Origin of the sequence: Sanguibacter hominis ATCC BAA-789 (genome assembly GCF_012396185.1) — a bacterium.
Taxonomy (GTDB): Bacteria; Actinomycetota; Actinomycetes; order Actinomycetales; family Cellulomonadaceae; genus Flavimobilis; species Flavimobilis hominis.
In genome coordinates this window covers 461374-519044 of the sequence record NZ_JAAXOW010000002.1, presented here as the reverse complement: position 1 = coordinate 519044, position 57671 = coordinate 461374, and the positions used below count along the sequence as shown (strand labels likewise).

The window sequence follows — 57671 nt, the reverse complement described above, 5'->3', positions numbered from 1 at the left end:
CGGCAGGGCGCGCGACGGAGGCAGGACGGTTCTGCGCGAGCGCGGCGGGGGACGGGACGGGGCGCGGCGTCGGACGAGCAGGGGCGGCGGGGGGCGCGGGGGCGGTCTCAGGAGTCGCACCTTGTGCGTCCCCTTCCGCATCCGGGACGGTCGCAGGCGCCGCGTCCTCGGTGGCGACGGCCGCTGCGTCCTCAGGTGCTGCGACCTCGGCTGCGGCCTGGGTGGGGGTGGTGACCTCAGGGGAGGTGCCGGGCGTCTCCGCGGTGTTGTCGCCGTCGACGGCGGGGGTGGACTCGGACACAGGGCATCACTCCTCGTGTGGTGACCCGCCCTCGCGGACGGAATCAGCGACTGTCCCCGCGGGCGGGGACGTGACGTGCCGGCGCGCAGTCGCGTGCTGGTCCTCCACAGTCTAGGGATCTCAGCGCGCCGCGTCGCCCCTGTTCTCGTGGAGCGGCGTGCCGTGAGGCCTAGCATGGCCTGATGCATGTCGAGACGATCGTCGCTCCCGTCTTCGGGACCAACAGCTATCTCGTGTCCGCGACCGGTTCCGGGCCGTGCGTGATCGTCGACGCGGGCGGCGGGGTCGTGCCCGCCCTCACGGAGCGCGTGCGGCGCGCAGGCCTCGAGCCGGTCGCGCTCCTCGCGACGCACGGGCACGTCGACCACACCTGGTCAGCGGCCGAGCTGTGCGAGCTCTACGACGTCCCGCTGCTCATCCATGCCGACGACGCGTTCCGCCTGGCCGACCCGTTCGGCACGATCGAGGACCGCAGGCCCGGCTCGGCGAGCGGCCCGCTCGCCCAGGCGCTGGCAGCCGGTGGCTGCGACCCGGCCTCGTACCGCGCCCCCGCACGGGTGCAGCCGTTCGTCGGCCCGCGCGCGGAGCTCGATCTCCCTGACGTGCCCGCCCTGACCGCCTGGCACGCACCTGGGCACACGCAGGGGGCGACGGTGTATGTCGCCGTCGAGACCCCGGACGCGGCATCGCTGCTCCCCGACCGCGGCGACGCCTACGTCGAGGGTGCGGACGCGACAGCGTTCACCGGAGACGTTCTCTTCGCCGGCACGATCGGCCGGACCGACCTGCCCGGCGGAGACATGGCGACGATGCGCCGGTCGCTCGCCGGACTGCTCGACGGGCTCCCGCCGCGGGCGCTGCTCCTCCCCGGTCACGGGCCCGCGAGCAGGCTCGACGCCGAGACCGTTCGTAACCCGTACCTCTCGCGCCGGTAAGATCCGGAGCATGGCACGCCCCACACCCCTGTCCGGATTCCCCGAGTGGCGCCCTGCTGGGCGCATCGTCGAGAGCCACGTCCTCGACGTCCTGCGCAGGACGTTCGAGCTCCACGGTTTCGCGGGGATCGAGACGCGCGCGGTCGAGCCGCTCGACCAGCTGCTGCGCAAGGGGGAGACCTCCAAGGAGGTCTACGTGCTGCGTCGGCTCCAGGAGGAGGGTCCGGACGAGCGTCGTGGTGACGAGAAGCAGCTCGGTCTGCACTTCGACCTGACGGTGCCGTTCGCGCGGTACGTCCTCGAGAACGCGGGCCACCTGAGCTTCCCGTTCAAGCGCTACCAGATCCAGAAGGTGTGGCGTGGAGAGCGCCCCCAGGACGGCCGCTTCCGTGAGTTCGTCCAGGCGGACATCGATGTCGTCGGTGCGGGGTCGCTCCCGTACCACTACGAGGTCGAGCTGCCGCTCGTCATGGCGGAGGCGCTCGGTTCGCTCCGCGAGATCGGCGTGCCGCCCGTGCGGATCCTGGTGAACAACCGCAAGGTCGCCGAGGGGTTCTACCGGGGCCTCGGGCTGAGCGACGTCGAGGGTGTGCTCCGGTCGATCGACAAGCTCGACAAGATCGGTCCGGACGCGGTCGCAGACCTCCTCGTCGCCGAGACTGGCGCGACGCCCGAGCAGGCGCGTGCGTGCCTGGCCCTCGCGGCGATCAACGGCCCTGACGCGTCGGTCGTCGACGAGGTCCGCGCTCTCGCGTCGAGCCACGGCGTCGTCAGCGAGCTTCTCGACGAGGGCCTCGTCGAGCTCGGTGCCCTCGTCTCGGCCGCGTCCGAGCGGGCGCCCGGCGTCGTCGTCGCAGACCTCAAGATCGCGCGCGGCCTCGACTACTACACGGGCTCCGTGTACGAGACCGTGCTCGTCGGCCACGAGCAGCTCGGTTCGATCTGCTCGGGTGGTCGCTACGACACCCTCGCGTCGGACGGCACCACCACGTACCCGGGCGTCGGCCTGTCGATCGGCGTCTCGCGGCTCCTGTCGCGCCTCCTGGGCGCGGGACTCGTCGAGTCCTCACGGTCCGTCCCGACGGCGGTCGTCGTCGCGGTCAACCACGAGGAGGAGCGCGCGGAGTCGGACGCGATCGCGTCCGCGCTGCGCTCTCGCGGCATCCCGTGCGAGGTCGCGCCGACGGCGGCGAAGTACGGCAAGCAGATCAAGTACGCCGATCGCCGTGGTGTCCCGTTCGTGTGGTTCCCTGCGACGCCGGAGCACACGCGCGCGGACGGCACGGTCGTGCCGGCGCAGGGCGACCAGGTCAAGGACATCCGCTCGGGCGAGCAGGTCGACGCCGCTCCCGCTACCTGGACGCCGCCCGCCGAGGACCTGTGGCCGGTCGTCCGGGCCGCCGCGCAGGCCTGACGTCGGTCCAGCCGGTCCCGGCTGCAACCGCCTAGACTTGTCGACGGCGCCTCCAGCGCCGTCCGCACGCTGCCGAGCGGCGTGCACGCATGCATCGGCATGCACGGTCCGCCCCGTCTCGGCGGCCCGTCCCAACGCAGTTCGGAAGGACACCCCGTGCTCCGCACACACACCGCCGGCTCCCTGAGGGCCGAGCACTCCGGTCAGACCGTCACTCTCACGGGTTGGGTCGACCGCCGCCGCGACCACGGCGGCGTCGCCTTCATCGACCTGCGCGACGCCTCGGGCATCGCTCAGGTCGTCATCCGTGACGAGGCTGTCGCGCACCCGCTGCGCTCGGAGTTCGTCCTCCAGGTGACCGGCACGGTCTCCCTGCGTCCTGACGGCAACGAGAACGCCAACCTCGCGACCGGTGCGATCGAGGTTCTGGCAGACGACGTCGTCGTCCTCAACGAGTCGGCCCCGCTGCCGTTCCAGGTCTCGACGGCGCTCGACGGCACGGAGACGATCGGCGAGGAGGCGCGTCTCAAGCACCGCTACCTCGACCTGCGTCGTCCCGCGCCGGCGCACGCGCTGCGGCTGCGCGCCAAGGCGAACGCTGCCGCGCGGCGTGCCCTCGATGCACAGGACTTCGTCGAGATCGAGACGCCGACCCTGACGCGCTCGACGCCGGAGGGTGCGCGCGACTTCCTCGTGCCGGCGCGTCTCGCGCCCGGCTCCTGGTACGCCCTGCCGCAGTCCCCGCAGCTGTTCAAGCAGCTGCTCATGGTCGCGGGCATGGAGCGGTACTACCAGATCGCGCGCTGCTACCGCGACGAGGACTTCCGTGCGGACCGTCAGCCGGAGTTCACGCAGCTCGACGTCGAGATGAGCTTCGTCGAGCAGGACGACGTGATCGCCGTCGGCGAGCAGATCCTCGCAGAGCTCTGGAAGCTCATCGACTACGAGATCCCGATGCCGATCCCGCGCATGACGTTCAAGGACGCCATGGAGCGCTACGGGTCGGACAAGCCCGACCTGCGCTTCGGCCTCGAGCTGGTGGACCTCACGGACTACTTCGCCGACACTCCGTTCCGGGTGTTCCAGGCGCCGTACGTGGGTGCCGTCGTGTTCCCGGGCGGTGCCGCGACGCCGCGTCGCGGTTTCGACGCGTGGCAGGAGTGGGCGAAGCAGCGCGGCGCGAAGGGTCTCGCGTACGTGACCTTCGCGGAGGACGGCACCCTGGGCGGTCCTGTCGCGAAGAACCTCTCCGACGCGGAGCGTGACGGTCTCGCGGCGGCGACGGGCGCCTCGGCGGGCGACGCGGTGTTCTTCGCCGCAGGCCGGGCGACCGACGCTCGCGCTCTCCTGGGGGCGGCACGCCTCGAGGTCGGCAAGAAGGCCGGGCTGATCGACGAGTCGCAGTGGTCGTTCCTGTGGGTGGTCGACGCGCCGCTGTTCAAGCCCACGGGTGAGGACGACGACGTCGCGGTCGGTGAAGGCGCCTGGACGGCCGTGCACCACGCGTTCACGTCGCCGACGCCGGAGTGGATCGACACGTTCGAGGAGAACCCGGGCGAGGCGCTCGCGTACGCCTACGACATCGTCTGCAACGGCAACGAGATCGGGGGTGGCTCGATCCGTATCCACCGTCGTGACGTGCAGGAGCGCGTGTTCAAGGTTATGGGCATCGGCGAGGAGGAAGCCCGCGAGAAGTTCGGCTTCCTGCTCGACGCCTTCGCGTTCGGCGCGCCGCCGCACGGTGGAATCGCGTTCGGCTGGGACCGCATCCTCACGCTGCTCACGGGCTCGGAGTCGATCCGCGACGTCATCGCGTTCCCCAAGTCGGGGGGCGGCTTCGACCCGCTGACGCAGGCGCCTGCGCCCATCACGGCGCAGCAGCGCAAGGAGGCTGGCGTGGACGCGAAGCCGAAGGCTGAGGCCGCGGCCGAGTGATCTAGGGCTGTGCGCGACGACGCCCTCCGCAGAGATCTGCGGAGGGCGTCGTCGTCTGTCGTCACCAGCGCTGCGGCGCCTCGTAGCCGGGCCTGAGAGTCCGAGGCCGTCGTTCCACGTCGTCGATCGGCGCCTCCCGGTAGGGCGGTACCGGCCGCCGGCGCGAGTGCCGGACGAGGAGAGCCACGAGGGCTGCTGCGAGCACGACCGAGAGGATGAAGGCCAAGAAGGAACCGGCTGCCCACGGTCGCAGGTCTGCCTCGACGGTCGCGAGGATCTGGGCGCGCTTCTTGAGGCGCAGGACCCACAGGGTGACCTGGGACGCGACGAAGAGCACGACGACGAGCAGGTAGCCGCGCGAGAGGCTGCGGTGTGCAGCGAGCTCGCGCGCATATCGGGCGGCGTCGATCCTGGCGCGCTCGGCCTGTGCCCGACGTGTCTCACGGAGGGCGTGCTCGGCGTCGGTGATCGGCGGGACGCCGTCCGGGTGCGGCTGGGACATCGTCGTCTCAGCTCAGTGGATGATGCCGAAGCGCTCGTGCACGCGTCGTAGCGCAGGCGGGCACCACCAGTTGTGCCGTCCCAGGAGCGTCATCGTCGCGGGGACCAGGAGCATGCGGACGAGCGTCGCGTCGAGGGCGACGGCGAACGCGAGAGCGAAGCCCACCTGCTTGATGACGAGCAGGTCTCCGAACACGAACCCGGCGAACACGACGACGATGATCGCAGCGGCGGACGTGATGATGCGGCCCGACCGTTGCAGGCCGACACGGACCGCCTCGTCCCCGTCCATCCCGGAGTCGACGAGCTCCTTGATGCGCGCGATGAGGAACACCTCGTAGTCCATCGCGAGGCCGAACGCGAAGGCGATGACGATCGCGAAGACGTAGGTCTCGATGCCACCGGTGCTCGCGAACCCCAGCAGCGACTCCAGGTGCCCGTCCTGGAACACCCACACGAGGACGCCGAGCGCGGCGGCGAGCGACAGAGCGTTGGTCAGGAGCGCCTTGAGCGGGACGACGACCGACCCGGTCATGAGGAAGAGCAGGACGAACGTCGCGAGGACGACGACAGCCCCCGCAGCCCAGGCGCGGGCGCTGAGCGCCGAGACGAAGTCGACCTGCTGAGCGGCGGGGCCTGTGACCCAGACCGTCAGGTCGGTGTCGAGGGCGCGGATCTCGCCGACCGCGGTGGTCGCCTCGCGTCCCGACGAGTCGTCACCGACGATGTCGACCGCGATGACGGAGTAGGGGCCGAGCCCGGTCGGCTCTGAAGCCCTGGTGACCGAGTCGACCGCGCCGATCAGCGGCACGAGGCTGGCCGCGGCTTCCGTCGTCGCGTCGACCACCACGACGAGGTCGGTCCCGGTGGATGCGGGGTACTCCTCCTGGAGGACGGTGACGAACTCCCGCTGCGGGTTCGACGTCGGTAGGAGCTCGATGTCAGAGCTGCGCAGCTGCAGGTGCGCGAGCGGCAGCGCGAGGAGGACGAGGACGCCGAGGCTCGCGACGAGGGACCACCAGGGTCGTCGCTGGACGCGTGCCGCGAGGCGGTAGAACGTACCTTCGTCCGACTCGACGTCTGCCGTGCGAGCCAGGACCCGCGCCATCCCGGGGATCCGAGCCAGGGCGCCGGCGCGCTCCATCCGGCGGCCCGCGAGGACGAGCACCGCCGGGACGAGCGTCAGGGCTGTGGCGACGGCGATGAGCACGATCGCGAGCCCGGCGGCGCCGATCGCACGGAGCACGTCGGGGCGGAAGACCATGAGGCCTGCGATCGAGACGGCGACCGTCACCGCGGAGAACGCGACCGTGCGGCCGGCGGTCGTCATGGTGCGGGTCAGGGCGACCGCGACGACGCCGTCGCCGCGGCGGCGGCGCATCGCGCCCGACTCGCCGGCCGACGCGGCGCGCGAGAGCTCCTCGCGGAAGCGTGAGACGACGAGCAGGCCGTAGTCGATCGAGAGGCCGATGCTCAGGAGGCTGATCACGTTGACGACGGCGGCGTCGACGTCGAGGAAGAACGTGAGCAGGTGGAGCACACCGAGCCCCGCGCCGATCGACGCGATCGCGCCGACCATCGGCATGGCGGCCGCGAGGAAGCCGCCGAACACGAGCACCATGATGACGAGCGCGACCGGGAGCGCGACGAGCTCTCCCGTCTTCAGGTCCTCCTGGACCTGGTCGGTCACGGCGTCGAGGATCAGGCGGTTCGCCCCGACGAGCGTGCGCACGTCCGGGCCTGCGGTCGCGAGCGTCGCCCGGGCGTCGTCGAACGCTGCGGCCACGGCGCCGGCCGCGGCGGTCTGCTCGTCCTCGTCGAGGTCGGTCGCGAGCTCGGCGACGACGATGAACCCGTCTCCGGCGGAGCTGAGGAGGGGAGCGGCGGCGGGCGACGTGACGCCTCCCGGGAGCTGGAAGGGATCGATGACGGACGCGACGCCGTCGATCTCGGAGGCCTCGGCGACGATCGTCGCCATGATGCCCGGGAGCGCCTCAGAGGTCGGGTCGACGCCGGACACGATCATCGTGACCGTCTCGCCGGCCGTGCCGTGCTCGGCGAGGATCTCGGCGCCGCGCTCGCTCTCCGATCCGGGGACGGCGGGGTTTCCCGACGCGAGACGGTCGAAGAGGGACGCGCCACCGACCCCGGTGAGTGCGACGAGGAGGCCCACGACGGTGACCACCGCCCAGATGACGATGGTGCGACGGGGGTGGCGGCTCACGCGGCGGGCAAGGGTCTCGAACACCGCCCCAATATCCCACCCGGACGTGCGTGGACGCCATGCGGCGGCCGGGCGCCGAGTCCTCGGCCGTCTTCCTGGGTGCGTAGGCTCGTGGGCATGGATCTGTTCGACACGGCGGGGGCGACTGCCGACGGCGTCCCGGCGGCCGGGCCGGGTGCTCCGCTCGCGGTGCGGATGCGGCCTCGGACGCTCGATGAGGTGGCGGGACAGTCGCACCTCCTCGAGCCTGGCTCGCCGCTGCGGCGCCTGGTCGCTCCTGGAGGCGAGTCGTCGCGTCGCGCCGGGCCGGCGTCGGTCATCTTGTGGGGGCCACCCGGCACGGGGAAGACGACGCTCGCGTACCTGATCGCCGGGGCGTCTGGCCGCCGGTTCGTCGAGCTCTCGGCTGTGACGGCGGGCGTCAAGGACGTGCGTGCGGTGGTCGAGGACTCGCGGCGTCGTCTCGTGACGGGCGGCGAGGAGACCGTCCTGTTCATCGACGAGGTGCACCGGTTCTCCAAGACGCAGCAGGACGCTCTGCTGCCGAGCGTCGAGAACCGTTGGGTGACGCTCGTCGCGGCGACGACGGAGAACCCGAGCTTCTCGGTCAACTCTCCGCTGCTGTCGCGGTCGCTCCTCCTGACGCTGAAGCCGCTCGCGACCGAGGACGTCGCTGCGCTCGTGGACCGGGCTGTCGCGGACCCGCGTGGCCTCGACGGCACGGTGGGGCTCGCAGACGAGGCGCGCGAGCACCTGCTGCGGCTCGCAGGTGGTGACGCTCGCAAGGCGCTCACGATCCTCGAGGCTGCTGCGGGAGCGGCGCTCGACGACGCGGCGGGCTCGGTCCCCGCGGAGGTGGACCTCGCCACGGTCGAGCGGGCGATCGACGTGGCCGCCGTGCGGTACGACCGCGCGGGCGACCAGCACTACGACGTCGTCTCTGCGTTCATCAAGTCCGTGCGAGGCTCGGACGTCGATGCGGCGCTGCACTACCTCGCGCGGATGATCGCCGCGGGGGAGGACCCGCGCTTCATCGCCCGCCGGATCATCATCTCGGCGTCCGAGGACGTCGGGATGGCCGACCCGAGCGCACTGCAGACGGCGGTCGCCGCGGCCCAAGCCGTCCAGATGATCGGGATGCCCGAGGGAGCGCTCGTCCTCGCCGAGGCCGTCGTGCACCTCGCCACGGCGCCCAAGTCCAACGCCGCGTACACCGCGATCGGCGCGGCCCTCGCGGACGTGCGGGCTGGCAAGGCCGGGCCGGTACCGGCCCACCTCCGGGACGCGCACTATCGCGGCGCGGAAGGCCTCGGTCATGGCGTCGGCTACGTCTACTCGCACGACGAGCCGCACGCGGTCGCGGCACAGCGCTACCTGCCCGAGTCGCTCGAGGGCAGGCGGTACTACGAGCCCTCCGACCGCGGGTACGAGCGGCAGGTCAGCGACCGGCTCGAGAAGATCCGCACGATCCTCGCGCAGGATCGGGTACGATAGACAGGTTGCCCGCTGTGGCACACCTGGGACCTCGGCCCCGTTCGCTCGCCCATCGCCCTCCACGGGCGGTCGCAGCGCTCCGGCTGGTCCCACGCCCGCACCTCCTCGAGGAGCGGGTGTGACGTCAGAAGATCGAACGACAGGATGGAAAACCGTGTCCTCTGTGACCCGCTCGCGCCGCCAGGTGCGACTGAGCCGTGCCCTCGGCATCGCGCTCACCCCGAAGGCCGTCAAGCACTTCGAGAAGCGTCCCTACCCGCCCGGCGAGCACGGCCGCGCCCGTCGCCGCACCGAGTCGGACTACGCGGTCCGTCTTCGCGAGAAGCAGCGTCTGCGCGCCCAGTACGGCCTCCGCGAGAAGCAGATGGCCCGTGCGTTCGAGGAGGCCCGCAAGGATGCCGGTCTGACCGGTGAGGCTCTCGTCGAGATCCTCGAGACCCGTCTCGACGCGCTCGTGCTCCGTGCCGGCTTCGCCCGCACGATCCTGCAGTCCCGCCAGGCTGTCGTGCACCGCCACATCCTCGTCGACGGCAAGATCGTCGACCGCCCCTCGTTCAAGGTGAAGCCGGGCCAGACGGTCCAGGTCAAGCCGAAGAGCCAGGCCACCACGCCGTTCCAGGTCGCCGCTGCCGGCGCCCACCGCGACGTGCTCCCCGCCGTCCCGGGCTACCTGGACGTCCAGCTCGAGAAGCTCTCGTTCACGCTCGTGCGTCGCCCCAAGCGCGTCGAGGTCCCCGTGACGTGCGAGGTCCAGCTCGTCGTCGAGCACTACTCGCGCTGATCGCTGCGCTCCTGGAACGCCCTGTCCGCTGCTCGCAGCGGGCAGGGCGTTCCGTCTCTCCGGAGCATTCCTGCGTGCGGCAGCGCTGCACGCTTTCCCCGGGCCGCGCAGGTAGAGTTCTTCACGGCCACCGTCACCCAACCGAGGAGCAGCCATGATCGGAGACATCGCCGGTCTCATCGCAGCCGTGGCGTTCGTCGCGCTGGTCGGGCTGCTCGCCGTCCCGCTGCTCAAGCTCGGGCGAGTCTTCGACGAGGCGCGCGAGTCGATCAAGGACCTCACCGAGCACTCGGTGCCGATCCTGGACGAGGCCGTCGAGACGGTCGCGGGGACGAACGCGCAGCTCGCGAAGGTCGACACGATCACGACGTCGGCCGCGCAGGTCTCCGAGAACGTGTCGGCGCTCGCCGCGCTCTACTCCTCCGTGCTGGGCGGGCCGCTCATCAAGGTCGCCTCGGCCGCGTACGGGCTCCAGAAGGCCTCGAGCCGAGCCTGGTCGCGCATGCGCGGCGTCGACCCGGACGACACGCCCGCACCCGAGCCGACCCTGCGCCCCGAAGGTGGAACCACCCGACGCAAGGGTGCCCGATGAGGCGCCTCGTCTGGGTGGCCGTCGGCATCGGTGGCACGCTCTATGCGGTGCGCAAGGCCCAGCAGCTCCGTGCCCGCTACAGCCCTCCTGCCGTCGTCGGCCGTGCTGTCGACGGCCTGGGGGAGCGCACCAGCACGTTCGTCGAGCGAGCGCGCGTGAGCGTCGCGTCGTTCGGTGACGACCTGCGCGCGGCAGCCGCGGAGCGCGAGCGCCAGCTCGGCGCGGCTCTCCTCTCGTCCGGTCAGGACGCCCCCCAGCGCGGCGCAGGGCGCAGCCGGCACGACCGGGACCAGGCCCGCACCGCAGCACGCTGGGGCGCGGAGCTCGCACCCGGGGGCCCTGTCCCCGGCCAGGACCCGCGGGTCGACGACGACGACGTCGACGGCGACCTGCCCTACTCGTTCTAGATCCTTCCCCCGCCCGGCGAGCGACCTTGGTCGCCGGGCCCGCACCACCACACGAATTCAGAGGTCAAGATGCGTACCGCCGAGATCCGCCAGCGTTGGCTCGACTACTTCTCCGAGCGCGGCCACCACGTGGCACCGAGCACCTCGCTGATCTCGCCCGACCCCTCGCTCCTCTTCACGGTCGCGGGCATGGTCCCGTTCATCCCGTACATCATCGGCACGGAGCAGTCGCCGCACCCGCGCATCGCGAGCGTCCAGAAGTGCATCCGCACGAACGACATCGAGAACGTCGGCAAGACGACGCGCCACGGTACGTTCTTCCAGATGAACGGCAACTTCTCGTTCGGCGACTACTTCAAGGAAGGCGCGATCGACTTCGCCTGGGAGCTCCTCACCGGCGCCCAGGCGGACGGCGGCTACGGCTTCGACGGTGACAAGCTCTGGGTGACCCTGTGGGACCAGGACACCGAGTCGTTCGACGTGCTGACCCGCAAGATCGGCATGGACCCTGCACACATCGTGCGTCTCCCGCGCGAGGAGAACTTCTGGGACACGGGCCAGCCCGGCCCCGCCGGTCCGTGCGCCGAGTTCCACGTCGACCGCGGCCCCCAGTACGGTCCTGACGCTGTCGGTGGGAACGTCGACCCGGGCGGCGACCGTTACCTCGAGGTCTGGAACCTCGTCTTCGACCAGTACCTGCGCGGCGAGGGCAAGGGCAAGGACTACCCGCTCATCCGCGAGCTCGACCAGAAGGCGATCGACACGGGTGCCGGCCTCGAGCGCCTCGCGTTCCTCATGCAGGGCAAGCAGAACCTCTACGAGATCGACGAGGTGTACCCGGTCATCGCGGCGACCGAGTCGATCACCGGCAAGCGTTACGGCGCCGACGACGCTGACGACGTGCGCATGCGCGTGATCGCGGACCATGTCCGCTCGTCGCTCATGCTCATCTCGGACGGTGTGCGTCCCTCCAACGAGGGCCGGGGGTACGTCCTGCGCCGCGTCGTGCGGCGTGCGGTCCGCTCGCTGCGCCTGCTCGGCGTCCAGGAGACGGCTCTGCCGGAGCTGCTCCCGGTGTCGATGGAGGCGATGAAGGCTTCCTACCCGACGCTCGAGACCGAGTTCGACCGCATCAGCCAGGTCGCGTACGGCGAGGAGGACGCGTTCCTGCGCACCCTCGCGTCGGGCACGACGATCCTCGACACGGCTGTCGCCCGTGCAAAGTCGTCCGCCGGGGGAGCCGCTCCAGTCCTCGGCGGTGAGCAGGCGTTCGCGCTGCACGACACGTACGGCTTCCCGATCGACCTGACGCTCGAGATGGCGTCCGAGCAGGGAGTCCAGGTCGACGAGGCCGCGTTCCGCTCGCTCATGGCCGAGCAGAAGGCTCGGGCGCGCGCCGACGCGGTCGCGAAGAAGACCGGTCACACGGACACCGCGGCCTACGAGTCGGTGCGCACCTCGCTCGACGCGCCCGTCGAGTTCCTCGGCTACACGGACCTCGCGTCGCGCTCGACGGTCGTCGGCCTGCTCGTCGACGGCGTCCCGACGCCGACCGTGACGGCCCCGGCCGACGTCGAGATCATCCTCGACCGCACCCCGTTCTACGCCGAGGCGGGCGGCCAGCTCGCCGACCACGGCGAGATCATGCTCGACGGCGGCGCCCGCATCGAGGTCGACGACGTCCAGGCGCCGATCAAGGGGCTGAACGTGCACCGTGGTCGCCTCGTCGACGGCTCCGTGACGCTCGGCGAGTCCGGACAGGCGACGATCGACGCCGCGCGCCGCACGGCGATCACGCGCGCGCACTCCGGGACGCACCTCATCCACAAGGCGCTCCAGGAGACCCTCGGCAAGGACGCGACGCAGGCAGGTTCCGAGAATGCGCCGAGCCGCATCCGCTTCGACTTCCGTCGCGGACAGGCAGTCCCTGCCAGCGCGCTCGCCGAGATCGAGGAGCGGGTCAACACGCGCCTCCAGGACAACCTCGAGGTGACCGAGCAGATCATGTCGCTCGACGAGGCTCGTGCGCTCGGTGCGATGGCCCTGTTCGGCGAGAAGTACGGCGACCGGGTCCGTGTCGTCTCGATCGGTGACGACTGGTCGCGCGAGCTGTGCGCGGGCACCCACGTCAAGCAGTCGGGCGAGCTCGGTCTCGTGACGCTTCTGGGTGAGTCCTCGATCGGATCGGGTGTGCGCCGTGTCGACGCGCTCGTCGGGGCGGGCGCCTACGGCTTCCAGGCCAAGGAGCGCGCGATCGTCGGGCAGATCTCCGGGATGCTCAATGCGCGCGGTGACGAGCTGCCCGAGCGGATCTCCTCTCTCATGTCGCGTCTCAAGGAGGCCGAGAAGGAGGTCGGTGCGCTGCGTCAGGGCCAGCTCCTCGCCCGTGCGGCTGCGCTCGTCGACACGGCGGTGGACGCCGCTGGCGTGCGTGTCGTGACGGCGGACGCTGGCGAGGTCGCTGGCGCTGACGACCTGCGCGTGCTCGCGCTCGACGTGCGCTCGCGCCTCGGCGACTCGTCGCCGGCGACGGTCGCCGTCCTCGGCGTCGCGAACGGTCGTCCGCTCGTCGTCGTCGCGACGAACGCGGGCGCACGTGACGCTGGCGTGCGCGCCGGCGCCCTCGTCAAGGTCGCTACCGCTGTCCTCGGCGGCGGCGGCGGCGGCAAGGACGACGTCGCGCAGGGTGGCGGCACGAAGGTCGAGGCGGGCGCCGAGGCGCTCTCCGCGATCGTCTCCGCCGTCGGGTCGCGCGGCTGATCGTCGGTGGCCGGTCTCGTCCGGGGCGCCCGGATCGGCGTCGACGTCGGCTCCGTCCGGGTCGGTCTCGCCTCGAGCGACCCGGACGGTCTCATCGCGACCCCCGTCGAGACGGTTCCTCGCGCTGCGGTTCCGAAGGAGCCGGGAGCGATCTCGGCAGATGTCGCGCAGATCGCGCGTGAGGTCGCGGAACGCGGTGCACAGGTGGTGTACGTTGGCTTGCCACGGCACCTCAAGGGTACGGAGGGTGCAGCCTCGGAAGCGGCCCGCGACTATGCCGCGACGCTGGCCCGCACCGTCGCTCCTGTCGAGGTCCGGCTGGTGGACGAGCGCATGACCTCGGTCACGGCTCACCAGGCGCTGCACGCGTCCGGTCGCGCGGGACGCAAGCATCGTGCGGTCGTCGACCAGGTGGCCGCTGTGATCATCCTGCAGTCAGCGCTCGACGCCGAGCGTGCGTCGGGGCAGCGCACGGGAGAGCTCGTGGAGCGCGACGGATGACAGACTCGAGACGAACGACGACGACAAAGGAGGCGCACACGCTGTGAGCGACCTGTTCTCCAGCCCGGAGCAGCCGAACGTCCAGCGACGCGCGGCGGCCCCTGCCGCCGCTCCCTCGACGCGTGCCCAGAGCCGGAACAACCCCGTGACGCGGCGTCGCCGTCGTGCGCGGCGCATCCGCACCGCGATCATCGTCGTCGTGACGCTCGCCCTCGTGGGCGGCGCAGGATTCTTCGTCGTCAAGACCGTCCCGGGATTCTTCGCGAAGGAGTCCGTCTCGGAGGACTACGCCGGCCCGGGCGATGGTCAGGTGCAGGTCCAGATCGCGAAGGGCGCCTCGGGTGCGGCGATCGGTGCCGCTCTCGCGGAGGCCGGTGTCATCAAGACCCAGGCTGCGTTCACCCAGGCCATCAAGGACTACACCGCCGCGAACGGCTCCGAGCCCAACCTGCAGTACGGGACGTACAACCTCATGAAGGAGATGAACGCCGCTGGCGCCCTCTCCGCGATGCTCGACAAGAGCAACCTCGTGCAGGACGGCGTGACCGTGCGCGAAGGGCTCACGATCGCTGCGACCATCGAGCGGCTCGCGAGCGTGACCGCGATCCCCGCAGCCGACTTCGAGAAGGCGCTCGAGAACCCCGAGGCGCTCGGCCTGCCCGCCGAGGCTGACGGCAACGTCGAGGGATGGCTCGCTCCTGCGCGGTACCCGTTCACTAACGACTCGACGGCCGAGCAGATCCTGTCGACGATGATCGCCAAGCAGGTCTCCGACCTCAACGAGCTGGGCGTCTCGCTCAAGGAAGCCAACACGGTGCTGACGAAGGCGTCGCTCGTCGAGGCCGAGGCGCCGGCCGACGGTCGGGGCAAGGTCGCGCGTGTGATCGAGAACCGCCTGGACACCGACGAGGCGCTGCGGTTCGACTCCACGATCCACTACATCGCGGGGGAGCGGACATCGAACGCGACGACGACAGCGGAACAGCGTCAGATCGACAGCCCGTACAACACGTACATGTACACGGGGCTCCCGCCGGCTCCGATCAACAGCCCGGGACGTGCGTCGATCGAGGCCGTGCTCAACCCTGAGGAAGGGCCCTGGCTCTTCTTCGTCACGACCAACCCGACGACTCACGAGACCTGCTACTCGATCACGTTCGCCGAGCACACGAAGTGCGTCGCGGAGTACCAGGAGTGGCTGCGGGACAACCCGGCGACGACGGACCCCGAGGGCGAGGAGTGAGCCGGGCAGCAGTGCTCGGCCACCCCGTCGGGCACTCGCTGTCACCCGTGCTGCACCGCGCCGCGTACTCGGCGCTCGGGCTCTCGTGGACCTACGACGCGATCGACGTCGACGAGCACGAGCTCGAGGGGTTCGTCGCGTCCTGCGGCCCTGAGTGGGCCGGACTGAGCCTCACGATGCCCCTGAAGCAGACGGTGCTCAGCCTGCTCGATCACGTCGAGCCTCTCGCCGAGGTCGTGGGGGCGGTCAACACCGTCCTGTTCCAGCCGGGAGGTTCGCGCGCGACGCTGGTCGGCGCGAACACGGACGTCTACGGGATCGTCGCGGCGCTGCGCGAGGCCGGGTTCGTACCCGGCAGCGGCGCAGTCCGCGGGGCGGTGCTCGGCGCGGGGGCGACCGCGTCGTCCGCGCTCGCCGCGCTCGGCGAGCTCGGCATCACCACACCTGCGGTGTTCGCCCGTTCGCTCTCGCGCACCGGCAGCCTGCGGCGAGCAGCGCACAGGATGGGCGTCGAGCCGACGTTCCACCAGATCGATGCGGTGCTGCCCGCACTCCTGGCCGCCGACGTCGTCGTCTCGACGCTCCCTGCGCACGCTGCCGACCCTGTCGCCGCCCAGCTGGTCCAGGCTGCGCCGTCACGGCTCGGCGTGCTTCTCGACGTCGTGTACGACCCGCGCCCGAGCGCGCTCAGAGCGGCGTGGGCGCCCGTGGGAGGAGACGCCGGTGGCGAGCGGATGCTCCTCCACCAGGCTGCGGAGCAGGTCCGCCTCATGACCGGTCGCGCCGCCCCGCTCGACGCGATGGCCGCCGCGCTCGACGCAGCCCTCGACGCTCCGCGCCCCGTCAACACTGTGTGAGAAGTGTGCATGTGCGCCTGAGGGCTCAGGTCCCGGCTCCAGAACGCCGATAGTGCTTCGACAGGATGTGCACGAGGTCGTGAGCGAGGCAACAACATGAAGCAGCTCGGAGAGGTCCTTCTCGAGGAAGGCCTGGTCAACGAGACACAGCTGATGACGGCGCTCGACGAGCAGATCGTCCGAGGATCCTCTCTCGGCCGTGTCCTGGTCGAGCTCGGGTACCTCAGCGAGGACCAGCTCGTACGTGCGCTCGCCGCCCAGGTGGGCATGGAGTTCGTCGACCTCGACGACCACGCCGTGGACCGTTCCGCCGTCGCGCTCCTGCCGACCGCGATGTGCCGGCGGTACACGATCCTGCCCGTGGAGATCCGCGACGGTCGGCTCGTCCTCGCGATGGCCGACCCGGGCAACGTCATGGCGCTCGACGACGCGCAGTCGGTCGCACGCATGCCCGTCATCCCCGCTGTGGCGGCGCACGACAACCTCGTGCGCGGTATCGACCGCTACTGCCGCGCCGACGGTGAGATCAACGAGCTCGCGGACGCGATGGAGGAGGCGACCTCCAACGAGGTCGAGATGGACCTCTCGAACCTCGGCTCCGCCACCGAGGACGACGCACCGATCGTCAAGTACGTCAACCTGCTGGTGACGCAGGCGATCACCGACCGCGCGTCCGACATCCACATCGAGCCGACCGAGGGCGACCTTCGGGTCCGCTACCGGATCGACGGCGTGCTCCACGAGATGCAGCGGTCGCCCAAGCAGATCCAGAACGGTGTCATCTCGCGCGTCAAGATCCTCTCGGACATCGACATCGCCGAGCGGCGCAAGCCCCAGGACGGCCGCATGTCCGTCCAGCACAACGGCCGCAAGATCGACCTCCGTGTCGCGACGCTGCCGACCGTGTGGGGCGAGAAGATCGTCATGCGAATCCTCGACAACTCGACGGCGAGCCTCGACCTGCGCGACCTGTCCTTCGGCGAGGAGAACTACGAGGTCTACTCCGAGGCGTACCGCAAGCCGTACGGCATGATCCTCGTGACGGGACCGACCGGTTCGGGCAAGTCGACGACGCTGTACGCGACCCTCAACGCGGTGTCGCGTCCGGAGATCAACGTCATCACGGTCGAGGACCCGGTCGAGTACCGCCTCCCGGGCATCAACCAGGTCCAGGTCAACCCCAAGGCGGGTCTGACCTTCGCGGGCGCGCTCCGGTCGATCCTCCGCTCTGACCCGGACGTCGTGCTCCTCGGTGAGATCCGTGACCACGAGACCGCGCAGATCGCGATCGAAGCGGCTCTCACCGGTCACCTGGTGCTGTCGACGCTGCACACGAACGACGCGCCGTCGGCGATCACCCGACTCGTGGAGATGGGCATCGAGCCGTTCCTCGTGGGGTCGGCCCTCGACTGCGTCGTTGCCCAGCGACTTGCCCGGCGGCTGTGCAAGAAGTGCAAGGAGCCGTACGAGCCGAGCGACGAGGAGCTGCTCGCGGCACGCTTCCCGTGGGTCCCGGGCGAGCCTAAGCCGATCCTGCAGCGCCCCGTCGGCTGTTCGACGTGCTCTCGCACCGGCTACCGCGGGCGTCTCGCGCTGCACGAGGTCATGCGGGTGACCGAGGCCATCGAGCGGCACGCCGTCGCCGGTTCCTCGGCCGCGGACATCGGCCGCACCGCGACGGACGAGGGGATGGCCACGTTGCGCATGGACGGGTGGCGCAAGGTCATCGCGGGTGACACCACGATCGAGGAGCTGCTGCGCATCGTCGCGTGAGCCGTCGGCTCGGCCGTGCGCCGAGAGCCGCTCAAGGTCGGCCGGGTGCGCGCCGATAAGAGAAAGTCGCACTACTTGCGTGCGGACGACGGCGAAAGGCTGAGAAGTGACCGAGGGCACCACGAACCACTACGGGATCCCGAACCCGGGCGACGACTTTCCCGCGGACTCGATCTCGTCGGTGAACGCGTTCCGCCGTGAGAGCGCGGCCCATGCGCTCCCTTCGGCGGGTCTCGCAGCTACGCCGACGTACCCGCCCGCTCCCGGGGCAGCGTCGCCCGCTGCTCGGCCCGGCGAGCCGGCCGCAGGCGGCAGCTTCTCACCTCAGCCCGGCACCTTCGTCCCGGGAGGTGCACAGGCGACCCTGGGCGCGCCCCGCGACGCGTATCTTGCCGGTGCGGCCTACCCGCCCGCACCGACCGCGCCCGCGAGCCAGCCGCTCACCCCGGTGCAGTCCGTCGCGCCGCGCGTCCCGAGCTATGTGGCTCCCGCGGCTCCGGCTCAGCCGACGGCCGTGCAGGCGCCCGTCGCCCCGGCGCCGACGTCGTCCGCTCCGGCCAGCGGCCCTGCGGCTCGCCCGGTGTCGCCGACCCGCCCGAGCGCGGAGGCGGGCTCGCGTCGTGCGGGCGCCGAGGGCTACGTCGGGTCGACCGCCGGCCGACTGGGCATGGACCGCGCTCATGAGAACGACGTCCAGATCGAGCCCCTCCTGCGCACGATGCACGCCGCCGGCGCTTCTGACCTGCACCTGACGGCCGGCGCGTACCCGATGATGCGCCGCCACGGCGCCCTCCAGCCGATGGAGGAGTTCGGTCTGCTCGACGGGGCGATGCTGCAGCGCGTCCTGTACTCGGTGCTGAACATGCGCCAGCGTGAACGGTTCGAGGCCGAGCTCGAGCTCGACTTCTCGTATCAGGTGCCTGACCTTGCGCGCTTCCGGGTGAACTTCTACCGGCAGCGCGAGCAGATGGGTGCGGCGTTCCGCACGATCCCGTTCGAGATCAAGCCGCTCGAGGCGCTCGGCGTCCCCGCCGTGGTCGCGAACTTCGCTGGACTGCCCCGAGGCCTCGTCCTCGTGACGGGTCCGACGGGCTCGGGCAAGTCGACGACGCTGGCCTCGATCATCGACCTCGCGAACCGGACGCGACCTGACCACATCATGACGGTCGAGGACCCGATCGAGTTCCTGCACACCCACAAGCGCGCGATCATCAACCAGCGTGAGGTCGGTGCCGACACGCAGAGCTTCGCGAACGCGCTCAAGCACGTCCTGCGCCAGGACCCTGACATCATCCTCGTCGGTGAGATGCGTGACCTCGAGACGATCTCGGTGGCGCTCACCGCAGCCGAGACGGGGCACCTCGTGTTCGCGACCCTGCACACGCAGGACGCGGCCCAGACGATCGACCGCATCATCGACGTGTTCCCCCCCGAGCAGCAGGGGCAGGTGCGCACCCAGCTCGCCGGAGCGCTCCAGGGCGTCGTGTCCCAGACTCTGTGCCGGCGCTCTGACGGTCCGGGGCGTGTCGTCGCGACCGAGGTCATGCTCGCCACCCCCGCGATCCGCAACCTCATCCGCGAGGGCAAGACGCACCAGATCTACTCCTCGATGCAGGCGGGCTCGCAGCAGGGCATGCACACGATGGACCAGCACCTCGCCGAGCTGACGCGCAGCGGCCGCATCTCGTACGAGACCGGCCTCGAGAAGTGCCACAACCTCGAGGACTACAACAAGCTGACCGGTCGCGCTTCAGCGTCCGGTGCGGGTGCCGGCCTCGCGAACGCCAACATGGGTGGCGCCGACTTCCAGAGCAAGAACAGGACCGTGTGATGGCTGAGGCCAAGACTTACGACTATGTGATCCGCGACCGCCAGGGCAAGCTGGTCAAGGGTCGGATCGAGGCGGCCAGCGAGAACGCGGTCGCGACCAAGCTCAAGTCGATGGGTGTCGCGCCGCTCTCGATCAACGAGGTGCGCAACACCGGTCTCCAGCGGGAGATCTCGATCCCCGGGTTCGGTGACGGCGTCAAGCTCAAGGACCTGGCGATCATGGCGCGCCAGCTCGCGACCATGATCAACGCCGGCCTGTCGCTGCTGCGCTCGGTGTCGATCCTCGCGGAGCAGACGGAGAACAAGAACCTCGCGCGCGTCCTCGCGGAGGTGCGCAGCGACATCGAGACGGGCGTGTCCTTCTCAGCGTCCCTCGGCAAGCACCCGATGATCTTCCCGCCGCTCATGCTCAACATGGTGCGCGCGGGAGAGGTCGGCGGCTTCCTCGACCAGGTGCTGCTCTCGGTCGCGAAGAACTTCGAGGACGAGGTCAAGCTGCGCAGCAAGATCAAGTCCGCGATGACGTACCCCGTCGTCGTGTTCGTGATCGCCATCCTCGCCACGGCGGGCATGCTCCTGTTCATCGTGCCGATCTTCGCCGACATGTTCTCGTCGATGGGCGGGGACCTGCCGCTGCCGACCAAGATCCTCATGGCGATGTCGAACGGGCTCAAGGTCGGTCTGCTGCCGGGGCTCCTCGCGATCGGGGTGGGCGTCTGGTGGTGGGGTCGGCACAAGAACGACCGTGCGGTCCGGGAGGCGCTCGATCCGTGGAAGCTCAAGCTGCCGGTCTTCGGCCCGCTCTTCCAGAAGATCGCGGTCGCGCGATTCACCCGCAACCTCGGTGCGATGCTGCACGCGGGTGTTCCTATCCTCCAGGCGCTCGAGATCGTGGGTGAGACGTCGGGCAACGTCGTCGTGGAGCACGCGGTGAGCTCGATCCAGGAGTCGGTGCGGCAGGGCCAGTCGTTGACCGGGCCGCTGTCGGAGCACACAGTGTTCCCGCCCATGGTGGTGCAGATGATGGCGGTCGGTGAGGACACCGGAGCGCTCGACACGATGCTCGAGAAGATCGCGGAGTTCTACGACCAGGAGGTCGAGGCCACGACCGAGGCGCTCACGAGCCTCATCGAGCCGCTCATGATCGTCGTGCTCGGCTCGATCATCGGTGGCATGGTCATCGCGATGTACATGCCGATCTTCGGCGTGTTCGACCTGATCCAGTGAGCCGGCCGGCCCGGGACGAGGGGTTCAGCCTCGTCGAGCTGCTCGTGGTCATCATGATCATCGGTGTGCTGTCGGCGATCGGGATCGGTCTGTTCCTGGGGCAGCGGGCCCGCGCGGTGGACGCGAGCATCAAGAGTGATCTGCGGACCGTCGCGACGGCGGTCACAGGAGTCCTGTCGGCGGGAGCGCCTGTCGAGGAGGCGTCGCTGAGCAAGGACGTCCGCCTGACGCCGGGCAACGCCGTCGCCGTACACCTGGATGGTGTGAAGTTCTGCCTGGTCGGGCGATCGGTCGAGGGGACGCAGGGGACGCAGAACTGGGTGTTCGACGGCGAAGGCCTGCGTGAGAGCGACGTGCAGACGTGCCCAGGTGCCGTCCTGTTCGAGCTCGGCTGAGCGTTATCAACTCGTGACCTGACTCGCTCAAGTCCGGACGCTCGACACCCGATAGACGGATTGCACGCCGCGAGAGCGGTGGTGCACATCACTTTCACCTTGAACATGAAAAGAGGCCGGGCATGATCGCTCGCGTGCAGAAGTCCATGCAGGAGAAGGACAAGGGTTTCACCCTGATCGAGCTCCTCGTCGTCATCATCATCATCGGCATCCTCTCCGCGATCGCCATCCCGGTGTTCCTCAACCAGCGCAAGAAGGCTGTCGACGCGGGCATCAAGTCTGACCTGCGCACGATCGCCAACGAGATGGAGACGGCGTACGTCGACGACCAGGCGTACCCGACCGGCGCTGACGCGGGCACGAAGGTCACGCTGACGACGAAGACCGGTGCGGTTGACGTCACGAAGAGCGAGGACACGACCGTCTACACGGTGGCCGTGACCGCCGACTCGTACACCATCACCGGCAAGAACACGGACAAGGGCACCGGCACCGAGTTCAAGTACGACAGCAAGGCTGGCGGTCTGCAGACCCCGTGATTCACCACGCTGCTCAGCACGCACGCTGAGCGGCACCCGTGCTGGGGACCAAGCCTTCCGGTTTGGTCCCCAGTGCGGCGTCTCGACCGAACGACGATGGAGAGAACCATGCGGCGTGACCCCGGAGCGACCACCGATGAGGGCTTCTCCCTCATCGAGGTGATCGTCGCGCTCTTCATCGTCGGCATGGTTGCGTCAGCCGTGCTCGTGTTCTTCATGCGCGGCTCGAGCACCGCCTCGCACCTCCAGCGCACACAGTCCTCCGCATCAATCGCGACGCAGGCGATGGAGAAGGTGCGCTCCGTGCACCCGCGGCCGGGCTCGCCGACCGATCCCTCGCCGCTCGTCATCGGACGGACGGAGGCCGAGGTGTCCGCCGCGTTCGCCAAGGTCGCCGCGCTCGACCCGACGCTCGTCGCCGAGACGAACAAGCTCTGGGACCCCGCTGCTGCCGCCAAGCCGGTCACGCTCAAGGTCAGCAACGACGTGACCGTCTCGGGCATGAAGTACCAGGTCACGACGCTCATCGGGAGCTGCTACCGCGCCAAGTCTGCTTCCGCGTCCGACACGACCTGCGTGCGGACTAACCCGGGAGCGTCGGCTGCGCTCGTGTACCGCGCCATCGTCGTGGTCACGTGGAACCCCGGCGTCGAGAAGTGCGGCGGCGACGGCTGCTTCTATCCGATGACGACGCTCATCGACCCGAACACCGACGCGACCTGGAACATCTCGACCGCGCCTGTGGCGAACGATGACGAGATCTCGTTCAGCGCCGGCGGCGCCGCCCGCGACGTCGACATCCTCGCGAACGACGTGATCGTGTCCAACCGCTCCAACCCGACGACGATCACCTCGGCCCCCGCCCAGGGCACGGCGACCGTGATCACGTCCGGCACCCTCATGGGGGCGGTGCGTTACACGCCGCCGGCCGACTACTCCGGCATCGTCACGTTCAAGTACAAGCTGCGCGACGCCCAGGGACGCAACTCGGGCGAGGCCACCGTGACGGTCCTGATCTACCCGGTCGCCGTCGACGACTCCGGTGCCCGTGTCCCCGCCGGCGCGAGCGCCAACCTCGCCGTGCTGGCCAACGATCGCGGGTCCTCCCTGCGCCCGGAGATCCTCACCCAGTCACCCCACGGGAGTGCGACGGTCAACGCGGACGGCACGATCCGGTTCACGGCCGCTGCGTCTGCCCCTCTCGGGAACACCACGTTCACCTACCGCGTCGTGACGCCGGTGCCTCTCGACGACGGCGTGAAGGAGCTCTGGAGCGACAACGAGACGAACGTGACCGGTCGCACGGGGACCGTGACCGTCCGCATCGGCACCGCTGTCGCCGCCGGGGACGCCGACTTCACGGTCGACGCGAGCAGCTCGAGCACCCCGCCGTGGACCACGCTCGACGTGCAGACCGCCGCGGGCGGCAGCGCTGCGAACAAGGTCGTCGTCGTGTCGGGCCCGACCCGCGTCGACGCGACCGGGAACGGCACGCCTTCCTTCACGGGGAGCGGTTCCACCACGCTGCGGTTCCGGCCGGTGACCGACGTGGCCGGTATCTACACGTTCACGTTCGAGCTCGAGGACGCGTCGGGCGACCGCTCCGAGACGCGCACTGGCACGATCCGGGTGCTCCCGGTCGCGAACGACTTCACGTACGGCACGGAGGTGCGCGGCGCCAAGACGGTCACCGTGTCCCCGCGCACCGGCAACGCGCCCAAGGTGGCCGCCTCGCGGATCACCTACGCCGTGGCATCACAGCCGAGCTGCACGCGTACCGCCGGGTCCGGCAACGTCTCGGCGACGGTCGCCCTGGCGCACGCGACGGACGGGAACTTCTCCTTCCGCACGGTGTCCATCCCGAGCTCGTGGCGTGGGAGCTGCTCGTTTACGTACACCGTGACCTACACGGGCGGCGGCCTCACCTGGACGAGCAACCCGGCTACCGTGTTCCTGAGCAACGTGAGGGGCAGCTGATGACCGACATCGAGCCGGAGAACGCCGACCGTGGCGACGAAGGTGTGACCCTGGTCGAGCTGATTGTCGCCCTGGGCGTGTTCACGACCGTCATCGTCGTGTTCCTCGCCGGGATCGTCAGCATGACCAGCAACACCGCGCGTGCGGTCTCGGTCAGCGACTCGGGCACCGTCACCCGCACCGTCTTTCAGCGCCTCGACAAGGAGGTGCGTTACGCGTCGTCGATCAACCGGCCCGGAAAGGGCCCGTCGGGCGCCGTGTACGTCGAGTACCTGATCCAGGTGGTCGAGGGTGGCAAGGCTCCCCGATGCATCCAGTGGCGCGTGAGCGCCAACCGCGAGCTCCAGCGCCGGGAGGCGGCAGGAGCGGCAGGAACATCTCCTGGTCCGTGGTTGACGTACAGCGACGACGTACGCAACGACCTCAACGTTCCCGCGCAGCTGCCGTTCAAGTTCTCGCCCGCGGAGAGCCCCTATGTCAACCAGCGGTTGGCGGTCAACCTCGACATCCGGCCGTCGACCAACCACGCCGGCGCCGGGCTGTCGACCGAGTTCGTCGCACGCAACACCTCGAGCTCGTCCACGTCGAACGCCGACCTGGACAATGACGGCCAGAGCGACATCATGATCTGCACGGGGATGGGACGGCTGTAAAGATGGATGCACTCAGGTTCCGCAGGGAACGCCGCGACGAGGGCTACGCGATGCCGACCGCGATCTTGCTGATCATGGTCTGCACCGCGTTGAGCGTGCTCATGCTCGGGGTGATCACCGCCCAGCTCAAGCCCACCCTCTTCGCAGCGAAGAACAGCCGGACGATCGCCGCCGCTGAGGCAGGCGTCGACGCCTCCCTCACCGTGATCCGCAACGCACGGTCGATCGATCCGATCTCGACCACCGAGCTCGGCGACCCGCGCAAGCTCCCATGCACCGTGACCGGTCGTCTCGACGGGAGCTCGAACTACTCGTACCGCGCGACCGTCCGCTACTACGACCTCGACCCGTCGGGGAAGACCGAGGATTGGCGGAGCGCCAACGCGAAGACGTGCACGCCCGGGAACGGCCTGTCTGCGTCGCCGATGTTCGCCCTCATCTCGTCCGAGGGGCTCGGCGACGGCGTGCCGGGCCTGGCTAGCCAGGCCGGCGACCGCACCCTCGAGACGATCTACACGTTCCAGCTCACCAACGACAACGTCGAGGGCGGTGCGATCTACTCGTTCGGCGTCGGATTCTGTCTCGAGGCGAGCGGCACGACGTCGGGATCGACCGTGAAGTACGTGGCGGCCGACGTGTGCCGCACCGACGACCCGTTGCGCATGTGGTCCTGGCGCAAGGACTACTCGATCCACCTCTCGATCACCGACACGCCCGGATACACAAAGATGTGCATCCAGGGAAGGCCGTCCTCGGCATCGAGCCCGGTCGATGCGACGCTCCGTCCTTGCGACGGGAGCACGAGCCAGCTCTTCTCCTGGGAAGGTGGCGCGGTCTGGAACGTCCAGAACGCCTCGAAGACGGGTAACTCGGGCTACTGCCTCGGCACCGGCTCCAGCTCGACGGCTGTCGCGTCGGGCGTGAAGCTGCGCGTCGGCGCGTGCGGCTCGGATGCGGCATGGTCGTCGTTCGACCCCGACTCCCGGGTGGGCGCCGGAGCGGCCTCGAAGGACACGAACCAGATCGTGAACTACCTCGAGTTCGGTCGTTGCGCTGACGTGACGGGCGAGGTGATCACCAGCTCGCACATGATCGTCTACCCCTGCAAGCAGGACCCGTCGGGCACCGGCAACCTGCTCAAGTGGAACCACGAGTGGTTCTACAACGAGCCCGCCGACAAGAAGGGGTCGACAGGGGCGCAGCAAGTCCGGGTCTACTACAACAAGAGCCGCACCTCGTCGAACACGTACTGCTTGAAGACTCCTTCGGCCTCCGCGAACCCTGCCTACGTCACGTTCGTCCTGTGCACCTCCGGGGGCGCAGACCTGAACTGGTCGCGTACCGCAGACGCAGGCGCGTGGAAGGACAGCTGGACGTTCAAGGACCGGTACGGTCGCTGCCTCGGACTCGGCGACAAGTACAACTACGCATGGTCCAAGATGATCGTCGCGCCGTGCAACGGCGAGTCTGAGCAGAAGTGGAACGCCCCACCGCTCCAGCAGTCGGCGACCCTCGGCGACTACCGGGAGATCCACGGTTGAGCCTCGTCGCGCTAGACCTGTCGGACGGCTACCTCGCAGCGCTCGCCCTGTCCATCTCGGGCGCGCTCGGCCTCGCGATCGGATCGTTCCTCAACGTCGTGGCGTGGCGCGTACCGCGGGACGAGTCGGTGCTGCACCCGCCGAGCGCGTGCCCTGCGTGCCACGCCCCGATCCGGCGACGTGACAACGTCCCGGTGCTGTCATGGGTGTTGCTCCGCGGCAGGTGCCGTGACTGCCACGCCCGGATCTCCCGACGCTACCCCCTCGTAGAGCTCGGCACAGGCGTCGTGTTCGTCATCCTGACTCTCGTCGTCGGTGTGTCGTGGGCTCTCCCCGCCTACCTCTACGTCGGCGCGCTCGGGGTGGTGCTGACCCTCATCGATCTCGACGTGCGTCGTCTGCCCGACGCGATCGTGCTGCCCTCGTACGGCGTGGTCTCTGTCCTGCTGGTCCTCGGCTCCTGGGGCGAGGGTGACTGGCCCGCACTGTGGCGTGCGCTCTTGTGTGGGGCGATCCTCTACGCCTTCTACTTCGTGGCGCTGATCGTCTACCCAGGCGGCATGGGCTTCGGCGACGTCAAGCTCGCCGGCGTGCTCGGGATGGCGCTCGGCTGGCTCGGCTGGGGCCAGTTCGCCGTCGGGGCCTTCGCAGCGTTCCTGCTCGGTGGTCTCTTCTCGATCGGTCTCATGGTCGCGGGGCGTGCCGGACGCAAGTCCACGATCCCGTTCGGACCGTGGATGATCGGCGGCGCCGCGCTCGGGACGGTCGTGGGCGCACCCCTGTGGGACGCGTACCTCGGCCTCATGCTCTAGGCGCGCCCGCGTACCGGGTCCTGGCAGTCACAGACCTCTCAGAACGCGCTCAAGATTCGGGCCCGTACTGCCGATTGACCTACAGGCGCGCCCCACGTGCTGACCGCGAGAGCGCGGCACCGGGAACGCATCCATCATCAATACCCTCGCCCTGAGGAGGACGTGTGGCTAAGAAGCGAGCGATCGGGCTCGACATCGGCACGAGCGCGGTACGCGCAGCCGAGATCGAGTTCGGGTCCGGTCGGTCCGGCGCGACTCTCGTCAAGTACGACGAGATGCCGCTGCCGGTCAACGTCATCCGCGACGGCGAGGTCGCCGACCAGCAGATCGTCGCCTCGGCACTCAAGGAGCTCTGGGCGAAGGGCAAGTTCGGCTCCAAGGACGTGATCGTCGGAGTCGGCAACCAGCGCGTCGCTGTGCGTGAGCTGTCGCTCCCGTGGCTGCCCATGGCACAGCTCCGGCAGTCGCTGCCGTACCAGGTGCAGGACATGTTGCCCATGGCGACCGACGACGCTCTCCTGGACTTCTACCCGACCGACGAGGTGGACGGGGCGAACGGGCGCGCGCTCGATGGTCTTCTGGTCGCCGCAGCGAAGGACACCGTCGCGGCCAACCTGCTCGCGGTCGCGGCTGCGGGCCTCAAGCCCGTGATGGTCGACCTCAACGCTTTCGCACTGCTGCGTGGAATGACGCGTGGACGGCTCGGCTCGCAGACTGTCGCACTCGTCGACATCGGCGCGCGCATCACGAACGTCGTCGTGGTCGAGGGCGGTGTCCCGCGGTTCGTCCGTGCGCTGCCCTCCGGCGGCCAGGACGTGACCGACGCGGTCGCGCGCACGCTGGGGGCCTCCAACCAGGACGCCGAGCTGCTCAAGCGTGACATCGGCGTCGGCATCGCCGTCCCGCCGGAGTATCGCGAGACCGCCGAGTCGGTGCTCCACATCACGCACAACCTTCTCGAGTCCGTGCGCGGCTCCTTCAGCTACTTCACGTCGCAGCGCAACCGGCACATCGACGTCATCGCCCTGACCGGCGGCGGCGCGAAGCTCCCCGGCCTGGGGCAGCTCCTCGCCAGCTCCACGCGCCTGAACGTCCAGCTGGGCGACCCGCTCGAGGCCCTCGAGGTCTCGAAGGCCATCGGCGGCCGCGAGCGGTTCGCCGGGCACGAGTCCATGATGGCGATGACTCTCGGTCTCGCGATGGGGGTGGCGGCATGAGCGTCTTCGAGAAGGGCAAGATGAAGTCCGCGCCGAGCAAGTCCACGGCCAGGTCCAAGAGCGGCAAGGGCGAGCTCGGTGCCCCGCTCCTGCCCCAGGTCGACCTCCTCCCCGCCGAGATCCGTGCTGGACGCGGGTTCGCGCGGGTCAAGCGGGTCCTCGCAGGCGTCATCGTCCTCGCGATCCTGAGCGCTGGCGGCATGTACTTCTTCGTGCAGAGCCGCAGCTCCAGCGCTGACGAGCACCTTGCGAGCGCCCAGGACACGGCGACCCGCCTCGCGAAGGAGAAGGCACAGTACGCCGAGGTCACGGCGGTGCTCTCGTCGATCACCGAGGCGCAGACCGCACGCGCGCTCGGCATGGCGCCCGAGGTGGCGTGGCGTCCTTACCTCGACGCGATCACGGCGGTGCTTCCGGACGACGTCACGATCACCATGTTCGAGGTCGCGGGCGGCTCTCCGACCGCGCCGATCGTCTCCACCGCCGACCCGCTCGCGACGCCAGGCATCGCATCGATCGTCTTCGTCGCGCACTCGCCGAGCCTGCCGAAGGCGTCCGACTGGCTGGACGGCCTCGAGTCGATCCCCGGCTTCTCGGACCCGACGCTCCAGGAGTCGCGCGTCGACGCTGTCGACGCGGACCCGTACTACGAGGTCACGTCCACGATCCAGGTCGGGATCGGGGCTCTCGCCGGACGTACGTTCGGCCTTGAAGGGGGAACCAACTGATGGGCGCCGTCAAGCAGAGCAGCTGGATCGTCGGGACGATCCTCCTGAGCGCGATCATCCTTCTCGGCACGTGGTTCCTCCTCGCGAAGCCCGTGTACGACACAGGCACGGAGACCGAGGCTCAGGCCGTCGCGCAGGACGAGAAGAACGACATCGAGCGCCGGAAGATCACTCTCCTCAAGAAGCAGTTCGAGGAGATCGACCTTCACCGGGCTGAGCTCGCCGCTCTGCGCACGCAGATCCCGGCGACCCTCGACGAGTCGCGTCTCCAGCGCGAGCTCGCGGACATCGCAGACGAGCACGACGTGGTCATCGCGGCGCTGACGGTCTCACCGTCGACGGAAGTGCCCCTCGGTGGCGGCTCCAGCGGGACGTCGAACGACCCGGGCACCGATGAGCCGGGGGTGGAGTCCGCCCCGTCGGCGGCCGCTGCGCCCGCCTCGGGGGTCAGCGGGCTCCACGCGGTGCCGATCTCTGTCGAGCTTCAGGGCAAGTACGAGGACGTCATGGCCTTCGTCGACGCCCTCCAGACGACGGACAAGCGCCTCGTGCTCGTTCTCGGCATGACCGGCAACGCGATGGAGGACACCGAGGAGGGCGCAGGTCTGCCGGCGCGCGAAGCCGGGGACCTCTCGCTCGTCCTGTCGGGGCAGGCCTACGTGCTCCTCGACAAATACGGGACGTCGGAGTTCACGGCGGTCCCGGAGACGCCGACCGAGCTCCCCACGCCGAAGTCGGGCACGAACCCGCTGACCGTCATCAAGTAGTCGATCGAGCAACGGAGGGCGTCGCCGCAGGAGTCCTGCGGCGACGCCCTCCGTCGTTGCCGGTCCGCACTTCGGTCAGCGGAGCTCGCGCCCGCACCCACGTGGAAGGATCAGGTCATGCTTCGTTGGTTGACGTCCGGAGAGTCGCACGGCCCCGCTCTGGTGGGGATCATCGAGGGCCTGCCCGCAGGTGTGGAGATACGCACCGCGGACATCCAGGAGGCGCTCGCGAGACGCCGTCTCGGCTACGGGCGCGGCGCTCGGATGAAGTTCGAGCAGGACGAGGTTCGCGTCCTGGCCGGGCTGCGGCACGGGATCACGCAGGGCGGCCCTCTCACGATCGAGATCGGGAACACGGAGTGGCCCAAGTGGGTGGACGTGATGTCGCCTGACCCGGTCGACGCTGCAGCCCTGCAGGTGGATGCGGGAACGGGCGACGCTCGCGAGATCGCCCGTAACCGTCCGCTGACACGGCCGCGCCCCGGTCACGCGGACCTCGTGGGGATGCGGAAGTACGGATTCGACGACGCCCGGCCCGTTCTCGAGCGCGCGTCGGCTCGTGAGACAGCGGCACGGGTGGCGCTCGGGGTGGTGGCCGCGCGCTTCCTCGAGCAGTCGGTCGGGGTGCGGCTCGTCTCGCACGTGACGTCGATCGGGCCCGTCGTCGCTCCTGAGGACGCACCGATCCCGTCGCCCGACGACCTGGCCTACCTCGATGCTGATCCGGTCCGGTGCTTCGACAAGGCGACGAGCGACGCGATGGTCGCGGAGATCGACGAGTGCCACAAGGACGGCGACACGCTCGGTGGCGTCGTCGAGGTCCTCGCGTACGGGCTCCCGTCAGGGTTGGGGACCTACGTGCACTCGGACCGGCGCCTCGACGCACGGCTCGCGAGCGCGATCATGGGGATCCAGGCGTTCAAGGGCGTCGAGATCGGCGACGGGTTCCGCACGGCTGCTCGTCGTGGCTCCGCGGCGCACGACGAGATCGTGCCCGGCGAGGACGGCCGCATCACACGTCTGTCGAACCGCGCCGGGGGAGTCGAGGGCGGCATGTCGAACGGTGAGGTGCTGAGGGTGCGCGGCGCGATGAAGCCGATCTCCACGGTGCCGCGTGCCCTGCGGACGATCGACGTCGCGACCGGCGAGCCTGCCAAGGCTCAGCACCAGCGTTCGGACGTGTGCGCGGTGCCACCCGCCGCAGTCGTGGCAGAGGCGATGGTCGCACTCGTGCTCGCTGAGGCCGTCGTCGAGAAGTTCGGCGGGGACAGCGTGACGGAGACGCGCCGCAACGCTGAGGCGTACATCGCCGCGATCCCGGAGCTGCTTCGCTGAGCAGATCGGTCGACAGACGCAAGAAGGGCGGGACCACGATGGTGGCCCCGCCCTTCTCTACGTCAGCGAGAGGCTACTTCACGAGAGCGTTCGCGCTCACGCTCTTGACACCTGAGCCGAGCGAGTTCACGGCGTAGACCCGGAAGTAGTAGAGCTTCTTGGACTTGCCCTTCTTCCAGGTGTAGCTCCGCGCAGACGCCGACGTCGTCTTGACGGTCTTCCACTTCTTGCCGTTGGTCGAGTACTGCACGACGTACTTCGTGACCTTGGAACCGTTGGTGGGTGCGGCCTTCCACGAGACCGTGACAGCACGCTTCTTGGACGACTTGGCCTTCACCGTAGGAGCGAGCGGCTTACCCGCAGGCGTGACCGCCGCCGCAGCGCTCGGGGCGCTGAGGCCGAGAGCGGTTCGAGCGATGACACGGAACTCGTATGCGGTCCCGTTCACGAGACCGCCGGCGACCCAGGACGTAGCCCCCGAGGTCGCACCCCGGACCGCCCATGCGGACCACTTCTTCCCGGCATAGCTCCGAGACTCGACGGTGTAGGACGTGATGCTCGAGCCTCCGTTCGAGGAAGGAGCGGCCCACGTCACCGTCGCCGTCGTGTTCCCACGCTTGGCCTTGACGGCGCGAGGCGTGCCCGGGGCAGCCAGAGTAACGGCGCTCAGCCCGACCATCTGCGACGTGCCTGCGGCGTTGCGAGCAGCGACCTGGACCGAGTACGCCCGGCCAGGGGCCAGACGGTCGAGTGTCACCGAAGTTCCCGGAACCACGACGCGGGTCCAGGCGCCGCCGGTGGTGAACTCGACGACGTAGTCGTTCGCGCGGCCAGCAGTCGAGGTGGTTGCCGGCGCGCTCCACGTGAGCCGCAGGGACCCGAGGCCCGGGGTCGCGGTGAGCCGGGTGATCGGGCCAGGTTGCGCGACGGTGGTCTGCTCACGCGTGCCAGACCATGCGCTCACGCCCTCGCTGTTGGACGCCCTCACGCGGAACTGGTAGACGGTGCCCTGCGCGAGCCCAGTCACCGTGTAGGACGTCAAGTTCACGCCGGTGCCAGCGTCGACCCAGCCGTCGGCTGACACGCCTGCCGGCTTGGACCGGTACTGGAGGGTGTAGGTGGGGACCTGGGCCGATCCGGTCGCTGGCGCCACGAGGGCATTCCAGCTAGCAGTGATGGAAGTCCCGTTGACCGTCGTCGACGGAGTGGTGGGTGCACTGGGCAGGGTCACGACGGACAGGTTGCCGGTCTGGACCGTTCCGAGGAGCGCGGTGGACGCGGTGCCTGACCCGATGGCCTGGACCTCGTAGAAGTACCCCGTGCCGTAGGCGAGCGCCACGGTGGGCACGTGGCTGAGCGCCGACGTCTCCACCGTCGACATCGTGGACTGCCCAGCGCGGCTGATCTTGACCAGGTAGCGGGAGGCTCCGGGGACAGGGTCCCACGTCAGCACGGGCGCGGCCGAGGACGCGTCCGTGACGTTGACCGTGCGCGGCGTCGCCGCGAGGTTGGGTGCCGTGAACGCGGTGCCAGCAGCCCACGCCCCCAGGTTGTCGGCGACATCTCGGGCTCGGACCCGCCACGAGTAGGACCGGCCAGGCACGAGGCCCTCGACCGTGACCCCACGGGACGCCGTCGTGAACTTTGACGTGGCCGAAGACCCGACCTGCGTCACCTCGACGTCATAGCCCTTGGCGGTCACAGGGTAGGACCAGGTCAGCGTCGCCGACGTTCCCCCGGGGCGCGTCGTCCGGCTGAGACCTGTCGGGGCGTTGCTCCCGATGGCAAAGCTGGTCGGTGCCGAGTGCTCGGCCTCGTTGCCCACGGCGTCCAAGGGCGCCCAGGTGAAGGTGTAGCGTCCGCTCGCGAGCGGGGTGGCCGTGAACGTGGTGCCGCTCGTCGAGAACGACTTCGCGGCGACGGTCGAGGGCTGGTCGACCTTGAGGGTCGTGACAGCGTTGTTGCTGCCCTCGGGGTAGATCCGGACCGCGTACCCTCGGGAGGAACCGCCGAACTGGGTGGCGGGGTTCGGCTTGAGCCGCAGGACAGGGACATTGCCCTGCTGGACGACCGTGCCTGCCTCGGTCGGCGGCAGCGAGCGGCGCCAGCTGATCGTCTCCTTCTCGACGACGTCACCCACGAGCTCGGTCCACTGGCTCGGCGAGGTAGGGGACCCGGACGCGGGCGCGATGGTGACGTTGTAGGAGTCTGTGGAGGCGTCGGTCCGGTTGGGCTTGAACACGCCCGTGGTGCGCAGCGCGTTCGTCGGCACCCGGAGCTCGGCGACGAGGGACGATCCCACTCCTTCGGTGTACACGTTGACGATGTACCCGACGACGCCCGGCAGTGAGCTCGCCGGCCAGGTGAGGTAAGGGCTCGACTCCATCGTGGCCGTCTGCGCGGGGCTGTCGGGCGTGATCGCGTCAGCTGTCGCCGTCGCGGTGCCGCTGTTCCCGACCCGGAAGTAGTGCGGCTTGGACTCCAGGCTCGACGGCACCACGTCGTCGTGCTTGGGATCGGAGTCCTTGTAGTCCTTCGTCGACGAGGCCGACATGTTCACCGCGAAGACCTTGGCGATGTAGATCGGAGCGGTGCCGGCTGCGAGGTCCTCTGCCGATGCCGGCTTGATGCGGTCCGCTTCGGTGCTCGTGAAGAGGCACGGGGTCGAGCTGGTGAGGGAGGCCTTCGCGTTTCCGACCGCGGTCGCCTGCGAGACGATCGTCGCGCTCGTCGATGCGGTCGTGCACGCCATCTTGCCGCCGCCGCTCCGGTCCACCTCCACGCGGTAGTACGTCGCGCGCGGCACGGCGGTCCACCGAAGCTGGAAGGAGTCGAAGTCGAGCGTCGGTGCGCCCGCGACCGTGCTGGAGAGCCCGATGAACTCGGGGATCGCCGGCGTCGCCGTGGTGGTTGCTGAGCCCTCGTCCGTCGACGACACCTTCTGGACCTGGAAGGAGGTGGACGTCTCTCCGGGCGTACCCGACGCGTCGATGGGCGTGACCCGCCAGTGGTAGGTCCCCAGGGCGAGTACGTCGGTCGGCACGAACGACGTGCCGCTCACGATGCTCGTGAGCTTGATGCTCGAGGATCCGAAGCTGATGTCGCTGCTCAGCTCGAACTTGTACTCCTTGGCGCCGTCCACCTCGCTCCACGCGAACTCGAGGTCGTTGGCGACCGACCTGTCGGCCGGCTGCACCAGCTGTGGCACAGATGCGGCGCCCCAGCTCGCCCTGAACGTCCGGGACGCGGAAGGGTAGCTCTCGACGGCAGGCTGCGGTGCGGAGGCGGGGAAGTGCGCCTTGACGTTCCAGGTGTACTCGCCCGCCTCTTTGAGGGCAGGGAGCGTATAGGCGGTGCCGGCGATCTTGGCGCTCGTCGCGTTGCCGCCGCTCGTCGGCCGGTAGGTGACCGTGTACTCGGTTGCGCCGGGCGTCACCTCCCAGGAGAGCGTGACGGGGCTGGGATAGGTGATCGTCGTCCCGTCGGCCGGAGCGAGGAGCTCGGGGGTCGGGGCTTGCGATCGGGAGAACGCCTGGACGGTGGCGCCGCTGATGTCGGCTCCGACGCCCTTGGGGGCGACCCGCCAGAACAGCTGACGCGAGTCGGCGGCCCAGAGCGCGGAGGGCGCGACCCAGCGTGTCGCTGCTGTCGAGGTGCTTGCGACGAGGGTGCTGAAGGACGAGTCGCTCGCCACCTGGAGGTCGTAGCCGGTGGCGCCCGCGACCCGGTGCCAGGCGAACACGAGATCACCTGAGGGCGTCGTCCTCGTCGCCGAGTAGTCGACGGCCGCGACGACGGGTTCTGCAGCCGACGCCGTCGGCATCGTTGTGGTGAACAGACTTAACGAAAGGGTGACCGCAGTCGCCCCCGCCACAAGCCGGCGGACTCTCATAGTTCTCCCTGATGAACGTGACACACCTGACATGTCGGTATCGGCATCTCGTCGACCGGGCCTTAGTCCACGGGGCACGGACGTCTCAGCAGCCGGCGGGGCATCCCGGTACTCTCGGTCCGTGGTCCAGACAAGCAGTCCTCGCGTCGTCCTCGCCGGTCCGCCCGGCTCCGGCAAGTCCACCGTCGCCGCGGAGATCGGCGCCGTGACGGGCTGGAGCGTCCGCGACACGGATGCCGATGTCGAGGTGCTGGCGGGCAAGTCGGTGAGCGACATCTTCGTCGAGGACGGTGAGGACACGTTCCGCGCCCTCGAGCGTCGCGCGGTCGCGACTGCGCTCGCCGAGCACGAGGGCGTCCTCGCGCTCGGGGGAGGCGCGGTCCTCGCCGAGGACACGCAGTCGCTGCTCGCGCGGTACGTGGCCGACGGCGGGACGGTCGTCTTCCTCGACGTGTCGCTCGCTCACGCCGCGCCGCGCGTCGGCTTCAACACGGCCCGTCCCCTGCTCGTCGGCAACCCGCGTGCGCAGTGGCAGGCGCTCATGTCCGCGCGCCGCCCGGTGTACGAGAAGGTCGGTTCGCTGCACGTGCTGACCGACGACCTCGCGCCGGCGGACGTCGCGGCGCAGATCCTCGCCGCGCTCGACGCGGCCCAGCCCGGAGGTACCCGATGAGTGCAGCGCCCGTCCGTGTGACCGTGCACGGGGATTCCCCGTACGACGTCGTGATCGGCCGGCACCTCCTCGGGGAGCTGCCCGCCATGCTGGGGGAGTCCGTCCGCAAGGTGCTCGTGCTGCACCCGGCAGCGCTCGCGACGACGGCTGACGCGATCCGCGAGGACCTCGTCGAGCAGGGCTACGAGGCGATCCAGGCTGAGGTGCCGGACGCCGAGGAGTCGAAGACCGCCCAGGTCGCCGCGTTCTGCTGGCAGGTGCTCGGCCAGGCGGACTTCACCCGGTCGGACGCGATCGTCGCGGTCGGCGGGGGTGCGACAACCGACCTCGGCGGCTTCGTCGCCGCGACCTGGCTGCGCGGCATCAAGGTCGTGCACGTCCCGACGACGATCCTCGCGATGGTCGACGCCGCCGTCGGCGGCAAGACGGGCATCAACACGGCTGAGGGCAAGAACCTCGTCGGTGCGTTCTACCCGCCCGCAGGCGTCCTGTGCGACATCGACGCGCTCGAGACGCTTCCGCGTTGGGACTTCGTGGCGGGCCTCGGGGAGATCGTCAAGTGCGGTCTCGTCGCGGACGCGCGCGTGCTCGAGCTGATCGAGTCGAACGCGGCACCCTTGTCGCAGGGCGCGACGTCGGTCGACGAGCCGGTCCTCGTCGAGCTGATCCAGCGCGCGGTGCAGTGGAAGGCCGACGTCGTGGGGGAGGACCTCAAGGAGTCCGGCCTGCGGGAGATTCTCAACTACGGCCACACTTTCGGCCACGCGATCGAGCACGTCGAGCGCTACCAGTGGCGCCACGGTGCGGCCGTGTCGGTCGGCATGGTCTTCGCCGCCGAGCTCGCGCGGCTCGCCGGCAAGCTCTCCGACGACGACGTCGCACGGCACCGCAGCGTGCTCTCGTCGCTCGGCCTGCCGCTCACGTACCGCGGCGACCGCTGGGACGCGCTGCTCGGCGCGATGCGCCGCGACAAGAAGTCCCGCGGCGACCTGCTGCGCTTCGTCGTCCTGGACTCGCTCGGCCACCCCACCCGCCTCGAGGGTCCGGACCCCACGCTCCTCGCGGCGGCGTACGCCGAGGTCAGCGAGGACGCCCCCGCGGGCGACCGGCCGGTGTCGTTGTGATGTGCGCTAGGTTCGCGTCATGACGCGCGTGCTCCTGCTCAATGGTCCCAACCTCGGTCGTCTCGGCGTGCGTGAGCCTGAGGTGTACGGGCACCTCACGCTCGGTGACCTCGTGGAGGCGGGGGAGCGCTGGGGTGCTGAGCTCGGGCTCGACGTCGAGGTGCGGCAGACGGACGACGAGTCCGAGATGGTCGGCTGGCTCCACGAGGCGGTCGACACCCGAAGCGACGTCGTCCTCAACCCGGCGGCGTTCACGCACTACTCGTACGCGTTGCGGGACGCTGCCGCGCAGGTGACCGACGTCGGGCTGCGTCTCGTCGAGGTGCACATCTCCAACCCGTACGCGCGCGAGGCGTTCCGGCACCTGAGCGTCGTCGGCCCCGTCGCGACGGGGACGATCGCCGGCTTCGGTTTCGAGAGCTACCACCTCGCGCTCCAGGCGCTCGCCGGCTGACCCGGGGCGTCCCGGCGCCACCGCTATACTTGAGCGGCTGCTCGCGAAGTCTCGCGCAGCCGCTGTCCGCCGTGAGCCCCGGTGCACGCGGTCAGGACCGGCCTTCTCCAGGCCCTGATCCTTGTCAACGCAACAGGAAGATGAACCGTGGCGACCACGAACGACATCAAGAACGGCACCGTGCTCCGCATCGATGGCCAGCTGTGGACCATCATCGAGTTCCAGCACGTCAAGCCCGGCAAGGGTGGCGCCTTCGTCCGCACCAAGATGAAGAACGTCGTCTCCGGCAAGACCGTCGACAAGACGTTCAACGCGGGCCTGAAGATCGAGACCGCCAACGTCGACAAGCGCGACATGCAGTACCTGTACAAGGACGGCGACGACTTCATCTTCATGGACACGTCCTCGTACGACCAGATCCCGGTCTCGGCCGCGGTCGTCGGCGACGCTGTCGACTTCATGCTCGAGAACCAGAACGTGCTCGTCGCTTCCAACGACGGCACCCCCCTCTACATCGAGCTCCCGGCCTCGGTCGTCCTCGAGATCACGTACACCGAGCCGGGCCTGCAGGGGGACCGCTCGACGGGCGGCACGAAGCCGGCCACGCTCGAGACCGGCGCGGAGATCCAGGTCCCGCTGTTCCTCGAGACCGGGACGCGCGTGAAGGTCGACACCCGTGACCGCTCGTACCTGGGTCGAGTGACCGACTGACGTGGGAGCCCGTACCAAGGCGCGCAAGCGCGCGCTCGACGTCATCTTCGAGGCGGAGCAGCGAGACCTCGACCTGCTCGAGATGCTCGCGGAGCGTGTCGCACACCCCGGGGTCGAGTCCGCGCTGCCGCAGTACGCGGTCGAGCTCGTCGAGGGGTACGACGCGCACGCGCGTCACATCGACGAGATCCTCGAGACGTACTCGAACGGCTGGACGCTCGAGCGCATGCCCTCGGTCGACCGGGCGGTCCTCCGCCTCGCGACCTGGGAGCTGCTGTTCAACGACGACGTGCCTGACGCGGTCGCGATCGACGAGGCCGTCGAGCTGGTCTCGGGCCTGTCGACCGACGAGTCGCCGTCCTTCGTGAACGGCCTGCTCGCACGCATCCTCGAGCTCAAGCCGACGATCCTCGGCTGACCTGCTCACCGAGAGCCCGCACCCCGCCTCCGGGGTGCGGGCTCTCGCGCGTCTCGGGGTCGGCACGCTGCGAGGATCTCCCCGAACCATCCACCTTCGGCCGCGTAACCTACGCTTCCGTAAGTTAGACTGAGACCCATGACACGGCCTTCGGAGGAGCGTCCCTGGACGCGGTCCTACTCTCCCGGCGTCAGCGCCGACATCACGGTTGCGGACGAGCCTCTCACCGCAGCCCTCGAGCGCGGCGCACGCACCTATCCCGACCGTGTCGCCCTCGACTTCATGGGCCGTCAGACGACGTACCGCGAGCTCGGCGAGCAGGTCGCCCACGCTGCGGGCGTCCTGACGAAGCTCGGCGTACGCCCGGGGGACCGGGTCGCGATCGGCCTGCCCAACTGTGCCACCCACGTGGTCGTGTTCTACGCCGTGCTGCGCATCGGCGGCGTCGTCGTCGAGTGCAACCCGACCTACAGCGCCGAGGAGCTCGCGCACCAGGTCGCCGACGCAGGCGCGACCGTCGCCGTGTGCTGGGAGCCCACCGCGGCTCGTCTCGCGGAGCGCCAGGGCGAGACAGACGTCCACACGATCGTCGGCGTCGACCTCTCGCGCGACCTGCCCGGCGCCAAGCGCCTCGCGCTCAGCCTCCCGATCGCGAAGGCCCGCGCCCTGCGCGAGGCGCTGCGCGCCCCCATCCCCGCGAGCGTCGTGCGCTGGGAGCGCCTGCTCAAGAAGGCGACGCGCCTTCCCGCAAGCTACCCGGCCCCGGGCTCGGGCGACCTCGCGCTCCTGCAGTACACGGGCGGCACGACCGGCACGCCCAAGGCCGCGATGCTCACCCACGCCAACCTCGTCGCGAACGCGACGCAGGGCCAGGAGTGGACCCAGATGGGCTTCGCCGACGGCCCGCAGAGCGGTGTGAGCGACGACGTCGTGTACGGCGTGCTGCCGTTCTTCCACGCGTTCGGCCTCACCCTGTGCCTGTCGTTCACGATCCGTATCGGCGCGACGCTCGTCCTCTTCCCGAAGTTCGACGTCGCCTCCGTCCTCGCGACGCAGAAGCGCATCCCGGGAACTTTCATCCCCGCCGTCCCGCCCATGCTCGACCGCCTCGCGAAGGCGGCGGTCGAGCAGGGTGTCGACCTCGGCACGTTCCGCTATGCCATCTGCGGCGCGATGCCGCTGCCCGGCGAGGTCGCCAAGGCCTGGGAAGACGTGACCGGCGGGTACGCGATCGAGGGCTACGGCATGACCGAGACGTCGCCCGTCGCGCTCGGCAGCCCGTGCTCCGAGAACCGCCAGCCCGGGACCCTCGGGCTGCCGTTCCCTTCTACCGACATCCGCATCGCCGACCAGGAGGACCCGTACCGCCTCGTGGAGCCGGGGGAGCGCGGGGAGCTGCTCATCGCCGGCCCCCAGGTCTTCGGCGGCTACTGGAACCGCCCCGACGAGAGTGCGGACACACTCGTCGAGATCGACGGGAAGCGCTGGATCCGCACGGGTGACGTCGTCGTCATGCAGGAGGACGGGTTCGTCCGCCTCGTCGACCGCATCAAGGAGATGATCATCACCGGCGGCTTCAAGGTGTATCCGTCGCAGGTCGAGGAGCACCTCCGCGCGATGCCCGGCGTCGAGGACGTCGCGATCATCGGCATGCCCGGCGGCGACCTCGGTGAGCGCGTCGTCGCGGCCATCGTGCTCGCCAAGGACGCCGCGACCCACGCGCAGGTCGACCTCGAGTCCGTGCGCGCCTGGTGCGAGGCAAAGCTCGCGCGCTATGCGCTGCCCAAGCAGCTCGAGCTCGTCAAGGAGCTGCCCCGGTCGCAGATCGGCAAGGTGCTGCGTCGTGTCGTGCGCGAGGATCTCTTGCACCGCGGGGGCGACAGCCAGAACCGCTGATCACCGGCGGGGTGCCGCGCTCGTGCCAGCCGCAGCCAGACGGCGTCAGGCGTGCCCCGCCGCGATCGCTGCGTCGAGGTCCGCGAGGATGCGCTGCGCGTCCTCGACGTCCCACCGCGTGCCCTGCAGCTCGAACTCGAAGAGGACCGGCCGCCCCGACAGTCGCGCGATCTGGCGGCACGCCGCCTGATAGTGCTCTCCGAAGTTGCGGTTCCCCGACCCCATCACCCCGACGAGGCGGCGACGCGTCTCCGGGTGGGCGAGGAATCGCCGGACAGGCTCCGGGATCGTGTCGTTGTCGACGTTCCCGGTCTTGTACGACGGCGTGAGGAGCACCCACGGTCCCGTCGGCACGCTCGTGCGCACCTCTCGCCGGGACAGGTCGTGGACCGGCCGTCCGAGACGTTCGGCGAACAGCCGCACCATGCCGGACGAGCTTGAGTAGTAGTACACGTCGATCACCTCTCGATCCTCCCTCGCCCCGTCCGCCGCGCGAGGACCTAGGTCCCACCTCGGCACACCTCGCTCCCTCTCGACTCGCGACCGAACGGTGGACACGTCCGCCTGTCCGCCCGGAACCCGGCGTACAGTTCAGGACTGTCAGACATTCCTTTAAGAGCCGTCCTGTGAGGCGGAGAAGGAGGTCGCCAGATGTCCTCTGGCATGCCTATGCCCGGCGGCGGGACCACGGTCCTCGGCGCCCCAGAGATCGCCCGCGCGCTGACGCGCATCGCCCACGAGATCCTCGAACGGAACAAGGGCGGCGACGATCTCGTCCTCCTGGGGATCCCCACCCGCGGACTTCCGCTCGCCCGTCGGCTCGCCCAGCGACTCGCCGACGTCGAGCCGACGCTCGACGTCGACACGCTCGTCGGTGAGCTCGACATCACGATGTACCGCGACGACCTGCACCGGCACCCCACGCGCACGATCGGCTCGACGACCCTGCCGAGCGGCGGGATCGACGACAAGATCGTCGTGCTCGTCGACGACGTCCTCTTCTCGGGACGGACCATCCGCGCTGCGCTCGACGCGATCAAGGACCTCGGACGACCCCGAGCCGTCCAGCTGGCGGCCCTCGTCGACCGCGGCCACCGCGAGCTGCCGATCCGACCCGACTACGTCGGCAAGAACCTCCCGACGTCGACGACCGAGCGCGTCCAGGTGCGTCTCGCCGAGGTGGACGGGGACGACGCGGTGACGATCTCCCAGGCAGGCTCGCCGGAGGTGGCGCTGTGAAGCACCTCCTGTCTGCCGCCGACCTCGACCGCGCTGCCGCGGTGCACGTCCTCGACACAGCCGCAGAGATGGCCGCGACGCAGGCCCGGGAGATCAAAAAGCTCCCGACGCTGCGCGGACGGACCGTCGTCAACCTGTTCTTCGAGGACTCGACCCGCACGCGCATCTCCTTCGAGACCGCAGCGAAGCGACTGTCGGCCGACGTCATCAACTTCTCGGCCAAGGGTTCGAGCGTCTCCAAGGGCGAGTCCCTCAAGGACACCGCGCTCACGCTCCAGGCGATGGGTGCGGACGGCATCGTCGTGCGCCACCACGCCTCAGGTGCACCGCACCTGCTCGCCACCGCCGGCTGGGTCGACGCGAGCGTCGTCAACGCGGGCGACGGAACTCACCAGCACCCGACCCAGGCGCTCCTCGACGCGTTCACGATCCGCCGCCACCTCGCCGGGCGCGGCGCGGCAGGTGCGGGCGCCTCGCTCGACGCACGGTCCGGCGTCGGGCTCGACCTGGCCGGACTGCACGTCGCAGTCGTCGGGGACGTCCTGCACTCGCGCGTCGCACGGTCCAACGTCCAGCTCCTCACGACCCTCGGAGCCCGCGTGACCCTCGTCGCGCCCCCGACCCTCGTCCCCGTCGGCGTCGAGACCTGGCCGTGCGCGGTGTCGTACGACCTCGACGCGACGCTCGCCGATAGCCCAGACGCCGTCATGATGCTCCGCGTCCAGCGCGAGCGCATGAGCGCCGCAGGCGGGGGGTTCTTCCCGAGCCCCCTCGAGTACTCGCGCCTGTTCGGGCTCGACGCCCGCAGGCTCGCGACGCTCTCCGACCACGCGATCGTCATGCACCCCGGCCCCATGAACCGAGGCCTCGAGATCTCCGCGGAGGCCGCCGACTCGGCGCGCTCCGTCATCGTCGAGCAGGTCGCGAACGGCGTCGCGGTCCGCATGGCCGTCCTCTACCTCACACTCGCCACGAAGGAGTCCTGATGACCGCCCCCCACCCCGAGACGTCCGTCCTCGTCGTCGGTGCCCAGGTCCTCGGCGGCGAGCCCAGCGACGTCCTCGTCCTCGACGGCACGATCACCGAGGTCGCCACGGCCGGCTCACTGACCGCACCTGACGGCGTCCGCACCGTCGACGCGCAGGGCCTCGTCCTCCTGCCCGGCCTCGTCGACCTGCACACGCACCTGCGCGAGCCCGGCCGAGAGGACGCCGAGACCGTCCTCACCGGCACGCGCGCCGCCGCTCTCGGCGGCTTCACCGCCGTCCACGCGATGGCGAACACGACCCCGGTCGCCGACACGGCGGGCGTCGTCGAGCAGGTGTGGCGGCTCGGCCGCGACGCCGGCTGGGTCGACGTCCACCCTGTCGGCGCGGTGTCGGTCGGCCTCGCAGGCGAGCAGCTCGCCGAGCTCGGCGCGATGGCCTCCTCCGCAGCGCAGGTCCGCGTCTTCTCCGACGACGGCAAGTGCGTCCACGACCCCGTCCTCATGCGTCGAGCGCTCGAGTACGTCAAGGCCTTCGACGGAGTCGTCGCGCAGCACGCGCAGGAGCCCCGGCTCACCGAGGGCGCCCAGATGCACGAGGGGGTCGTCTCCGCCGAGATCGGGCTCCGCGGCTGGCCCGCTGTCGCCGAGGAAGCGATCATCGCGCGCGACATCCTGCTCGCCGAGCACGTCGGCTCCCGCCTGCACGTGTGCCACCTGTCGACCGCGGGCTCCGTCGAGCTCGTGCGCTGGGCGAAGGCGCGCGGCCTGCGCGTGACCGCCGAGGTCACGCCGCACCACCTGATGCTCACGGACGAGCGCGCCCGCGGCTACGACCCCCTGTTCAAGGTGAACCCGCCGCTGCGCACCGAGGCTGACGTCGAGGCCGTCCGCGCGGGCCTCGCGGACGGGACGATCGACATCGTCGCGACCGACCACGCCCCGCACGCCCGCGAGGACAAGGACTGCGAGTGGGACGCCGCAGCGTTCGGCATGACCGGCCTCGAGACGGCGCTCAGCGTCGTGCAGGCCACGATGGTCGACACCGGCCGCATGACGTGGTCCGACGTCGCCCGAGTCATGTCCACGAACCCCGCCCGCATCGGACGCATCGACGACGGTGACCTGCCGCAAGGACGGCCGATCGCCGTGGGGGAGCCCGGCAACCTCGTGGTCGTCGACCCCGCCGCACGCACGGTCGTCGACCCGCGCCAGCAGGGCACGACGAGCGACAACAGCCCCTTCCGCGGGGCGGAGCTCCCCGGCCGTGTCGTCGCGACGTTCCTCCGCGGCCGGGCGACCGTGCTCGACGGTCAGGCGGTCGCTCCGGCCGGTTCTCCCGCACCGCGGGAGGTCACCCGATGAGGATCCCCGTCCCCGTCTCCGTCGCAGCGCTCGCCGCGCTCACGGTCCTCGTGCTGTGGCTCATGGCGCGCAGCTGGCGACGCCGCGGCGACCGCACGGCCGCCGTCGTCCCTGCCCTTCCCGCCGTGCCCACGACGGTGGGCGACGAGATCCTCGCGCCCGTCGACGTCCTCTACGTCGCGACGACCGTCGCGCGCAGCTGGCTCGAGCGGATCGGCGCGCACGGCCTCGGCGTGCGCAGCCGCGGGACCGCGCAGGTCGGCTCCGAGGGCCTCCTCGTGCTGCGCGACGGCGCGACCGACCTCTTCGTCCCCGCCTCGCGGGTACGGGGAACCGTCCGATCCTCGGGCATGGTCGGCAAGTTCGTCGGTGACCAGTCCATCGTGGTGGTCACGTGGCAGCCCGGCGACGCCCCCGACGTCCTCGTCGACACCGGTCTCCGCCCCGTGCACGAGCTCGACCGTGACCGCCTCCAGGCTGCGATCAGCTCGCTGAGCAGCACCCCCACCGCAGACTCGACCATCGAGCCGAAGGAGCAGAAGTGACCCAGGTCCTCGACGCCGCCCCCCTCGCCGCCGACGCAGCCGTGCTCGTCCTCGAGGACGGTCGAACGTTCGTCGGCCGCGCCTACGGCGCGGTCGGGACGGCCCTCGGCGAGATCGTCTTCAACACCGGCATGACTGGTTACCAGGAGACGCTCACCGACCCCTCCTACCACCGGCAGATCGTCGTCATGACGGCGCCCCACATCGGCAACACGGGCGTGAACACCGAAGACCCCGAGTCGACGCGCATCTGGGTCGCCGGCTTCGTCGTGCGCGACGCCGCCCGCCGGTCGTCCAACTGGCGCGCCGAGAACGACCTCGCCGACGAGCTCGCCCAGCAGGGCATCGTCTCGATCAGCGACATCGACACCCGGGCGCTGACGCGACACCTGCGTGAGCGCGGCGTCATGCGCGGCGGCATCTTCTCCGGTGCCGCGCTGCTCGACGGCCGCCACCCACGCCGTGTCGAGGACCTCGTCGCCGAGGTCCAGGCCGCGCCGTCGATGCAGGGCGCAGACCTCGCTGCCGAGGTCTCGACGGACGTCGCGTACGTCGTCGAGCCGTCAGGTGCGTTCGCGGGCCGCGAGCCCCGCAAGACCGTCGTCGCCCTCGACCTCGGCATCAAGTCGATGACGCCGCAGCGCCTCGCCGAGCGTGGCATGCGCGTCCACGTCATCCCCGCGGCGTCGACGATCGACGACGTCCTCGCACTCGAACCGGACGGCGTGTTCTTCTCCAACGGGCCTGGCGACCCGTCTGCGGCCGAGCACCCCGTCGCGCTCCTGCGCGAGGTCCTCGACCGCGGCCTGCCGTACTTCGGCATCTGCTTCGGCAACCAGATCCTCGGCCGCGCGCTCGGCTTCGGCACGTACAAGCTCCGCTACGGGCACCGGGGCATCAACCAGCCCGTCATGGACCTGAGCACCCGCAAGGTGGAGATCACCTCGCAGAACCACGGCTTCGCCGTGGACGCGCCGCTCCACGAGGTCGCCACGGCCCCGCACGACGACGGGCGCTACGGCCGCGTCGTCGTGTCCCACGTCGGGCTGAACGACGACGTCGTCGAAGGGCTCGAGTGCCTCGACATCCCGGCGTTCTCTGTCCAGTACCACCCTGAGGCTGCCGCGGGTCCCCACGACGCCGCGTACCTCTTCGACCGCTTCCTCGACCTGATGGCCTCCGGCGCCCGGAGCGCGAGCGGCCTCTCGGCCGCGACCGCCGGCAAGACCGCCGCTGACAAGGAGAACTGAGACGTGCCTCGCAGAACCGACATCAACTCCGTCCTCGTCATCGGGTCGGGCCCCATCGTCATCGGCCAGGCGTGCGAGTTCGACTACTCGGGCACGCAGGCCTGCCGCGTGCTCAAGGAGGAGGGGCTGCGGGTCATCCTCGTGAACTCGAACCCGGCGACGATCATGACCGACCCCGAGTTCGCAGACGCGACGTACGTCGAGCCCATCACGACCGAGGTCCTCACGACGATCATCGCGAAGGAGCGTCCCGACGCGGTGCTCGCGACGCTCGGCGGCCAGACGGCTCTCAACGCCGCGATCGAGCTCGACAAGGCCGGCGTCCTCGACAAGTACGACGTCGAGCTCATCGGTGCGAACATCGCCGCGATCGAGAAGGGCGAGGACCGCCAGCAGTTCAAGGAGGTCGTCGAGAAGTGCGGTGGCGAGAGCGCCCGCTCCGAGATCATCCACACGATCGACGAGGCGATCGCCGCCGCGGAGTCCCTCGGGTACCCGATGGTCGTGCGTCCCTCCTTCACGATGGGCGGTCTCGGGTCCGGAATCGCGTACGACGAGGCGGACCTCCGCCGCATCGTCGGCCAGGGTCTGCACTACTCGCCGACGACCGAGGTTCTCCTCGAGGAGTCGATCCTCGGCTGGAAGGAGTACGAGCTCGAGCTCATGCGCGACAAGGCGGACAACGTCGTCGTCATCTGCTCGATCGAGAACGTCGACCCGGTCGGCGTGCACACGGGCGACTCGATCACCGTCGCGCCCGCACTGACCCTCACCGACCGCGAGTTCCAGAAGCTCCGGGACATCGGCATCGCGGTCATCCGCGAGGTCGGCGTCGACACGGGCGGCTGCAACATCCAGTACGCCGTGCACCCGGACACGGGCCGCGTCGTCGTCATCGAGATGAACCCGCGCGTGTCGCGCTCGTCGGCTCTCGCGTCGAAGGCGACCGGCTTCCCGATCGCGAAGATCGCCGCGAAGCTCGCCGTCGGCTACACGCTCGACGAGATCACGAACGACATCACGGGCTCGACGCCCGCGTCGTTCGAGCCGACGCTCGACTACGTGGTCGTCAAGGTGCCGCGCTTCGCGTTCGAGAAGTTCCCGGCTGCCGACGACACGCTCACGACGACCATGAAGTCCGTCGGCGAGGCCATGGCGCTCGGCCGCAACTTCACCGAGGCGCTCGGCAAGGCGCTGCGGTCGATCGACAAGGCCGGCACGGTCTTCCACTGGGACGGCGAGCCTGCCTCGGGCGCCGCGCTCGACGAGCTGCTCGTGACGATCCAGCGGCCCACCGAGCAGCGCCTCGTCCAGGTGCAGCAGGCCCTGCGCGCCGGCGCGACGATCGAGCAGGTGTTCGACGCGACGAAGATCGACCCCTGGTACCTCGACCAGATCCAGCTCGTCAACGAGATCGCCGCCGAGGTCGCCGCCGCGCCCGCGCTCACGCACGACGTGCTCGCGCGCGCCAAGCGTCACGGCCTGTCCGACCTCCAGGTCGCGAAGCTCCGCGGCATCGGCGGCAGCGCGGGGGAAGCTGTCGTCCGCGAGGTGCGCCGCGCCCTCGGCGTCCGGCCCGTCTTCAAGACCGTCGACACGTGCGCCGCCGAGTTCGCGGCGTCGACGCCGTACCACTACTCGTCGTACGACGTGGAGTCCGAGGTCGCCCCGCGTGAGCGCGAGGCCGTCATCATCCTCGGCTCCGGTCCGAACCGCATCGGTCAGGGCATCGAGTTCGACTACTCGTGCGTCCACGCGACGCTCGCGCTCGCCGACCGCTACGAGACGGTCATGGTCAACTGCAACCCGGAGACGGTCTCGACCGACTACGACACGTCCGACCGCCTCTACTTCGAACCCCTCACGTTCGAGGACGTCCTCGAGGTCTACGAGGCGGAGCTCGCAGCAGGTCCGGTCAAGGGCATCATCGTGCAGCTCGGCGGGCAGACCCCGCTGAGCCTCGCGCAGCGTCTCGCCGACGCAGGCCTGCCGATCCTCGGCACGTCTCCCGAGGCGATCGACGCCGCCGAGGACCGCTCGGTCTTCGGCCGCGTGCTCGAGGAGGCCGGCCTGCCCGCCCCCGCGTTCGGCACGGCCACGAGCCTCGTCCAGGCGAAGGAGATCGCCGCGAGCATCGGCTACCCGGTCCTCGTCCGTCCGTCGTACGTGCTCGGTGGGCGTGGCATGGAGATCGTCTACTCCGACGAGCACCTCACCGGCTACGTCGAGCGTGCGCTCGGCGAGGCGGCGCTCGCCGGCGGCCGGCTCGCCCCGATCCTCATCGACCGGTTCCTCGACGACGCGATGGAGATCGACGTCGACGCTCTCTACGACGGCACCGAGCTGTACCTCGGCGGCGTCATGGAGCACATCGAAGAGGCCGGGATCCACTCGGGCGACTCGGCGTGCGTGCTGCCGCCCGTGTCGCTCAGCCAGTCGGAGCTCGACCGCATCCGCCGCTCGACCGAGGCGATCGCCAAGGGCGTCGGCGTGCGCGGGCTGCTCAACGTCCAGTACGCGCTCGTCTCCGACGTGCTCTACGTCCTCGAGGCGAACCCGCGCGCGTCGCGCACCGTGCCGTTCGTGTCCAAGGCGACCGGCGTCTCGCTCGCGAAGGCCGCCGCGCGCCTGATGGTCGGCGAGTCGATCGCCGACCTGCGCGCCGCAGGCGTGCTGCCCGCCGAGGGTGACGCGGCGGTCATCGACCTCGACCAGCCGATCGCGGTCAAGGAAGCCGTCCTGCCGTTCAAGCGCTTCCGCACCGCCGACGGCGCGGTCGTCGACACCGTGCTCGGCCCCGAGATGCGGTCCACCGGCGAGGTGATGGGCCTGTCAGCCCAGTTCCCGACCGCCTTCGCCAAGTCGCAGGCAGCGGCCTTCGGCGGGCTGCCCACCTCGGGCAACGTGTTCGTCTCGGTCGCCGACCGCGACAAGCGCGACCTCGTGTTCCCGATCAAGCGGCTCGTCGAGTCGGGCTTCACGATCCTCGCGACGGCGGGCACCGCGGCGGTGCTCAGCCGCAACGGTGTGCCGTCCACGGTCGTGCGCAAGCACTCGGAGGGCGCAGGCCCTGCGGGAGAGCCCACGATCGTCGATCTCATCACGCGCGGCGAGGTCGACATGGTGATCAACACCCCCTCGGGACAGGGGGCTCGTGCTGACGGCTACGAGATCCGTGCTGCGACGACGGCTGCGGACAAGGCGATCGTCACGACGATCCAGCAGCTCTCCGCTGCCGTCCAGGCGATCGAGGCGGTCCTGTCCGGGCCGTTCGAGGTGCAGTCGCTCCAGGAGCACATGACGGCCCTCGCTCAGTCGAGCCTGCCGACGCCCGGGGCGATCGCGTGACGGCCGTCCCCCTCGTGTCGCCGGAGGCGCCCTTCGGGGCGCGCCTGGCGGCCGCGATGGACGAGCACGGCCCGCTGTGCGTGGGCGTGGACCCGCACGCGAGCCTCCTGAAGCAGTGGGGCCTGCCCGACGACGTCACCGGGCTGCGTGAGTTCTCGCTCCGCGTGCTCGAGGCGGTCGCGGGCAGCGCCGCCGCGCTCAAGCCTCAGGCGGCGTTCTTCGAGAGGCACGGCTCCCGGGGTGTCGCCGTGCTCGAGGAGCTTGTCGCATCGGCGCGCGACGCGGGGATCCTCACGATCGTCGACGCCAAGCGCGGTGACATCGGCTCGACGATGGCGGCGTACGCCGAGACCTTCCTGCGCGACGGATCGCCGCTCGCGGGCGACGCCCTGACGGTGTCGCCGTTCCTCGGGTTCGGCTCGCTCACGCCCGCGGTCGACCTCGCTGCGAGCACGGGCCGCGGGCTGTTCGTCCTGTGCCTCACGTCGAACCCTGAAGGAGCGTCCGTCCAGCACGCGACGGCGCCCGACGGGACGACGGTCGCCGCGTCGGTCGCGGCGGCCGCAGCCGAGCTCAACGCGGGTGCCGTCCCGCTCGGCTCGGTCGGTCTCGTCGTCGGCGCGACGGTGGGGGAGGCCGTCACCACGACATCGACCGACCTCGCGGCGGTCAACGGGCCGCTGCTCGCGCCCGGGGTCGGAGCGCAGGGCGCAGGGGCGGCCGAGCTGAGGCACGTCTTCGGCGACGCACGAGGTGCCGTCCTCGCCTCGTCGTCCCGCGGCGTCCTTGCCGCCGGCCCCGACATCCCGCGGTTGCGGGCGGCCGCCGTGGCGGCGTCGGAGCAGGCCAGGGAGGCGCTCCGCGGCGCCTGATGCGCTCGTGCGCAGGTGAAGGCACCTCCCGGCGCGTTGCGACATCCGCCTACCGAAGTTAGGTTCGTCACAAGGTTGTGCAGGTCTTGCCCCAGTTCAGGAAGGTGATACCCGTGGCGCTCCCACCGTTGACCCCCGAGCAGCGCGCAGCTGCACTCGAGAAGGCCGCCGAGGCCCGCAAGGCGCGTGCCGAGATCAAGAACCGCCTGAAGTATTCTCAAGGCTCGCTCTCCTCCGTGATCGAGGCAGGGAAGACCGACGACGTCATCGGCAAGATGAAGGTCGTCGCCCTGCTCGAGTCGCTCCCGGGGGTGGGCAAGGTCAAGGCGCAGGCGATCATGACCGAGGTCGGGATCGCGCAGTCGCGTCGTATCCGCGGACTCGGGCCTCACCAGGCCGAGGCGCTCATCGAGAGGTTCGGCTGACATTTCCACCGTGGACGCACAACTGCATGCAGCACCTGCCCGGCTCACCGTCCTCGCGGGCCCGACCGCGGTAGGGAAGGGCACCGTCTCCGCAGACCTGCGCGAGCGGTACCCCGAGGTGTGGCTCTCGGTGTCCGCGACGACGAGGTCGCCGCGCCCGGGCGAGGTCGACGGCGTCCACTACCACTTCCTCTCGACCGAGGAGTTCGACCGCCTCAACACTGGGGGAGAGCTCCTCGAGTCTGCGATCGTGCACGGCCGGAACCGCTACGGCACCCCTCGCGGTCCTGTCGAGGCGCGTCTCGCGGCGGGAGAGCCGGCATTGCTCGAGATCGACCTCCAAGGTGCCCGGCAGGTCCGTGAGAGCATGCCCGACGCGCGGTTCGTCTTCCTCGCGCCGCCCAGCTGGGAGGAGCTCGAGCGGCGTCTCGTCGGCCGTGGCACTGAGGGTCCCGAGGAGCGCGAGCGTCGCCTCGCGACCGCGCGCATCGAGCTCGCTGCCGAGTCCGAGTTCGACCACGTGATCATCAACGACGACGTGCACCGCGCGACCGACGAGCTCGTGAGCGTCATCGGCCTCACGCCACGACCCGTCGCTCACTAGGGTGGCGCTCCACCCCTGACCGGCAGCCGCCTGATAGCATGATTTGCTGGTCGCACCTGCCCCGCCCGGTCCAGCCGGAGGTGGTCCGCGACAACCTCGGAACGAAGCTCGGAGATCATCTTGTCTGGAACCGTTGCCCAGCCCACGGGCATCACCGACCCGCCCATCGACAACCTGCTCGAGCGCGCCAACTCGAAGTACGCCCTCGTGGTGTACTCGGCCAAGAGGGCCCGCCAGATCAACGCGTACTACTCGCAGCTGTCCGAGGGCCTGCTCGAGTTCGTCGGGCCGCTCGTCGAGACCCGCAACCAGGAGAAGCCGCTCTCGATCGCTATGCGCGAGATCAACGCCGGCCTCCTCACCGTCCGCGACACCGAGGAGACCGAGGGCTGAGCCCTCGGTGAACCTGCCCGGCGAGCCGTCGTGAGGATCCTGCTCGGCGTCAGCGCTGGCATCGCCGCGTACAAGTCCGTGCACCTGCTTCGCCTCCTCAAGGAGGCGGGGCACAGCGTCCGCGTGATCCCGACCGCGACGAGCCTCGAGTTCGTCGGTCGTGCGACGTGGGAGGCGTTGTCGGGGGAGCCCGTCACGGACCGCGTCTTCGAGGACGTGCCGGACGTCGCCCACGTGCGGATCGGTCAGGGTGCCGACCTCATGATCGTCGCGCCCGCGACGGCCGACCTCATGGCCCGGGCAGCAGCCGGTCGCGCTGACGACCTGCTCACCGCAACCCTCCTGACGGTCCGGTGCCCGGTGCTCTTCGCGCCCGCGATGCACACTGAGATGTGGCACCACCCGGCCACCCGCGCCAACGTCGCGACGTTGCGCGACCGTGGAGTCACCGTCCTCGACCCCGCGGTCGGCCGGCTCACAGGCGCCGACTCGGGCCCTGGGCGGCTGCCTGAGCCCGAGGAGATCGCGACAGCAGCACTCGCACTCGTGAGCGACGCCTGCAGCGTAGGCGTCCCGCAGGACCTCGCAGGTCGACGTGTCGTCATCAGCGCAGGCGGGACGCAGGAGCCCCTCGACCCCGTCAGGTTCCTCGGCAACCGGTCGAGCGGCCGCCAGGGTGTGGCCCTCGCCGAGGCGGCGCGCGCCCGCGGCGCCGACGTGCACCTCGTCGCTGCCAACCTCCTCGTCCCCGCGCCCGAGGACGTCACCGTGACCCACGTGGGCAGCGCGCTCGAGCTCCGCGACGCGGTGCGTACGGCTGCCGCCCAGGCCGACGTCGTCGTCATGGCGGCCGCGGTCGCCGACTTCCGTCCGCAGAATGTCCCGGACAGCAAGATCAAGAAGGTCGCGGGCTCCGCCCCACCCACGATCACGCTCGTCGAGAACCCCGACATCCTCGCCGAGCTCGCGCACGACCGGCTCCGCGCGGACCAGGTCGTCGTCGGCTTCGCCGCGGAGACCGGGGACGCTGAGAACACGGTCCTCGCGCTCGGCCAGGCCAAGGCCCGCCGCAAGGGAGCCGACCTGCTCGTCGTCAACGACGTGTCGGGCGGCAAGACGTTCGGTGCGTCCGACAGCGCTGTCCACGTCCTCGACGCGGGCGGCGAGGTGCTCGCCGAGGCGACCGGCACGAAGCGCGCCGTCGCCGACGTCATCCTCGACGCCGTCGTACCGCTCCTCGTGCGCCGCTGACCTCTCATCGTGGACGCGTCCCTGTGATGTCCGCCCCGGCGTCTAGGCTGCTCCCATGACCGATCAGCTACGCCTCTTCACCTCGGAGTCCGTCACCGAGGGACACCCGGACAAGGTCTGCGACCAGATCTCCGACGCCATCCTGGACGCGATCATCGAGCAGGACCCGCAGGCGCGGGTCGCTGTCGAGACGATGGTGACGACCGGGCTCGTGCACGTCGCTGGCGAGGTGTCGACCTCGGCCTACGTCGAGATCCCCCAGATCGTGCGATCGGTCGTCAAGCACATCGGCTACACGTCGTCGTCGATCGGCTTCGACGGCGACTCGTGCGGTGTCTCGGTGTCGATCGGGCAGCAGTCGCCGGACATCGCCCAAGGCGTCGACAAGGCGCTCGAGATGCGCTCGGACGCGGGCGACCACGACCCCCTCGACCAGCAGGGCGCTGGTGACCAGGGCCTCATGTTCGGCTATGCCTCCTCCGACACGCCGCAGCTGATGCCGGTACCGATCTGGCTCGCGCACCGCCTGGCGGAGCGCCTCGCTGCGGTCCGGCGCTCCGGCGAGATCGCCGGGCTGCGCCCCGACGGCAAGACGCAGGTGACGATCGGCTACGACGGCGACCGCGCCGTGCGCCTCGACACGGTCGTCCTCTCGACGCAGCATGCGCCCGAGGTCCGCCAGGACGAGCTCCGCGAGGCGGTCGACCTCCAGATCGTGCGCCCGGTCCTCGAGAGCGCGGGCCTCGACCTCGACGTCGCGGGCTACGACCTGCTCGTCAACCCCACGGGCGTCTTCGAGATCGGTGGCCCGCAGGGCGACGCCGGTCTCACCGGCCGCAAGATCATCGTCGACACGTACGGCGGCATGGCACGCCACGGCGGCGGGGCGTTCTCCGGCAAGGACCCGTCGAAGGTCGACCGCTCGGCAGCGTACGCGACGCGCTGGGTCGCGAAGAACGTCGTCGCGGCCGGCCTCGCCGCACGCTGCGAGGTCCAGGTCGCCTACGCGATCGGCCGCGCGCACCCCGTGGGCGTCTACGTCGAGACCTTCGGCACGGAGACCGTTCCGCTGGACCGCCTGAGCCGTGCCATCAAGGAGGTCTTCGACCTGCGCCCGGGCGCGATCGTCCGCGATCTCGACCTGCTGCACCCGATCTACCGCACGACCGCGGCGTACGGGCACTTCGGGCGAGAGCTCCCCGAGTTCACGTGGGAGCGGACGGATCGCGTCGCGGACCTGCAGTCCGCCGTCTGACGGTCGCAGTGCCCACCGAGCGTCCCAGCACCGGTGAGGATGAGGTCCCCGGTGCTGGTGGGCCCGAGCAGCCGACCCTCCCCGGCCTCGCGCCGCCCCGCAAGCGGACCCGGAAGGCCGGGATCGGCGGCGACGCCCTCGTGCCGGCCGAGAGCCTCCCGGTCGCCCAGGTCGTCGTCGATGTGCCCGCTGCCCACCTCGACCGCACCTTCGACTACCTGGTGCCCGCAACCATGGATGCTGGCGCCCAGCCGGGAGTCCGCGTCAAGGTCCGATTCGGCGCGCAAGACCTCGACGGGTTCGTCGTCAGCCGCAGCGACACGAGCGGGCACGACGGCCGACTGAGCCCGCTCCGACGCGTCGTCTCGACCGAGCAGGTGCTCTCGCCGGAGGTCCTCGCACTGTGCCGGGCCGTCGCCAACCACTACGCGGGGTCGCTCGCCGACGTCCTCCGGCTGGCCGTGCCTCCCAGGCACGCGCGCACCGAGGTGGAGCCGCACCTCGCCACGGACGTCTCACTCCCTCCGGCGCGTGACCTCTCGGCGACCGCGCGCACCCCGTGGGCGGCCTACGCAGGCGGCGAGGCGTTCCTCCGTCACCTCGCCGAGGGAGGTGCCCCGCGTGCCGTCTGGACGGCTCTGCCAGGACGATGGTCCGCGGAGGGTGCAGACCCGTCGGTAGCCCGCGAAGGGTGGGAGGAGCTGCTCGTCGAGGCCGTCCTGGTCGCACGGCACGCCGGTCGGGGTGCGCTCGTCGTCCTGCCGGACAAGCGGGACGTGGACCGGTTGTCACGCGCGCTCGACGCTGCGGGCCTCGTCCAGGACGCCCCAGGGCATGCACGAGGGCACTATGTGCGCCTGCTCGCAGACGACGGCGCCGCGCAGCGCTACCGCTCGTTCCTCGCCCTCAGCCGGGGCGAGGTGTCGGTCGCGATCGGCACCCGGGCGGCCGCGTTCGCGCCCGTGCGCGACCTCGGTCTCGCGGTCTGCTGGGACGACCTCGACCAGAGCCACGCCGAGGCGAGGGCCCCGTACCCGCACACGCGCGAGGTCCTCGCGCTGCGCAGCGAGCTCACGGGGTGCGCGCTCCTCGTCGGCTCGACGAGCCGGTCGGTCGAGGCCCAAGCGCTCCTCAGCTCGGGCTGGGCGCGTGAGGTCGCCGCGCCGCGCGAGGTCGTGCGGGCGAGAGCGCCCAGGGTCCGCGCCATGACGAGCGCCGAGCTCGCAGCCGAAGGGCCAGGAGCAGCGGCTCGCATCCCGTCCGCAGCATGGCGCTTCGTCCGTGACGGGCTCGCGCACGGGCCGGTGCTCGTCCAGGTCCCGCGCCGTGGCTACATCCCGGTAGTCGCGTGCCAGCAGTGCCGGGAACCCGCCCGGTGCGCACAGTGCCACGGTCCGCTCGGGCTGCCCGCTGACGGCGGCGCCCCTCAGTGCACCTGGTGCGGACGTCTCGCCGCGGCGTGGCGGTGCAGCGAGTGCGACGGGACCGCGTTGCGCTCGGTCCAGGTCGGTTCGCAGCGCACGGCCGAGGAGCTCGGGCGTGCGTTCCCCGGAGTGACGGTCAAGGTCTCAGGAGCGGGCACGGCGTCAGGCGTGATCGACCTTGTGACGTCCGCGCCTGCGCTCGTCGTGTCGACACCCGGCGCCGAGCCCGTCGCTGCGGGCGGCTACGCTGCCTGCCTGCTGCTCGATGCCGCAGTTCTCACGTTCGGCACGGGGCTGCGCGTGCGCCAGGACGCTCTGCACCGGTGGACCTCCGCAGCGAGCCTCACGCGTGAACCCGCCGCTGGCGGACGGGTCATGGTCGTGGGCGACGGCGATCCCGTCGTCAGCGGTGCTCTCGTGCGGTGGGACCCCGCAGGTCTCGCATCGCGAGACCTCGACGAGCGCACCGACCTCGGCCTGCCACCCGCGTTGCGGGTCGGGGCACTGACCGGCACCCGTCCCGCGGTCGAGGCGATGCTCGCCCGGCTCAGCCTGCCCGACGGCGGCGGCGTGCTCGGGCCCATGACGGTCTCTGGCGCCGGCGGTCAGGGCACGTCCACGTCTCCAGCGCTCCTCGGCGACGACGGCGAGCTCGTCCGAGCGATCGTCCGCGTACCGCGAGGTCAGGGCCGCGCCCTCGCTCTCGCCCTCAAGGAAGCGGTCGCGGTGCGCGGCGCCCGCCGCGAGACAGGGCACGTGCACGTCCAGATGGACGTCGCCGAGCTGGTGTGACCGAACGCCGTGCGGCGGTCACCGGTTCGACGCCGTGACCGTGCGAGACTGGAGGGCGCACGCAGGGGCAAGCTCGGAGGCACGACCAACGCTGTGACGACACCACGCACCATGGAGCTCGAGGCGACCGCCGAAACGGAGGTCGCAGCGGTACGCGACGCGAGAATCCCGGAGCCCCACCGGCGTTGGATCCCGGGTCTCGACGGGCTCCGCGCGATCGCGATCCTCCTCGTGCTGGCGTTCCACCTGGCCCCCGCTGCTGTGCCGGGCGGGTTCGTCGGCGTCGACGTCTTCTTCGTGATCTCAGGCTTCCTCATCACCACGGGCATCCTCCGCGAGCACGCCAGCACCGGCCGCCTCGCGCTCGGCACGTTCTGGGCGAAGCGGGCGCGGCGGCTCCTCCCTGCGTTGGCGCTGGTCCTCGTCGTCTGCGCGTCGATCGCCCTCGCCGTCGGCGGGGACGTCCGTGTCGATCTCGACCGGCAGGCGTTCGGCGCCATGACCTTCTCGAGCAACTGGGTCTCGATCGCCGGAGAGGACACATACTTCGCGGCGCTCAGCCCGCAGCTGTTCGCAAACCTCTGGTCGCTCGCGGTCGAGGAGCAGTTCTACCTGCTGTGGCCCTTCGTCGCGCTTCTCGTGCTCCGGTTCCGCCGGAGGTCGCGTCGCGTCGGGATCCTCCTGGGGCTGGGTGCGGCGAGCGCGTCGGCCGCGGCGATGGCGGTGTTCTGGTCGCCCGACACGGACCCGACGCGGGTCTACTACGGCACGGACACGCACCTGTTCGGGCTCATGCTCGGCGTGGCTCTCGCGTTCTGGTTCGCACGGCCGTCGACCGAGCGCCGCGGGTGGCCGGGACGTCTGCCACGGTCCACCGTGATGGCGGCGGTCGGGCTTGCCGTCATCGCCTTGCTCACGGTCGCACTGCCGTGGGAGTCGGTGTGGACCTACCGCGGGGGGCTGCTGCTCGCGTCGCTCGGCTCGGCGGCCGTCATCGCGGCGCTGCTGCGTGGCGGTAACGTGCACCGCTGGCTCGAGGCGCCGGTCCTCGTGTGGGTCGGTCGGCGCAGCTACGGCCTCTATCTGTGGCACTGGCCGGTCTTCGTCCTGCTCACGCAGATCTTCGCGAAGCAGTACGTGGAGGGGACGGGTGTCTACCTCGTCTGGGTGCTGACGATCGTCGTGACGTTCGTCGCCGCCGGGCTCTCGTACCGGTGGGTCGAGGTCCCGGTGCAGCGGCTCGGCTTCGCCGGCGCGGCGTCGGCGCTCGCCACCTGGGCGACGACGCCGGTGCGCGACATCCCCACGGGCGGGACCGGTGGTGTCGCGTCAGGGTCACGGCTGCGCGTGCGTGGAGCCGTGGCGGCGGTCCTCACGAGCGTGGCTGTCGTCGGCGCGGGTGTCGCGATCGCGACGGCCCCCGCAGTCTCGGCGATCGAGGAGCAGATCGAGAAGGGCATCGGTGTCGCGTCGGACTCCGGGCTGGCGGTCGTCCCGCCGCCTCCGGCCAGCGTCCCTGGCGAGCCCGCCACACCCTCGCCGACGGACGTTCCTGGGACGGGTGCGGCCGCTGACCCGACGAGCAGCCCGAGCGCTCCGACGGAGCCGTCGGTCGAGCCGACGGCGCCCGCGCCGCTGACGGGCGCCGATGTGACGATCATCGGCGACTCTGTGACGCTGGCCAGCGCCGAGTCGATCTCGACGCTCTTGCCGGACGCTGCGATCGACGCGGAGGTCTCGCGATCGATGCTCGCCGCTCCCGGCATCTTGGCGAACCTAGAGAAGAAGGGCCGTCTGCGCGACGTCGTCGTCCTGTCGCTCGCGACGAACACGACCCTCAAGAAGGATCAGGTCGCTGACGTGATGGCGGCGGTGGGTCCGCAGCGCCAGGTGATCTTCGTCAACGCGTACGGTGCGCGCTCGTGGATCAAGGGGACGAACAAGGAGCTCGCGCGTGCTGAACGCGACTACCCGAACGTCGTCGTCGCGGACTGGAGCGCCGCTATATCCAGGCAC

At 70.2% G+C, this 57671-nt stretch carries 49 protein-coding genes (2 of these 49 only partly in view); 44 read left to right on the top strand and 5 right to left on the bottom strand.

Annotated features, from left to right (window positions below; translation table 11 throughout):
- Positions 1-301: the 5' portion of a DUF349 domain-containing protein gene (locus tag HF995_RS08900; protein WP_168447420.1), read on the bottom strand. It extends 1292 nt beyond the left edge of the window; the window shows 301 of its 1593 coding nt (coding positions 1-301); it begins with the start codon at positions 299-301; the stop codon falls past the left edge of the window.
- 182 nt (positions 302-483) lie between these two features.
- Between HF995_RS08900 and HF995_RS08895 the strand changes: the two genes are divergently transcribed.
- The 3 genes from HF995_RS08895 to aspS all read left to right on the top strand — a co-directional run bounded on the left by HF995_RS08895 (position 484) and on the right by aspS (position 4585).
- Positions 484-1236, top strand: coding sequence for an MBL fold metallo-hydrolase (locus HF995_RS08895; protein ID WP_168447419.1), 753 nt, complete (start codon positions 484-486; stop codon positions 1234-1236).
- A gap of 10 nt (positions 1237-1246) precedes the next feature.
- Positions 1247-2650, top strand: a complete 1404-nt coding sequence (hisS, locus tag HF995_RS08890; protein WP_168447418.1) for a histidine--tRNA ligase — start codon at positions 1247-1249, stop codon at positions 2648-2650.
- Between the two features lie 156 nt (positions 2651-2806).
- Complete coding sequence (aspS, locus tag HF995_RS08885) at positions 2807-4585, top strand: aspartate--tRNA ligase (protein WP_168447417.1); 1779 nt, start codon at positions 2807-2809, stop codon at positions 4583-4585.
- Between the two features lie 61 nt (positions 4586-4646).
- Here the strand turns inward: aspS and HF995_RS08880 are convergent, their stop codons facing one another.
- Together HF995_RS08880 and HF995_RS08875 are read right to left on the bottom strand one after the other, a co-directional pair.
- Entirely contained in the window at positions 4647-5087 is a 441-nt protein-coding gene (locus HF995_RS08880) for a hypothetical protein (protein WP_168447416.1), read from the bottom strand.
- A 12-nt stretch (positions 5088-5099) separates the two neighbouring features.
- Positions 5100-7334 carry an MMPL family transporter gene (locus HF995_RS08875; protein WP_350308808.1) on the bottom strand — a complete coding sequence of 745 codons (2235 nt, stop codon included), beginning with the start codon at positions 7332-7334 and terminating at the stop codon, positions 5100-5102.
- 93 nt (positions 7335-7427) lie between these two features.
- Here HF995_RS08875 and HF995_RS08870 point away from each other — a divergent pair, with 93 nt between their 5' ends.
- From HF995_RS08870 to aroC, 21 genes are all read left to right on the top strand, one after another.
- A complete protein-coding gene (locus HF995_RS08870; protein ID WP_168447415.1) occupies positions 7428-8804 on the top strand; it encodes a replication-associated recombination protein A in 1377 nt (458 codons plus the stop codon).
- A gap of 154 nt (positions 8805-8958) precedes the next feature.
- Positions 8959-9585, top strand: a complete 627-nt coding sequence (gene rpsD / locus HF995_RS08865) for a 30S ribosomal protein S4 (protein WP_168447414.1) — start codon at positions 8959-8961, stop codon at positions 9583-9585.
- A 154-nt stretch (positions 9586-9739) separates the two neighbouring features.
- Positions 9740-10177: a DUF948 domain-containing protein gene (locus HF995_RS08860; RefSeq protein WP_168447413.1), complete on the top strand. Its 438-nt coding sequence runs from the start codon at positions 9740-9742 to the stop codon at positions 10175-10177.
- The gene (locus HF995_RS08855) at positions 10174-10584 is read left to right on the top strand and encodes a hypothetical protein (RefSeq protein WP_168447412.1); all 411 of its coding nucleotides are present in this window, start codon (positions 10174-10176) and stop codon (positions 10582-10584) included. The genes HF995_RS08860 and HF995_RS08855 overlap by 4 nt, the downstream gene beginning before the upstream one ends.
- A 69-nt stretch (positions 10585-10653) precedes the next feature.
- The gene (alaS, locus tag HF995_RS08850; RefSeq protein ID WP_168447411.1) at positions 10654-13344 is read left to right on the top strand and encodes an alanine--tRNA ligase; all 2691 of its coding nucleotides are present in this window, start codon (positions 10654-10656) and stop codon (positions 13342-13344) included.
- A 6-nt stretch (positions 13345-13350) separates the two neighbouring features.
- Positions 13351-13845 (top strand): Holliday junction resolvase RuvX, encoded by a 495-nt coding sequence (ruvX, locus tag HF995_RS08845; protein ID WP_168447410.1) that lies wholly within the window; start codon positions 13351-13353, stop codon positions 13843-13845.
- Positions 13846-13888: 43 nt separating this feature from the next.
- A complete protein-coding gene (mltG, locus tag HF995_RS08840) occupies positions 13889-15088 on the top strand; it encodes an endolytic transglycosylase MltG (RefSeq protein ID WP_168447409.1) in 1200 nt (399 codons plus the stop codon).
- Positions 15085-15945: a shikimate dehydrogenase gene (locus tag HF995_RS08835; protein ID WP_168447408.1), complete on the top strand. Its 861-nt coding sequence runs from the start codon at positions 15085-15087 to the stop codon at positions 15943-15945. The genes mltG and HF995_RS08835 overlap by 4 nt, the downstream gene beginning before the upstream one ends.
- Positions 15946-16041: 96 nt before the next feature.
- A complete protein-coding gene (locus tag HF995_RS08830; RefSeq protein ID WP_168447407.1) occupies positions 16042-17718 on the top strand; it encodes a GspE/PulE family protein in 1677 nt (558 codons plus the stop codon).
- A gap of 106 nt (positions 17719-17824) precedes the next feature.
- Entirely contained in the window at positions 17825-19549 is a 1725-nt protein-coding gene (locus HF995_RS08825) for a type IV pilus twitching motility protein PilT (RefSeq protein WP_350308807.1), read from the top strand.
- The gene (locus HF995_RS08820; RefSeq protein ID WP_168447406.1) at positions 19549-20775 is read left to right on the top strand and encodes a type II secretion system F family protein; all 1227 of its coding nucleotides are present in this window, start codon (positions 19549-19551) and stop codon (positions 20773-20775) included. Before HF995_RS08825 ends, HF995_RS08820 begins: the two co-directional genes overlap by 1 nt.
- On the top strand, positions 20772-21170 hold the full coding sequence (locus tag HF995_RS08815; protein ID WP_210727275.1) for a type II secretion system protein: 399 nt from the start codon (positions 20772-20774) through the stop codon (positions 21168-21170). The genes HF995_RS08820 and HF995_RS08815 overlap by 4 nt, the downstream gene beginning before the upstream one ends.
- A gap of 122 nt (positions 21171-21292) precedes the next feature.
- Positions 21293-21709: a prepilin-type N-terminal cleavage/methylation domain-containing protein gene (locus tag HF995_RS14125; RefSeq protein ID WP_168447405.1), complete on the top strand. Its 417-nt coding sequence runs from the start codon at positions 21293-21295 to the stop codon at positions 21707-21709.
- A gap of 108 nt (positions 21710-21817) precedes the next feature.
- Positions 21818-23686 (top strand): Ig-like domain-containing protein, encoded by a 1869-nt coding sequence (locus HF995_RS08805; RefSeq protein WP_168447404.1) that lies wholly within the window; start codon positions 21818-21820, stop codon positions 23684-23686.
- On the top strand, positions 23686-24339 hold the full coding sequence (locus HF995_RS08800) for a PulJ/GspJ family protein (protein WP_168447403.1): 654 nt from the start codon (positions 23686-23688) through the stop codon (positions 24337-24339). The genes HF995_RS08805 and HF995_RS08800 overlap by 1 nt, the downstream gene beginning before the upstream one ends.
- Positions 24340-24341: 2 nt before the next feature.
- A complete protein-coding gene (locus HF995_RS08795) occupies positions 24342-25880 on the top strand; it encodes a hypothetical protein (protein ID WP_168447402.1) in 1539 nt (512 codons plus the stop codon).
- Positions 25877-26692 (top strand): prepilin peptidase, encoded by an 816-nt coding sequence (locus tag HF995_RS08790; RefSeq protein WP_286189415.1) that lies wholly within the window; start codon positions 25877-25879, stop codon positions 26690-26692. Before HF995_RS08795 ends, HF995_RS08790 begins: the two co-directional genes overlap by 4 nt.
- Positions 26693-26856: 164 nt before the next feature.
- Positions 26857-27909 carry a type IV pilus assembly protein PilM gene (gene pilM / locus HF995_RS08785; protein WP_168447401.1) on the top strand — a complete coding sequence of 351 codons (1053 nt, stop codon included), beginning with the start codon at positions 26857-26859 and terminating at the stop codon, positions 27907-27909.
- Positions 27906-28637, top strand: coding sequence for a PilN domain-containing protein (locus tag HF995_RS08780; RefSeq protein WP_168447400.1), 732 nt, complete (start codon positions 27906-27908; stop codon positions 28635-28637). The genes pilM and HF995_RS08780 overlap by 4 nt, the downstream gene beginning before the upstream one ends.
- Positions 28637-29404: a hypothetical protein gene (locus HF995_RS08775; RefSeq protein WP_168447399.1), complete on the top strand. Its 768-nt coding sequence runs from the start codon at positions 28637-28639 to the stop codon at positions 29402-29404. Before HF995_RS08780 ends, HF995_RS08775 begins: the two co-directional genes overlap by 1 nt.
- 117 nt (positions 29405-29521) lie before the next feature.
- A complete protein-coding gene (gene aroC, locus HF995_RS08770) occupies positions 29522-30739 on the top strand; it encodes a chorismate synthase (RefSeq protein WP_168447398.1) in 1218 nt (405 codons plus the stop codon).
- Between the two features lie 73 nt (positions 30740-30812).
- On the opposite strand, the gene HF995_RS08765 is transcribed toward aroC, so the two are convergent.
- Positions 30813-34562: a fibronectin type III domain-containing protein gene (locus HF995_RS08765; protein ID WP_168447397.1), complete on the bottom strand. Its 3750-nt coding sequence runs from the start codon at positions 34560-34562 to the stop codon at positions 30813-30815.
- Between the two features lie 190 nt (positions 34563-34752).
- On the opposite strand from HF995_RS08765, the gene HF995_RS08760 reads away from it, so the two are divergent.
- The 6 genes from HF995_RS08760 (at position 34753) to HF995_RS08735 (ending at position 39907) form a co-directional block, all read left to right on the top strand.
- Positions 34753-35304 carry a shikimate kinase gene (locus tag HF995_RS08760; RefSeq protein WP_350308806.1) on the top strand — a complete coding sequence of 184 codons (552 nt, stop codon included), beginning with the start codon at positions 34753-34755 and terminating at the stop codon, positions 35302-35304.
- A complete protein-coding gene (gene aroB, locus HF995_RS08755) occupies positions 35301-36428 on the top strand; it encodes a 3-dehydroquinate synthase (protein WP_168447395.1) in 1128 nt (375 codons plus the stop codon). Before HF995_RS08760 ends, aroB begins: the two co-directional genes overlap by 4 nt.
- Positions 36429-36447: 19 nt before the next feature.
- Positions 36448-36882: a type II 3-dehydroquinate dehydratase gene (locus tag HF995_RS08750; protein ID WP_168447394.1), complete on the top strand. Its 435-nt coding sequence runs from the start codon at positions 36448-36450 to the stop codon at positions 36880-36882.
- A 147-nt stretch (positions 36883-37029) separates the two neighbouring features.
- Positions 37030-37593 carry an elongation factor P gene (efp, locus tag HF995_RS08745; protein ID WP_168447393.1) on the top strand — a complete coding sequence of 188 codons (564 nt, stop codon included), beginning with the start codon at positions 37030-37032 and terminating at the stop codon, positions 37591-37593.
- A 1-nt stretch (position 37594) separates the two neighbouring features.
- Positions 37595-38011, top strand: coding sequence for a transcription antitermination factor NusB (nusB, locus tag HF995_RS08740; protein ID WP_168447392.1), 417 nt, complete (start codon positions 37595-37597; stop codon positions 38009-38011).
- Positions 38012-38149: 138 nt separating this feature from the next.
- Positions 38150-39907 carry an AMP-binding protein gene (locus HF995_RS08735; protein ID WP_168447391.1) on the top strand — a complete coding sequence of 586 codons (1758 nt, stop codon included), beginning with the start codon at positions 38150-38152 and terminating at the stop codon, positions 39905-39907.
- 45 nt (positions 39908-39952) lie between these two features.
- Here the strand turns inward: HF995_RS08735 and nrdI are convergent, their stop codons facing one another.
- A complete protein-coding gene (gene nrdI, locus HF995_RS08730; protein WP_350308805.1) occupies positions 39953-40369 on the bottom strand; it encodes a class Ib ribonucleoside-diphosphate reductase assembly flavoprotein NrdI in 417 nt (138 codons plus the stop codon).
- A gap of 189 nt (positions 40370-40558) precedes the next feature.
- Between nrdI and pyrR the strand changes: the two genes are divergently transcribed.
- From pyrR to HF995_RS08660, 14 genes are all read left to right on the top strand, one after another.
- Complete coding sequence (gene pyrR, locus HF995_RS08725; RefSeq protein ID WP_286189414.1) at positions 40559-41146, top strand: bifunctional pyr operon transcriptional regulator/uracil phosphoribosyltransferase PyrR; 588 nt, start codon at positions 40559-40561, stop codon at positions 41144-41146.
- Positions 41143-42132 carry an aspartate carbamoyltransferase catalytic subunit gene (locus tag HF995_RS08720; RefSeq protein WP_168447390.1) on the top strand — a complete coding sequence of 330 codons (990 nt, stop codon included), beginning with the start codon at positions 41143-41145 and terminating at the stop codon, positions 42130-42132. The genes pyrR and HF995_RS08720 overlap by 4 nt, the downstream gene beginning before the upstream one ends.
- Positions 42132-43496, top strand: a complete 1365-nt coding sequence (locus HF995_RS08715) for a dihydroorotase (protein WP_168447389.1) — start codon at positions 42132-42134, stop codon at positions 43494-43496. The genes HF995_RS08720 and HF995_RS08715 overlap by 1 nt, the downstream gene beginning before the upstream one ends.
- The gene (locus HF995_RS08710; protein WP_168447388.1) at positions 43493-44041 is read left to right on the top strand and encodes a PH-like domain-containing protein; all 549 of its coding nucleotides are present in this window, start codon (positions 43493-43495) and stop codon (positions 44039-44041) included. The genes HF995_RS08715 and HF995_RS08710 overlap by 4 nt, the downstream gene beginning before the upstream one ends.
- The gene (gene carA, locus HF995_RS08705) at positions 44038-45291 is read left to right on the top strand and encodes a glutamine-hydrolyzing carbamoyl-phosphate synthase small subunit (protein ID WP_168447387.1); all 1254 of its coding nucleotides are present in this window, start codon (positions 44038-44040) and stop codon (positions 45289-45291) included. The genes HF995_RS08710 and carA overlap by 4 nt, the downstream gene beginning before the upstream one ends.
- A 3-nt stretch (positions 45292-45294) precedes the next feature.
- Positions 45295-48639, top strand: coding sequence for a carbamoyl-phosphate synthase large subunit (carB, locus tag HF995_RS08700; protein ID WP_168447386.1), 3345 nt, complete (start codon positions 45295-45297; stop codon positions 48637-48639).
- Entirely contained in the window at positions 48636-49511 is an 876-nt protein-coding gene (pyrF, locus tag HF995_RS08695) for an orotidine-5'-phosphate decarboxylase (RefSeq protein ID WP_350308804.1), read from the top strand. The genes carB and pyrF overlap by 4 nt, the downstream gene beginning before the upstream one ends.
- 113 nt (positions 49512-49624) lie before the next feature.
- On the top strand, positions 49625-49936 hold the full coding sequence (gene mihF, locus HF995_RS08690) for an integration host factor, actinobacterial type (RefSeq protein WP_098456901.1): 312 nt from the start codon (positions 49625-49627) through the stop codon (positions 49934-49936).
- 10 nt (positions 49937-49946) lie between these two features.
- Positions 49947-50540, top strand: coding sequence for a guanylate kinase (gene gmk, locus HF995_RS08685; protein WP_434060847.1), 594 nt, complete (start codon positions 49947-49949; stop codon positions 50538-50540).
- A 120-nt stretch (positions 50541-50660) separates the two neighbouring features.
- Positions 50661-50933, top strand: a complete 273-nt coding sequence (gene rpoZ / locus HF995_RS08680) for a DNA-directed RNA polymerase subunit omega (protein WP_098456900.1) — start codon at positions 50661-50663, stop codon at positions 50931-50933.
- 30 nt (positions 50934-50963) lie between these two features.
- A complete protein-coding gene (gene coaBC, locus HF995_RS08675; RefSeq protein WP_168447385.1) occupies positions 50964-52184 on the top strand; it encodes a bifunctional phosphopantothenoylcysteine decarboxylase/phosphopantothenate--cysteine ligase CoaBC in 1221 nt (406 codons plus the stop codon).
- A 55-nt stretch (positions 52185-52239) separates the two neighbouring features.
- On the top strand, positions 52240-53439 hold the full coding sequence (gene metK / locus HF995_RS08670; protein WP_168447384.1) for a methionine adenosyltransferase: 1200 nt from the start codon (positions 52240-52242) through the stop codon (positions 53437-53439).
- Positions 53440-53447: 8 nt separating this feature from the next.
- Positions 53448-55655 carry a primosomal protein N' gene (locus HF995_RS08665; RefSeq protein WP_168447383.1) on the top strand — a complete coding sequence of 736 codons (2208 nt, stop codon included), beginning with the start codon at positions 53448-53450 and terminating at the stop codon, positions 55653-55655.
- A gap of 93 nt (positions 55656-55748) precedes the next feature.
- Positions 55749-57671, top strand: partial view of an acyltransferase family protein gene (locus HF995_RS08660; protein WP_168447382.1) — the 5' portion only. It continues 99 nt past the right edge of the window; the window shows 1923 of its 2022 coding nt (coding positions 1-1923); it begins with the start codon at positions 55749-55751; the stop codon falls past the right edge of the window.

What these genes read in the sequence shown, in the direction of transcription:
- HF995_RS08805 (WP_168447404.1), top strand. Translation starts at nt 21,818, where the DNA reads ATGCGGCGTGACCCCGGAGCGACCACCGATGAGGGCTTCTCCCTCATC.
- metK (WP_168447384.1), top strand. Translation starts at nt 52,240, where the DNA reads ATGACCGATCAGCTACGCCTCTTCACCTCGGAGTCCGTCACCGAGGGA.
- HF995_RS08775 (WP_168447399.1), top strand. Translation starts at nt 28,637, where the DNA reads ATGGGCGCCGTCAAGCAGAGCAGCTGGATCGTCGGGACGATCCTCCTG.
- HF995_RS08830 (WP_168447407.1), top strand. Translation starts at nt 16,042, where the DNA reads ATGAAGCAGCTCGGAGAGGTCCTTCTCGAGGAAGGCCTGGTCAACGAG.
- HF995_RS08860 (WP_168447413.1), top strand. Translation starts at nt 9,740, where the DNA reads ATGATCGGAGACATCGCCGGTCTCATCGCAGCCGTGGCGTTCGTCGCG.
- alaS (WP_168447411.1), top strand. Translation starts at nt 10,654, where the DNA reads ATGCGTACCGCCGAGATCCGCCAGCGTTGGCTCGACTACTTCTCCGAG.
- HF995_RS08820 (WP_168447406.1), top strand. Translation starts at nt 19,549, where the DNA reads ATGGCTGAGGCCAAGACTTACGACTATGTGATCCGCGACCGCCAGGGC.
- HF995_RS08870 (WP_168447415.1), top strand. Translation starts at nt 7,428, where the DNA reads ATGGATCTGTTCGACACGGCGGGGGCGACTGCCGACGGCGTCCCGGCG.
- HF995_RS08895 (WP_168447419.1), top strand. Translation starts at nt 484, where the DNA reads ATGCATGTCGAGACGATCGTCGCTCCCGTCTTCGGGACCAACAGCTAT.
- HF995_RS08800 (WP_168447403.1), top strand. Translation starts at nt 23,686, where the DNA reads ATGACCGACATCGAGCCGGAGAACGCCGACCGTGGCGACGAAGGTGTG.
- HF995_RS08750 (WP_168447394.1), top strand. Translation starts at nt 36,448, where the DNA reads ATGACGCGCGTGCTCCTGCTCAATGGTCCCAACCTCGGTCGTCTCGGC.
- HF995_RS08710 (WP_168447388.1), top strand. Translation starts at nt 43,493, where the DNA reads ATGAGGATCCCCGTCCCCGTCTCCGTCGCAGCGCTCGCCGCGCTCACG.
- HF995_RS08795 (WP_168447402.1), top strand. Translation starts at nt 24,342, where the DNA reads ATGGATGCACTCAGGTTCCGCAGGGAACGCCGCGACGAGGGCTACGCG.
- aroB (WP_168447395.1), top strand. Translation starts at nt 35,301, where the DNA reads ATGAGTGCAGCGCCCGTCCGTGTGACCGTGCACGGGGATTCCCCGTAC.
- HF995_RS08855 (WP_168447412.1), top strand. Translation starts at nt 10,174, where the DNA reads ATGAGGCGCCTCGTCTGGGTGGCCGTCGGCATCGGTGGCACGCTCTAT.
- HF995_RS08715 (WP_168447389.1), top strand. Translation starts at nt 42,132, where the DNA reads ATGACCGCCCCCCACCCCGAGACGTCCGTCCTCGTCGTCGGTGCCCAG.
- aroC (WP_168447398.1), top strand. Translation starts at nt 29,522, where the DNA reads ATGCTTCGTTGGTTGACGTCCGGAGAGTCGCACGGCCCCGCTCTGGTG.
- HF995_RS14125 (WP_168447405.1), top strand. Translation starts at nt 21,293, where the DNA reads ATGATCGCTCGCGTGCAGAAGTCCATGCAGGAGAAGGACAAGGGTTTC.
- HF995_RS08765 (WP_168447397.1), bottom strand. Translation starts at nt 34,562, where the DNA reads ATGCCGACGGCGTCGGCTGCAGAACCCGTCGTCGCGGCCGTCGACTAC.
- pyrR (WP_286189414.1), top strand. Translation starts at nt 40,559, where the DNA reads ATGTCCTCTGGCATGCCTATGCCCGGCGGCGGGACCACGGTCCTCGGC.
- HF995_RS08880 (WP_168447416.1), bottom strand. Translation starts at nt 5,087, where the DNA reads ATGTCCCAGCCGCACCCGGACGGCGTCCCGCCGATCACCGACGCCGAG.
- HF995_RS08780 (WP_168447400.1), top strand. Translation starts at nt 27,906, where the DNA reads ATGAGCGTCTTCGAGAAGGGCAAGATGAAGTCCGCGCCGAGCAAGTCC.
- HF995_RS08735 (WP_168447391.1), top strand. Translation starts at nt 38,150, where the DNA reads ATGACACGGCCTTCGGAGGAGCGTCCCTGGACGCGGTCCTACTCTCCC.
- hisS (WP_168447418.1), top strand. Translation starts at nt 1,247, where the DNA reads ATGGCACGCCCCACACCCCTGTCCGGATTCCCCGAGTGGCGCCCTGCT.